This window comes from Streptomyces sp. JLBG701 (assembly GCF_058544905.1).
This window is the reverse complement of sequence record NZ_CM178588.1, coordinates 1-54,456: the sequence shown is the minus strand read 5'-3', so window position 1 is coordinate 54,456 and position 54,456 is coordinate 1. Positions and strand designations below refer to the sequence as shown.

Annotated in this window: 60 protein-coding genes and 2 pseudogenes (1 of these 62 only partly in view); 13 read left to right on the top strand and 49 right to left on the bottom strand. The window is 69.8% G+C overall.

All coding sequences use genetic code 11. The features are described 5' to 3' along the window. On the top strand, positions 1-234 hold the 3' portion of the coding sequence (locus AC5DRG_RS00310; protein ID WP_491807248.1) for a hypothetical protein. Its footprint begins 102 nt before the window's first position; only the last 234 of its 336 coding nucleotides appear in the window; its start codon lies off the left edge, out of view; it ends in the stop codon at positions 232-234. A gap of 20 nt (positions 235-254) precedes the next feature. Here the strand turns inward: AC5DRG_RS00310 and AC5DRG_RS00305 are convergent, their stop codons facing one another. From AC5DRG_RS00305 to AC5DRG_RS00210, 20 genes are all read right to left on the bottom strand, one after another. Beyond that, on the bottom strand, positions 255-737 hold the full coding sequence (locus tag AC5DRG_RS00305; RefSeq protein ID WP_491813385.1) for a TadE family protein: 483 nt from the start codon (positions 735-737) through the stop codon (positions 255-257). Between the two features lie 35 nt (positions 738-772). Next, complete coding sequence (locus tag AC5DRG_RS00300; RefSeq protein ID WP_491807247.1) at positions 773-1,201, bottom strand: TadE family protein; 429 nt, start codon at positions 1,199-1,201, stop codon at positions 773-775. After that, entirely contained in the window at positions 1,201-1,416 is a 216-nt protein-coding gene (locus AC5DRG_RS00295; RefSeq protein WP_491807246.1) for a hypothetical protein, read from the bottom strand. Before AC5DRG_RS00295 ends, AC5DRG_RS00300 begins: the two co-directional genes overlap by 1 nt. A gap of 39 nt (positions 1,417-1,455) precedes the next feature. Further along, positions 1,456-2,340 (bottom strand): type II secretion system F family protein, encoded by an 885-nt coding sequence (locus AC5DRG_RS00290; protein ID WP_491807245.1) that lies wholly within the window; start codon positions 2,338-2,340, stop codon positions 1,456-1,458. Beyond that, positions 2,337-3,287 (bottom strand): type II secretion system F family protein, encoded by a 951-nt coding sequence (locus tag AC5DRG_RS00285; protein WP_491807244.1) that lies wholly within the window; start codon positions 3,285-3,287, stop codon positions 2,337-2,339. Before AC5DRG_RS00285 ends, AC5DRG_RS00290 begins: the two co-directional genes overlap by 4 nt. Further along, the gene (locus tag AC5DRG_RS00280; RefSeq protein ID WP_491807243.1) at positions 3,284-4,813 is read right to left on the bottom strand and encodes a TadA family conjugal transfer-associated ATPase; all 1,530 of its coding nucleotides are present in this window, start codon (positions 4,811-4,813) and stop codon (positions 3,284-3,286) included. The genes AC5DRG_RS00285 and AC5DRG_RS00280 overlap by 4 nt, the downstream gene beginning before the upstream one ends. Then, positions 4,803-5,630: a CpaE/TadZ family protein gene (locus AC5DRG_RS00275; protein ID WP_491807242.1), complete on the bottom strand. Its 828-nt coding sequence runs from the start codon at positions 5,628-5,630 to the stop codon at positions 4,803-4,805. Before AC5DRG_RS00275 ends, AC5DRG_RS00280 begins: the two co-directional genes overlap by 11 nt. Further along, the gene (locus AC5DRG_RS00270) at positions 5,630-6,220 is read right to left on the bottom strand and encodes an SAF domain-containing protein (protein WP_491807241.1); all 591 of its coding nucleotides are present in this window, start codon (positions 6,218-6,220) and stop codon (positions 5,630-5,632) included. Before AC5DRG_RS00270 ends, AC5DRG_RS00275 begins: the two co-directional genes overlap by 1 nt. A 138-nt stretch (positions 6,221-6,358) precedes the next feature. Beyond that, positions 6,359-7,270 carry an ATP/GTP-binding protein gene (locus AC5DRG_RS00265; RefSeq protein ID WP_491807239.1) on the bottom strand — a complete coding sequence of 304 codons (912 nt, stop codon included), beginning with the start codon at positions 7,268-7,270 and terminating at the stop codon, positions 6,359-6,361. Then, a complete protein-coding gene (locus tag AC5DRG_RS00260) occupies positions 7,264-7,644 on the bottom strand; it encodes a hypothetical protein (RefSeq protein WP_491807238.1) in 381 nt (126 codons plus the stop codon). Before AC5DRG_RS00260 ends, AC5DRG_RS00265 begins: the two co-directional genes overlap by 7 nt. A gap of 508 nt (positions 7,645-8,152) precedes the next feature. Next, positions 8,153-8,755, bottom strand: a complete 603-nt coding sequence (locus AC5DRG_RS00255; RefSeq protein ID WP_491807236.1) for an OmpA family protein — start codon at positions 8,753-8,755, stop codon at positions 8,153-8,155. Between the two features lie 13 nt (positions 8,756-8,768). Continuing rightward, positions 8,769-9,344 (bottom strand): hypothetical protein, encoded by a 576-nt coding sequence (locus AC5DRG_RS00250; protein WP_491807235.1) that lies wholly within the window; start codon positions 9,342-9,344, stop codon positions 8,769-8,771. Positions 9,345-9,832: 488 nt separating this feature from the next. Beyond that, entirely contained in the window at positions 9,833-10,750 is a 918-nt protein-coding gene (locus AC5DRG_RS00245; protein WP_491807234.1) for a replication-relaxation family protein, read from the bottom strand. After that, complete coding sequence (locus AC5DRG_RS00240; protein ID WP_491807233.1) at positions 10,741-13,371, bottom strand: ATP/GTP-binding protein; 2,631 nt, start codon at positions 13,369-13,371, stop codon at positions 10,741-10,743. The genes AC5DRG_RS00245 and AC5DRG_RS00240 overlap by 10 nt, the downstream gene beginning before the upstream one ends. Next, positions 13,347-13,991 (bottom strand): hypothetical protein, encoded by a 645-nt coding sequence (locus AC5DRG_RS00235; protein WP_491807232.1) that lies wholly within the window; start codon positions 13,989-13,991, stop codon positions 13,347-13,349. The genes AC5DRG_RS00240 and AC5DRG_RS00235 overlap by 25 nt, the downstream gene beginning before the upstream one ends. After that, entirely contained in the window at positions 13,988-15,118 is a 1,131-nt protein-coding gene (locus tag AC5DRG_RS00230; protein WP_491807231.1) for a C40 family peptidase, read from the bottom strand. Before AC5DRG_RS00230 ends, AC5DRG_RS00235 begins: the two co-directional genes overlap by 4 nt. A gap of 17 nt (positions 15,119-15,135) precedes the next feature. Further along, positions 15,136-17,898 (bottom strand): hypothetical protein, encoded by a 2,763-nt coding sequence (locus tag AC5DRG_RS00225; RefSeq protein WP_491807230.1) that lies wholly within the window; start codon positions 17,896-17,898, stop codon positions 15,136-15,138. A gap of 2 nt (positions 17,899-17,900) precedes the next feature. Next, positions 17,901-18,257 (bottom strand): hypothetical protein, encoded by a 357-nt coding sequence (locus tag AC5DRG_RS00220; RefSeq protein WP_491807229.1) that lies wholly within the window; start codon positions 18,255-18,257, stop codon positions 17,901-17,903. Beyond that, on the bottom strand, positions 18,254-20,941 hold the full coding sequence (locus AC5DRG_RS00215; RefSeq protein WP_491807228.1) for an ATP-binding protein: 2,688 nt from the start codon (positions 20,939-20,941) through the stop codon (positions 18,254-18,256). The genes AC5DRG_RS00220 and AC5DRG_RS00215 overlap by 4 nt, the downstream gene beginning before the upstream one ends. Then, entirely contained in the window at positions 20,938-21,513 is a 576-nt protein-coding gene (locus AC5DRG_RS00210) for a hypothetical protein (protein ID WP_491807227.1), read from the bottom strand. Before AC5DRG_RS00210 ends, AC5DRG_RS00215 begins: the two co-directional genes overlap by 4 nt. Positions 21,514-21,752: 239 nt before the next feature. Between AC5DRG_RS00210 and AC5DRG_RS00205 the strand changes: the two genes are divergently transcribed. After that, a complete protein-coding gene (locus AC5DRG_RS00205; RefSeq protein ID WP_491807180.1) occupies positions 21,753-22,973 on the top strand; it encodes an IS110 family RNA-guided transposase in 1,221 nt (406 codons plus the stop codon). Positions 22,974-22,990: 17 nt separating this feature from the next. Here AC5DRG_RS00205 and AC5DRG_RS00200 read toward each other — a convergent pair whose 3' ends face one another. The 5 genes from AC5DRG_RS00200 to AC5DRG_RS00180 all read right to left on the bottom strand — a co-directional run bounded on the left by AC5DRG_RS00200 (position 22,991) and on the right by AC5DRG_RS00180 (position 27,073). Next, complete coding sequence (locus AC5DRG_RS00200; protein ID WP_491807181.1) at positions 22,991-23,332, bottom strand: hypothetical protein; 342 nt, start codon at positions 23,330-23,332, stop codon at positions 22,991-22,993. Next, positions 23,329-23,607 carry a hypothetical protein gene (locus AC5DRG_RS00195; RefSeq protein WP_491807183.1) on the bottom strand — a complete coding sequence of 93 codons (279 nt, stop codon included), beginning with the start codon at positions 23,605-23,607 and terminating at the stop codon, positions 23,329-23,331. Before AC5DRG_RS00195 ends, AC5DRG_RS00200 begins: the two co-directional genes overlap by 4 nt. A 277-nt stretch (positions 23,608-23,884) precedes the next feature. Then, positions 23,885-24,817, bottom strand: coding sequence for a hypothetical protein (locus AC5DRG_RS00190; protein WP_491807184.1), 933 nt, complete (start codon positions 24,815-24,817; stop codon positions 23,885-23,887). A gap of 175 nt (positions 24,818-24,992) precedes the next feature. Further along, positions 24,993-25,652, bottom strand: a complete 660-nt coding sequence (locus AC5DRG_RS00185; RefSeq protein WP_491807185.1) for a conjugal transfer protein — start codon at positions 25,650-25,652, stop codon at positions 24,993-24,995. A 182-nt stretch (positions 25,653-25,834) separates the two neighbouring features. Then, on the bottom strand, positions 25,835-27,073 hold the full coding sequence (locus tag AC5DRG_RS00180; RefSeq protein WP_491807186.1) for an IS30 family transposase: 1,239 nt from the start codon (positions 27,071-27,073) through the stop codon (positions 25,835-25,837). A 924-nt stretch (positions 27,074-27,997) separates the two neighbouring features. Here AC5DRG_RS00180 and AC5DRG_RS00175 point away from each other — a divergent pair. The 4 genes from AC5DRG_RS00175 to AC5DRG_RS00160 all read left to right on the top strand — a co-directional run bounded on the left by AC5DRG_RS00175 (position 27,998) and on the right by AC5DRG_RS00160 (position 31,540). Next, a complete protein-coding gene (locus AC5DRG_RS00175; RefSeq protein WP_491807188.1) occupies positions 27,998-29,056 on the top strand; it encodes a hypothetical protein in 1,059 nt (352 codons plus the stop codon). Continuing rightward, positions 29,053-30,513, top strand: coding sequence for a hypothetical protein (locus AC5DRG_RS00170; RefSeq protein ID WP_491807189.1), 1,461 nt, complete (start codon positions 29,053-29,055; stop codon positions 30,511-30,513). Before AC5DRG_RS00175 ends, AC5DRG_RS00170 begins: the two co-directional genes overlap by 4 nt. 161 nt (positions 30,514-30,674) lie before the next feature. Beyond that, on the top strand, positions 30,675-30,872 hold the full coding sequence (locus AC5DRG_RS00165; RefSeq protein WP_491807190.1) for a hypothetical protein: 198 nt from the start codon (positions 30,675-30,677) through the stop codon (positions 30,870-30,872). Then, positions 30,869-31,540 carry a nucleoside 2-deoxyribosyltransferase domain-containing protein gene (locus AC5DRG_RS00160; RefSeq protein WP_491807191.1) on the top strand — a complete coding sequence of 224 codons (672 nt, stop codon included), beginning with the start codon at positions 30,869-30,871 and terminating at the stop codon, positions 31,538-31,540. The genes AC5DRG_RS00165 and AC5DRG_RS00160 overlap by 4 nt, the downstream gene beginning before the upstream one ends. Before the next feature lie 265 nt (positions 31,541-31,805). On the opposite strand, the gene AC5DRG_RS00155 is transcribed toward AC5DRG_RS00160, so the two are convergent. The 5 genes and pseudogenes from AC5DRG_RS00155 to AC5DRG_RS00135 all read right to left on the bottom strand — a co-directional run. Continuing rightward, on the bottom strand, positions 31,806-32,720 hold the full coding sequence (locus AC5DRG_RS00155; RefSeq protein WP_491807192.1) for a replication-relaxation family protein: 915 nt from the start codon (positions 32,718-32,720) through the stop codon (positions 31,806-31,808). A 351-nt stretch (positions 32,721-33,071) separates the two neighbouring features. Further along, positions 33,072-33,788 (bottom strand): hypothetical protein, encoded by a 717-nt coding sequence (locus tag AC5DRG_RS00150; RefSeq protein ID WP_491807225.1) that lies wholly within the window; start codon positions 33,786-33,788, stop codon positions 33,072-33,074. A gap of 126 nt (positions 33,789-33,914) precedes the next feature. Next, positions 33,915-34,259 carry a hypothetical protein gene (locus AC5DRG_RS00145; protein ID WP_491807224.1) on the bottom strand — a complete coding sequence of 115 codons (345 nt, stop codon included), beginning with the start codon at positions 34,257-34,259 and terminating at the stop codon, positions 33,915-33,917. Between the two features lie 258 nt (positions 34,260-34,517). Then, on the bottom strand, positions 34,518-35,228 hold the full coding sequence (locus AC5DRG_RS00140) for an N-acyl homoserine lactonase family protein (RefSeq protein WP_491807223.1): 711 nt from the start codon (positions 35,226-35,228) through the stop codon (positions 34,518-34,520). 105 nt (positions 35,229-35,333) lie between these two features. Beyond that, a pseudogene (locus tag AC5DRG_RS00135) lies at positions 35,334-35,485 on the bottom strand (ATP-binding protein); the annotation flags it as partial. Positions 35,486-35,631: 146 nt separating this feature from the next. On the opposite strand from AC5DRG_RS00135, the gene AC5DRG_RS00130 reads away from it, so the two are divergent. The 4 genes from AC5DRG_RS00130 (at position 35,632) to AC5DRG_RS00115 (ending at position 39,061) form a co-directional block, all read left to right on the top strand. Further along, positions 35,632-36,696, top strand: a complete 1,065-nt coding sequence (locus tag AC5DRG_RS00130) for a tyrosine-type recombinase/integrase (protein WP_491807222.1) — start codon at positions 35,632-35,634, stop codon at positions 36,694-36,696. After that, entirely contained in the window at positions 36,693-37,007 is a 315-nt protein-coding gene (locus AC5DRG_RS00125) for a helix-turn-helix domain-containing protein (RefSeq protein WP_491807221.1), read from the top strand. Before AC5DRG_RS00130 ends, AC5DRG_RS00125 begins: the two co-directional genes overlap by 4 nt. Before the next feature lie 412 nt (positions 37,008-37,419). After that, on the top strand, positions 37,420-38,667 hold the full coding sequence (locus AC5DRG_RS00120) for a tyrosine-type recombinase/integrase (protein WP_491807220.1): 1,248 nt from the start codon (positions 37,420-37,422) through the stop codon (positions 38,665-38,667). A gap of 1 nt (position 38,668) precedes the next feature. Then, positions 38,669-39,061 (top strand): hypothetical protein, encoded by a 393-nt coding sequence (locus AC5DRG_RS00115; RefSeq protein ID WP_491807219.1) that lies wholly within the window; start codon positions 38,669-38,671, stop codon positions 39,059-39,061. Positions 39,062-39,096: 35 nt separating this feature from the next. Here the strand turns inward: AC5DRG_RS00115 and AC5DRG_RS00110 are convergent, their stop codons facing one another. The 4 genes and pseudogenes from AC5DRG_RS00110 to AC5DRG_RS00095 form a co-directional block, all read right to left on the bottom strand. After that, complete coding sequence (locus tag AC5DRG_RS00110) at positions 39,097-39,399, bottom strand: hypothetical protein (protein ID WP_491807218.1); 303 nt, start codon at positions 39,397-39,399, stop codon at positions 39,097-39,099. 3 nt (positions 39,400-39,402) lie between these two features. Next, the gene (locus AC5DRG_RS00105) at positions 39,403-39,939 is read right to left on the bottom strand and encodes a hypothetical protein (RefSeq protein ID WP_491807217.1); all 537 of its coding nucleotides are present in this window, start codon (positions 39,937-39,939) and stop codon (positions 39,403-39,405) included. A gap of 146 nt (positions 39,940-40,085) precedes the next feature. Continuing rightward, positions 40,086-40,295 (bottom strand): annotated as a pseudogene (locus AC5DRG_RS00100) (ATP-binding protein); the annotation flags it as partial. Beyond that, the gene (locus AC5DRG_RS00095; RefSeq protein ID WP_491807216.1) at positions 40,244-41,083 is read right to left on the bottom strand and encodes a hypothetical protein; all 840 of its coding nucleotides are present in this window, start codon (positions 41,081-41,083) and stop codon (positions 40,244-40,246) included. The pseudogene AC5DRG_RS00100 and the gene AC5DRG_RS00095, both read right to left, overlap by 52 nt. A 313-nt stretch (positions 41,084-41,396) precedes the next feature. Between AC5DRG_RS00095 and AC5DRG_RS00090 the strand changes: the two genes are divergently transcribed. Beyond that, positions 41,397-41,537: a hypothetical protein gene (locus tag AC5DRG_RS00090; RefSeq protein ID WP_491807215.1), complete on the top strand. Its 141-nt coding sequence runs from the start codon at positions 41,397-41,399 to the stop codon at positions 41,535-41,537. 86 nt (positions 41,538-41,623) lie between these two features. Here the strand turns inward: AC5DRG_RS00090 and AC5DRG_RS00085 are convergent, their stop codons facing one another. From AC5DRG_RS00085 to AC5DRG_RS00065, 5 genes are all read right to left on the bottom strand, one after another. Then, positions 41,624-41,809, bottom strand: coding sequence for a hypothetical protein (locus tag AC5DRG_RS00085; RefSeq protein WP_491807214.1), 186 nt, complete (start codon positions 41,807-41,809; stop codon positions 41,624-41,626). 449 nt (positions 41,810-42,258) lie between these two features. Further along, the gene (locus tag AC5DRG_RS00080; RefSeq protein ID WP_491807213.1) at positions 42,259-43,029 is read right to left on the bottom strand and encodes a transposase; all 771 of its coding nucleotides are present in this window, start codon (positions 43,027-43,029) and stop codon (positions 42,259-42,261) included. A gap of 7 nt (positions 43,030-43,036) precedes the next feature. Continuing rightward, on the bottom strand, positions 43,037-43,375 hold the full coding sequence (locus tag AC5DRG_RS00075; RefSeq protein WP_491807212.1) for a hypothetical protein: 339 nt from the start codon (positions 43,373-43,375) through the stop codon (positions 43,037-43,039). 151 nt (positions 43,376-43,526) lie between these two features. Next, positions 43,527-44,513, bottom strand: coding sequence for a PIN domain-containing protein (locus AC5DRG_RS00070; RefSeq protein ID WP_491807211.1), 987 nt, complete (start codon positions 44,511-44,513; stop codon positions 43,527-43,529). A gap of 150 nt (positions 44,514-44,663) precedes the next feature. After that, positions 44,664-46,394: a TerD family protein gene (locus AC5DRG_RS00065; protein ID WP_491807210.1), complete on the bottom strand. Its 1,731-nt coding sequence runs from the start codon at positions 46,392-46,394 to the stop codon at positions 44,664-44,666. A 164-nt stretch (positions 46,395-46,558) separates the two neighbouring features. On the opposite strand from AC5DRG_RS00065, the gene AC5DRG_RS00060 reads away from it, so the two are divergent. Next, entirely contained in the window at positions 46,559-46,783 is a 225-nt protein-coding gene (locus AC5DRG_RS00060) for a dTMP kinase (protein ID WP_491807208.1), read from the top strand. A 35-nt stretch (positions 46,784-46,818) separates the two neighbouring features. On the opposite strand, the gene AC5DRG_RS00055 is transcribed toward AC5DRG_RS00060, so the two are convergent. Continuing rightward, positions 46,819-46,998, bottom strand: coding sequence for a hypothetical protein (locus AC5DRG_RS00055; protein WP_491807207.1), 180 nt, complete (start codon positions 46,996-46,998; stop codon positions 46,819-46,821). Positions 46,999-47,066: 68 nt separating this feature from the next. Between AC5DRG_RS00055 and AC5DRG_RS00050 the strand changes: the two genes are divergently transcribed. Further along, positions 47,067-47,540: a hypothetical protein gene (locus tag AC5DRG_RS00050; RefSeq protein WP_491807206.1), complete on the top strand. Its 474-nt coding sequence runs from the start codon at positions 47,067-47,069 to the stop codon at positions 47,538-47,540. A 213-nt stretch (positions 47,541-47,753) separates the two neighbouring features. Here AC5DRG_RS00050 and AC5DRG_RS00045 read toward each other — a convergent pair whose 3' ends face one another. From AC5DRG_RS00045 to AC5DRG_RS00005, 9 genes are all read right to left on the bottom strand, one after another. Next, a complete protein-coding gene (locus AC5DRG_RS00045) occupies positions 47,754-48,536 on the bottom strand; it encodes a hypothetical protein (protein ID WP_491807205.1) in 783 nt (260 codons plus the stop codon). A gap of 315 nt (positions 48,537-48,851) precedes the next feature. Continuing rightward, positions 48,852-49,088, bottom strand: a complete 237-nt coding sequence (locus AC5DRG_RS00040) for a hypothetical protein (protein WP_491807204.1) — start codon at positions 49,086-49,088, stop codon at positions 48,852-48,854. A 68-nt stretch (positions 49,089-49,156) separates the two neighbouring features. Then, on the bottom strand, positions 49,157-49,501 hold the full coding sequence (locus AC5DRG_RS00035) for a hypothetical protein (RefSeq protein WP_491807203.1): 345 nt from the start codon (positions 49,499-49,501) through the stop codon (positions 49,157-49,159). Between the two features lie 185 nt (positions 49,502-49,686). Next, positions 49,687-50,556, bottom strand: a complete 870-nt coding sequence (locus AC5DRG_RS00030; protein ID WP_491807201.1) for a DUF8829 domain-containing protein — start codon at positions 50,554-50,556, stop codon at positions 49,687-49,689. A gap of 245 nt (positions 50,557-50,801) precedes the next feature. Continuing rightward, positions 50,802-51,614: a hypothetical protein gene (locus tag AC5DRG_RS00025; RefSeq protein ID WP_491807200.1), complete on the bottom strand. Its 813-nt coding sequence runs from the start codon at positions 51,612-51,614 to the stop codon at positions 50,802-50,804. A gap of 166 nt (positions 51,615-51,780) precedes the next feature. Next, positions 51,781-51,987: a hypothetical protein gene (locus tag AC5DRG_RS00020; protein WP_491807199.1), complete on the bottom strand. Its 207-nt coding sequence runs from the start codon at positions 51,985-51,987 to the stop codon at positions 51,781-51,783. After that, positions 51,980-52,465: a hypothetical protein gene (locus tag AC5DRG_RS00015; protein WP_491807198.1), complete on the bottom strand. Its 486-nt coding sequence runs from the start codon at positions 52,463-52,465 to the stop codon at positions 51,980-51,982. The genes AC5DRG_RS00020 and AC5DRG_RS00015 overlap by 8 nt, the downstream gene beginning before the upstream one ends. A gap of 62 nt (positions 52,466-52,527) precedes the next feature. Further along, the gene (locus tag AC5DRG_RS00010) at positions 52,528-52,776 is read right to left on the bottom strand and encodes a hypothetical protein (RefSeq protein WP_491807197.1); all 249 of its coding nucleotides are present in this window, start codon (positions 52,774-52,776) and stop codon (positions 52,528-52,530) included. Between the two features lie 245 nt (positions 52,777-53,021). Next, the gene (locus tag AC5DRG_RS00005; RefSeq protein ID WP_491807196.1) at positions 53,022-54,200 is read right to left on the bottom strand and encodes a DUF932 domain-containing protein; all 1,179 of its coding nucleotides are present in this window, start codon (positions 54,198-54,200) and stop codon (positions 53,022-53,024) included. Positions 54,201-54,456: the final 256 nt, after the last annotated feature.

Here is a 54,456-nt window from a genome sequence, read left to right as displayed (position 1 = left end):
CCACTCGAGAAGCCCATCGCCGCAGCCTCGTCGACCGAATGGGAAGCTGCCCAGCAGGCTGGAACCCTCGCAGACTACGAAGCCACGTTCGGCGCCACAGCGGAGGTTCCCGTCCACAAGTGGGACCCACACGAGCCGCAGGACCTCACCGCCGGAGAGTTCGAAACCGTCTGGGTCACCGAACGAGCAACCTGCCAAGCAAAAGCTCGAGCACGCTCGACACACGAAGCGTGAACCCAAGCATTCCCGCGCGGTCACTGCTCAGCACCCGCACTTCGGTTCGTACTCCACGGCACTTCAGAATTCGCGAACCCAAGTGCTCTCTGTCGGTACTGGTCCACGACGGACGTCGCGGTCGATTCCATGGAGCGGCTCCCGGGCACGCCGGGCAGCAGCAGGTCCGTGAGACTGACGGTGCAGTGCACGGTCACGGTGACGGTCCCCACCTGCCCGATGGGCACGTCGAGCCCGCTCGTGTTGACGGTGACGCTGCTGGAGGCGCATGTGATGCCCTGGTCGGTCAGGGACTCGGTGGCCGCGGCGTGGGCGGCGTTCTGGGCGGCGTCCGCCGTGCGGTGGATGGAGGCCTCCCGCGCGGCGTCCTCGGCCGCAGCGTCGATCTTCGCCCCGGACATGACGAGGCGGCCGCCGGCGATCGCCAGACACATGAACATGATCAGCGAGGGGAGGAGGATGGCGGCTTCGATCGCGACGCTCCCCGCATCCTGCCGGGCCATCCGCTGCAGCCTGGTTCGCACCGGGTTCACCTGACTCACTCTCCCGGTGTGGTCCAGCGCTCGACGGCGCCGGAAGCCGACTGGGTGATCCGCAGACCGGCGACGCCCGGGATCATCGACTGGGCGGTCCCGGACACCTGGACGCGTACCCGCTCGGCGCTGCTGCCGTCGGTGGAGACGCTGGAGCCGAGCAGGCTGTCGCCCGCCACCCGGTCCAGGACGTCGCGGGCCCGGTCCGCGCCGTCGGCGGGCGTGGCCTGGTAGGAGCGGGCTGCGGTGAGGCCCTCGCGGGCGGCGGTCAGGGCGATCTGCCGCGCGTAGTACCACATCGAGGCCTGGACGACGGCGATCGTGGCGAGCAGCACGAACGGGTAGATGATCGCCATCTGGATCGAGGCGTCCCCGCGGTCGTCGCGCCACCGTCGCCCGCGCCACCAGGCCTTGATCCGGGAGCCGTTGCCCATCAGATACCGGACAGCTTGAGGTCGTACTTGGCGATGATGACGGCGATGGTGCCGGCGATCAGCAGGGCGCCGGTGACCGCGGCGACCCAGATGATGACGGTGGTGATGCTGATGTCCCCGCGGTCCGGGCGGCAGGAGAGTTCCTCCACGCCCGCCTCCAGGCGCGCGGCCAGCCGGCGGACAGCACCGTGGGCGCGGGCTGCGGTGTGTTTCATGAGGGCTGATCCTCCACAGAGTTGTTCATCGGGTCGGGGTCAGACGGTGAGCATGCGGATCACCGCGGGGAACGCCATCAGGAACATGACCAGCACGGCGAGCAGGGCGCCGGGGGCGGTCATCTTCTCGCTGGCCGCGTTCGCCTCGGCGGCCTGCGCGGACAGGAGTTCGGTGGTGAGCGCGGCCGTCCGCGCCCGCAGCGCTTTGTAGACGGCGGCGCCGTCGGTGGCCGAGCCGCGCATGATGTCGGCGACGTCGCCCAGGACGGGCAGGTCGTACTCCTCGGCGAGTTCGGTGAGCGCCTGATAAGGCGGGATCTTCTCCAGCCGGGCCCGCCGCAGTGCCGCCTGCAGGTAGACGAAGGGCCAGCCGCGGCCGACCGCGGCCGCCTTCTCCAGCGCCTCGGCCGGGCCTGCGTCCGCGGCCCGCTTCAGCGCGACCAGGTCCAGATAGGCGGACAGGGCGTGCGCGAACTCCTCCCGTGCCCGCTTGGCCTGGTCCCGCACCACCAGATCGGGGGCGACGAACAGCAGACCGGCGAGGGCGAGCCCGACGACAGCGGGCACGTAGAACGGCAGGGAGACACCCGCGATGATCCACGGGATGGACGCCAGCACCGGACACAGCAGGCCGAGTGCGGCGAGCGCGGTCTTCTTCAGCATGAACACCCCCGGGCCCTGGCCGAGCAGCGCAAGGTTCTTGGCGGGGATACGCACCCCGGGCAGGCGTCCCAGATGGGCCAAGAGCCACCGGCCCCACACCTCGTCCCGGTCCACCTCGGGCTTGGGCAGTGTCAGCTGGCTCGGGGCACTGCGTCTCAGCGCCGCCGCCAGCGCGGGCTGGGGGCGCAGCAGTTCACGGACCAGCAGAGCAATACCAGCCCCGGCAACGGCGCCGGCGACCACTGCGGGCAGCAGATTCACGACCGGACTCCTTCAAACTCGCGCCCTCCGACCGCGGCGGCCGCCTTGGCAGGGCGCGCGGGCTGCCGCACGGTGCTGCGCGGATCGGCCTCCAGGAAACGGGCGATCCGCCGGAAGTTGCCCAGCGACCGCATCAGGGCGAGCGTCCCGACGAACCCCGCGGTCAGCAACGCCAGGACCAGCTGCCCGAGGAGGGTGTTGTAGGGGCGGGTGAAGGAGGGCACGAAGAACCCGGCGACGACGATGCCCAGGGTGATGAAGGTCATCCAGCGCACCGTGGTACGGGACTTGGAGCGGTCCGCCTCGACCTTGCGCCTGCCGCCCACCTCGTCGCGGACCGTGGCCGCGAGGTCCTCCAAGGCCTGGGCCAGGCCCGGGCCGCGGTCGTTGACGGACAGGATCAGGGCGGCTGCCACCTTGTCGGCGGTGATGTCGTCCAGCTCGTCGGCGAACGCCCGCAGCGCCGCCTCCGGCCGCCACCCCAGGCGCAGCCGGTCGGCCAGGCCCGCGATCTGTTCGGTGAGCTCCTCCGGCGCCCCCTTGCGGCTGGCGGCCATCGCCTGTTCCAACCCCATGCCCAGGCGCAGCAGCCCGGCCAGCCGCTGCGTCCACTCGCTGAGCGCTTCCAGCTGGCCGATGCGCTCCTGCACGATCTGCGCCGGCGTGATCAGCCACGGCACCCCCACCACGGCCGCACCCAGCAGCGCACCGGCCGTGAAGTTCCCCGAGACCAGCCACACGGCAAGGAACACCGCTGTCGCGGCCGCTGTCAGCGTCCGCCGGCGCAGCCGCACGTCCTTGGCCTGCTCCTGCCCCGCCCGCCGGGCCCGCCACCGCTGCCGCAGCGGCGCCCTGCGTGGTGCGGTGGTGCCCACGGCACCCACCACGACACCGATCAGCCCACCTGTGACGGCCATGCCGCCCAGCAGCGCCAGCAACAGTGTCATCGGCCTGCTCCCACTCTCAGCGGCAGCGGCGCTCCCCAGGCCCCGCCCCGGTGTTGCAGCAGTGTCGAGTCGAAGCCGACCCGGCGCAGATCGTCGATGCAGCCCGGGTCCATGCGCGGCACCGCCCGAAGTTCTCTGAACTCCCGGCTGGGGGAGAAGACCTCGTTCGTGGCCGGCCGGCCGGACTCACCGATCCCGGTGAGCTCCAGGACGTGCGAGACGTAGCGGTGGCGGCGGCCGCCGATCTGCGTCTCATCCGTCATGTCGACGTACACGATGAAGTCCAGGCCGTTGGCGGTCTGCCGGTAGGCGAGCTGCTCGGACAGGTTCTGCTGCGCGAGCGCGTACAGCTCGGCGATCCGGTCGAAGATGATGTCGGGACGACGCGCGTGGATCGTGCACAGGTTGCCGCCCGAACCGTTCGTCAGCGCCTGCATCATCGCGACGACCTCGGGGCCGCGGACCTCACCGACCACGATCCGCTCCAGCGACATCCGCAGCGCCGGATGCATCAAGTCCAGCAGGGTGACCTCGCCCGCGCTGCGGCCGGCAGCGTCCTTCTCCCCGTTGGACTCGCGTGCCACCAGGGAGACGACCTGGCGGTGGTAGCCGTTGGCGTGGGCGAACAGTTCGTCCTCGGTCTGCACGGTGGCGAACCTGCAGTCCGGGTCGAACTCCCGCAGCATGGCCCGCAACAGGGTGGTCTTGCCCGCCTTCTGCTTCCCGGCGATCATGATGTTCTTCTCGGCGCGCACGCAGGCACCGAGGAACTCCCGCAGGATCGGGTCGATGGTGCCCAACTGCACCAGGTCGTCCAGGCCGGCGTGCGCGACCCGGTGACGGCGGATGACCGCATACGTCTTGGGGCCGAGTCCGGTGATGGCCTGCAGACGGGAGCCGTCCTGCAACGAGAGGGCGAGCGTCGGGTTCGCGGTGGAGATCGTGCGCTCGCTGGAACCGGAATCCCGGGCCAACTCCCGCAGCAGCTCCAGCAGCTCCAGCAGTTCCTCTTCCGAGTCGGCGATCGGGCCGACCATGCGGCGCTGGCCGTCGCCGTAGTCCAGCCACACCTCGTGCGGGCCCTGGATGATGATGTCCTCGACCCGCTCGTCGTCCAGGAACGGCTGCAGCCGCCCGGCCCGGTACAACAGGTCGAACACCGCGTGGCGCAGCGCGTCGTCCTCGGCCAGGGTGGGGCTCACACCCCGTTCCACGGCCTGGGCGTCGGACCACAGGGCGACCGCCTCGTTGATCCAGCCCCGGCACTGCTGCTCCTCGCTGGCGCGCTGCACCGAGGGGTTCTTCTTCAGCAACTCCTCGCGCCGGCGGGCGACCTGGGACGCGATATGGCGGGCGACCGAGTAGTCGACGACGGCCCGCGGCCCAGCAGTGCCAAGCACCTGCGTGCTCGCCGCGCCGCCGGCGGGCGCGGGCGGCACCTGCCGGGGCCAGCCCTGCTGCAGCGAGTGGCCGTTGGTGTACGCCGGACGCACGGTGGGATCGGGGTGGAGGGGCTTAGCGTGCATACGTCACCTCTCCACCGGGCGGACCCGCGTAGCGCGGCGCCAGACGTGCCCTGCGGACCGCCGCCCGCTGCACCAGCAGGCCGGCCGTCGTACGGGCCGCCTTCATCAGCGCCGACTTGGGAAAACGACGGGGCTGTTCGGCACCGTCGGACAGCACCGCGGCGTCCTGGGGTACGTACGGCAGCCTCGCCACCACCGGAGCCTGCAGCACCCGCTGCACCTCGCCCGCCGGATAGGGACCCTCATCGATCATCAGCAGTCCGACGTTGCCGACCCGTTCCTCCAGCGCCGCCACCCGCGCCTGGGCGGCCTGCAGACAGCGCAGCGTGTTGCGGACGACGACCAGTACCAGGTCGGCCCGCTGCGCGAGCACCTCGGACGGCCCGAACGCCCCCGAACGTCCCAGATCGATCAGCACGTCGTGTCCGTGTTCGGCCTCGATGCCGTGGAAGATGACCGACAGCCCCTTCCACACCGGACCCAGGCTCGCGGCCTGGGCCGGATCGGACACCCCCGGCAGCAACAGCCGGTCGCGCGGCGACTCCGTCTTGCCGTCCTCGCCGGACAGGTCGATCAGCTGCCGCCAAAAGGCCTCGCCCAGCTCGCCCTTGCGGGCCGCGACCGACAGGTTCCGCAGCCCGTGCCGGTCGCCGAGCGTGCCCTGCAGCAGACCGTGCAGGACCGCCCCGCCGTCGGGATCGCACTCGGCCAGGATCATCCGACGTCCCGCCTCCAGCGGCCAGGACAACAGCAGCGCCAGCGCGGTCGTGGTCACTCCGGGAGCGCCGCTGCATCCCGCCAGCGCGATCACGCTCATCAGCTGCCGTCCGGGGCATCGAGGACCAGGCGCAGCTCGCCGGCCGCCACCCATGCGGCGACTATCGGCCCGTCCGTGGCGGAGGTGGCGACGTCGACAACCACGACCCCGGTACCAGGCGCGGCGGAAGACGCCTTCACCACCCGGCCCGCTATCGACTCCGGCGCGTCGTCGGACTGCCCCAACGTCTGCGTCCCGGCCTGGACCGGGACGTGGACCAACTGCACCTTCTGGCCCGGCACCAGGGCGGTCGCCGGCACCTGCTCCGGCTTGAGGCCGATCGGCACCAGTTGCTCGCCGGGCTTGACCAGGGAGTCGTTCGTCACTTGTGACGGGGCCAGCAGCGAGCCGGACTTGAGCTCGACGGCGGCCCGCTTGCCCACCACCGACCCGAGATGGTCGGCTTCTACGGCCTTCACCGCGGGATCCAGGGCGACCGAGGCCTCACCCAGGTCCTGTTCCGTGACGACCTGGCCGACCTGGACGTCCCGGACCACGGTCACCACCTCGGTGCGGTGGCCGACCTGCAGCACCAGGACGGCAACACCGGCCCCGCCAGCAGCGATCAGCGCCAGCGACAAAGCGATCACGCCCGGCCTGCGCCTACGGGCCGACACCCGCGGAGGAGCCACCGGTCCGGCTAACTGCCCCTGCTGGGGGACACCGCTAGCGCTGGTTGCCCCTAATCGTTCTGTGGTCTTGCTCAACGTTCTCTCCTTCCGGCAGCGTTACCTGACGACTTGCAGCTCGCCGATGGCCACCTGCACGTTGGTTTGCCGGATCTCGGTGAGCTGGCCAGCCGCTCCGCCGCCCTGCCAGTCGATCGTCCACGTCGAGGTCGCGGTTACCGGGAACTTGGCGTTCTGGGCACCAGCCGAGGTCTTGGAGTACACGTGTCCGCAGGTCGGGGACTGGGCCATGCCCTCAGACGATGTGTAGGGCGTGCCGGGGCCGTTGCACGTCACGGAGGCGTCGTCGCCCATCGCCCACACGATTTTCGACACCTTCGCCGTCGCCGTGACGGTCACGGCACCAGCGGACGCCGACGCGGACTGCGGGCCGAACGTCGTCGCGCTCTGGTTAACCCACAACCACATCGGAACGCCGACCGTGTACGCCCCGGTTGCACGCGGGCTGGCGACGTCCGGGCCGCGCAGCCTCATCTTCTTGACGGCTTCCAGTGCCAGGCCTGCGGGGTCTACAGCTACGCCCCCGTACGGCGGCTGCGCGAACCACTGGCTGGTCCTTGCCGGATTGTCCGGGCAGTACGCGTCATACACGGCGCCGTCGGCAGGGTCATGTCCCTCCCAGCGGGGATCACCCGCAGGCGGCTGGGGATCGGCCAACTGGAAGTAGCAGGCGCGGCCGTTGACCCAGTAGCCGAACCCCTTCAGATAGCAGGGGACCTCGTAGTGGCCGACATTGTCGTCGTAGCACTTGGGCTTGGCGGACCCACCGTCTGAGGCCTGCTCGCCGCCCCCGCTGCCGGGTGTGGTCGCCGTGTCGTCTGCGACGACGCGGCACCAGCCCTTGTCGTCACAGACGACCTTCCCGCCGTCTCCATAGGCTGTGGCCTGGACTGCCCCCACGGTGAGGAGGCCGACCAAGACTGCGCCTGCCCAACCGGGCCGACTCAGCATGTTCTCTCCTTGTCCGCTTTCTCGTCCGTGACCCGCCACCGGTCGCCCTGGTTTTCCAGGTTCGCCGTGATGGTGTACCGCTTGACCTGGTCGGGCGGGGCCACGCTCTTGCCGGTCTTCTTATCGACGGGCTCCCAGGTGTCCTGGTCGAAACACAGGAGAAGCGAGGCCTTCTTCGGAGTGCTGGTCAGGTCGAGATCGACGTCGTCCTCTGTGGCGATGACCTTCGGCTTGCCTCTGGAGACGATGCCGTTCTGCATGTTGACGAAGACTGCGTCCTTCACGTCCCGCAGCGCCTCGCCGGTGGCGTACTTGGTGATGTCGCTCCCGGCAAGAGAGGCCTTCGCGTAGGCCTTGACCTGCTCGTCGGTCATGCCCCGATAGGCCGCAATGACGTCCTTGCGGGCTTGCGCCTCCGCAGGGGATACGGTGTTCGTGGACGATGACGTACTCGGGCTTGGCGACTCCTGCGCCGTGTCCCCACCGCTGGAGGTACAGCCTGCCGTCGCGGTGATTGCAGCGAGTGCCACCAGGGCCGTGGACACCGTGGACCGATTTCGGATGCAAACTGCGGTGAGCCATGGCATGCGTCGGTGTTCTCGTGTCACGTTGTCTCCCCGTACGAACGCGATGCGTGGGAGACCGCAGCGCCGGGCTCTGTGATGTACTTGCCCAGCCTGTGGCCTGGTCGAGCTGCGGTGATGCGTTTGCGTAGCCGCAAGATTACGCATATGCCAGTCAACTTCCTAGCGCGATAATCGAGTTCACTCGCACAACTAGGGACGTATCCGGTCACTTTCGGAGCCGGAAGTCGATTTGTAGTTCTGTGTATTCGCTCGTTCCACCCGCACATGAATCGGGTCGGCCTCGCTCGCGCGGGAGTCAGTCTTCTGGCCGCGAGTACGAGATTTCCACGCGCCGGTTCTCTCTCCTGCCGGCCTCCGTACCGTTCGAGGCGACCGGATGCCGCTCGCCGAATCCGCGGGTCTCGAAGCTGACCGTCGACGGGAGGCCGTCGGCCAGGACGGCCTGAACGGCGGCCGCGCGCTGCGTGGACAGGATGTCGCCGTGGGCGGAGGAGCCAAGGTTGTCGGTGAAGCCGAAGATGTGGACCCGTGTCGCCTGCTTCTGTCTGATCCCCTTGGCGATCGCGACGATGCGGGAATGCGCCGAACTGCTGAGCCGCGCACTGTCCTTGGCGAACAGCACCTCGGCCTGGAGTTCGTACGTCACTTCCGTGTTCGTGTCCCTGCGGCGTTCGGTGCCGTCCTGGTTCTCGACCGCCTGGCTGATGGCAACGGGATCCGAACCGAGGTCGAGAATCTTGGGCGGCGCGAGCGTCGCACCGTGGCGTAGCGCGAGATCGGAGCTGCTCCGGTAGGGGCTGGCGGTTGCCTGCTGGATACCGCCCGCGGCGCCAAGGGCTGCTGTGAGGGCGGTGAGAGTGGCGAGCGAGACCGTGAGGCGGGATCGGAACGGCTGCATGCGGATGCTCACCTCACCCGGAGATCGTGATGTTGGCCGTGTCAAACAGGGGCAGTTGGAAGCCGACCGTGATCGTGCTCGCCGGTGGTGCCGGGAATTGCATGAAGACGCGGGCGCTCTCACCGGCCTCGAGGGTGGACAGGCCGGTCGTGGTGAGGGGGTGTCCGTCTGTGTCGCGCAGTACGTAGTAGCGCTGGCGTTGGGTGAAGTCCACGAGGGTTGCCCCGGCCAGCGACTGGCCGGTCCTGAGGACGGCGAGCTCGTCGCCGCGTAACTGGGCGGGGATGACGGCCGTTTTGGCCGCGTCGTTCTTCAGGTCGCCGCGTACGGTGAGGTAGCCGGCCGGGTCTCGCTCGGCCGACGTGATCGTCAGTGCCAGGCCGTTCTGGCCCTGGATTTCAGCCAGCGGAGTGTCCGCCAGGCTCTGCTGTTGCTGTGCGGCGGAGCCGTCGGGGTTGGAGGAGACGGCCGGGGCGCTGTCCTGTTGCTGGCTGCCGTCGGAGCAGCCGACCGCTGCCAGGGTCAGCCCTGCCGTCATGGTCGCCGCGGCCAGGCGTCTGCCGAGCGCTGTGGGAGTCCAAGTGTTCATGGAACTGTGTCCCTTCGGGTGGGCGATGTGGAGTCGGGGAGGTTGCGTTGCCGGTCGCGGGACCTGGTGGCGGATCGCCGGATCAGCCGTTCTCGGGGGGAGGCGTCGGGTCACCGCCAGGCGGGGAAGCGGGCCATACGGTGATCACGTCTCCGTCGAGCGTTACGCGCCGTCCTGGGAACCGGCGGCGCACCAAGTTCAGGTCCTCCAGGCCGAAGTCGCCGCTCCCCTCGACCACGTAGGCGCTCCCGATATGGGAGACGTCGCGCGTCCGGGCGGGCCACACGTCGGTTGCTCGATGTTCGTCGTTGCGAATGTCGCCAGTAGCTTGTGTCATCTGGCATCCCTAACTTCATTGCACTCGAGGTGGTTTCGAGCCCGACACTCTGCTGTGCAGAAGTAAATTACTGGTTCGCGTGAGCAAAGTTCAAGGGGTTTGTGAGGCAGTTGCAAAGCTGCGACATTCGGCTGCGGGGCCTGATGCGGTGTCACAGCTCGGTCCAGGGCTGAGGCTGGCCGCCGCCAGCCAGTGGCACCCACACGTCAGAGGTGGGGCCGCACTCCTCCAGGTCCTCCAGGACGACGGCCCCCAGCGGCACCTCGCGGGCCAGGCTGGCCACGAGCGGATGATGGGCGACCATGGCCTTGAGGTCGCTGATCCGGTTGTCCATCGCCTGGCGCCCAGCGCCGGTCAGTACGAAGAGGACGCGGGGGAACACCGGGTACCAGCGCAGCCAGCCGGGCCCGTCGGCCTGCCGGCGTCGGCCGATCGGCTGCGGCTCGTACGTCCACAGCCTCGCGTACTCGATCAGCTTCGCCGCGAGACGTTCGCTGCTCATGGTGGCGCGGTCGACTTCGACGAACGCCCGCAGTTTGCGGCGCTGTTGGCCCTCAGCGAGGGTGTAGTGCATGACCGCGTCAGCGACGACCCTCTCTCCGTCGCCGATCGCATGGAACACCTCGGGCGTCCAGTCCAGGTGACCGTGCTCGTCGCCGCGGCGGCGAGCATCCGCGACGAAGACGAGGTGTGTACGCAGGACGGTGAGGGTGTGCGGGGTCTTGAGCGAGGCGGCCGTGGCCGAGGTGATCGGATACGGCGGACAGCCGCGCAGCGCGGGCCAGTCCCGCGTCAGGCGGGCGCCCTTCGGCGTGAGGTACCAGACCCGGGTGCGATGGGACTGCGGCAGCACGACGAAATCGACCAGGCGCGCGCCGAGCAGATCGTTCAGCTGCTCGGAGACCGACTGGCGGGAGCGGTCGGGCCGCAGCAGAACGTGCAGCTGGTGGGTGGAGGCCATGCGGTGCTGGGCGAGCGTGGCCAGGAGCTGATGTTTGAGGGGCTCGGCGGGGCTGGGCGTGAAGCCCGCCGCCGAACGGCCCGTGGGCTGGGCAGCGGTCAGTTCCATTCGTTTTCCTTCGACAGGCGCTCAGCGGCGGCGCCGGCAGGTGCATGTGCGGCGAGGAAGGCAGCGACGCGGCCGAGCTGCTGTGCGGCGCGGTCGGTGAGCTGGCCCCGAGGGAGAGCTTGGGCGTTCGCCAGGGCGGCCCGTTCCAGCGCGGGGACTTCCTGCGGGCGGGCCTGGGCGGCGAAGACGTCGTCGAGATGGGGCCCGCGCAGCTGGATGGGCCCGACACGGCGGCCGTGCACGTTCATGGAGACGTAGTGCTCGAAGCGGTCCATGGTGGCCACGCGGTCGGGGCTGGGGTTGTCGCCCCACTCGGCGGTGATCGACGCGATCGCCGCCTTGGACCCGGCGGTGGTGGCCAGTGTGGAGGCGTTCTGGACCACGGACAGCCGCACCGGAGTGGGAAGCCGGGACAGGAGCTGCGTCATGCCGTGGATGTGGCACCTGTACTTGCGCAGATCCTCGAACATCGCGGCGATGGTCTCCGGGGCCGCGCCGGTCAGGGTGATCAGTTCGTCGAAGTACGGGCGGAACGGCACCCGTACGTCCTCCGGGGTGTCGCGCCGCGAGCGGGCGGCACGCAGCAGGTCCCGGGCGAGCAGCGCGGTCAGGAGACGGTCGGTGGGCCCGTTGCCGCCGGGGCAGACCCACACGATCATCCGGTTGTCCATCGCCGCCCGGATGTTGTAGACGCCGACCGGCTGGCCGAGGAAGGCGCGGGTGACCGGGTTGGCGGCCAGCCGGGCGATCGGGTTGAGGACGACGGCGAACGCGTCGGGCGGCAGAGTCGGGAACACCACCTGCCACCACGCGCGGGTCTCCTCATCCAGCCCGTCCGCGACTGCGGTGAGTGCGGCCTTGCGGAAGCCGGCGTCGGTGATCAGGGCCCGTACGTGGAAGATCGTGGCCTGGTCCTCGGGCTGGCCGGCCTGGCAGGCAGCCTCGTTGACCGCGACCAGGACGGTGAGCGCGGCGGTGAGGATGGTGAGTGCGCGCGGAGCGGTCGCGTCGTCCCAGGCCAGTGCCGAGGCGTAGGCATCGGCGATTGCTTCAACGACCTCGTGCGCCGTCTGCCCGTGGTGTAAGCCGAGCGGATTCCACGAGCTCACCCGCGGGTTGGGACCCAACCCGTTGAGGTCGATCAGCGCGATCCGTGGCATCAGGTGATCATGTGCGAGGAAGGTGGTGGCCCGCGGCCACGAGTCGCGGTGCGGGTCGACGAAGACCAGACCTCCGCCCGCGTGCGCCCAGCCGATCGCCTGTGCCAGGGCGCGTTCGGTCTTGCCTCCGCCCGCCTTGCCGACCCCGACCTCGAACAAGGTCTCCTCGGCGTAGGTGGCGACCAGCCGGTCCCGGCCGTCTGGGCCCCGGTAGATGCCCTGCAGCAGCAACTCGCTCTCGCCGAAGGCGAAGGTGGGCAGGTCCCCGGCGAGCACCGGCAGACGGCAGTTGACGGTTGGGGGCTTGAGCAGGCCGCTCAGCTCTTCCAACCTCACCCAGTTCGCGCGGGGCGGCTGACAGTGCCCCAGATCCCAGCGGCGCTCGAAACCGTGACGGGTGGGCCAGCGGTCGGCACCGATCCGCCACGGCCCCAGCCGCCAGCCGCGCATCGCCCACCGGGAGCGCCCGCCGAACACGTCGAACGCGGCCTGGAGTTGGGCGAGGCGGGCCTGGGCGCGGCCCTCCGTGTTCGAGGCGCACATCACCAGCAGCTGGACCCGGACCAGGTGGTCGTCATCGGCGAGCTTGCCCAGCGCCTCGGCTGGCTCCACCCGGCGGGGCACCGGCGGCATCACCAGCCGCCGCCCGGCGCCCGATCCGGGCTTGTCAGTGAGCAACTGCTGCAGCTGCCAGCCCAGGGAGTCCTCGATACCGCTGGCGTCCTGCCGCAGCCAGCGCGCGGCCCGCTGGGCCTCCCGGCGCTCGGAGCGGCGCGCGGCGCCCATCAGCTGCAGGCGGCGCGCCCGCAGCGTCCACTTCGGGGCGCGCTGGATGTCGAGCCGTATCTCGGCGAGGTCGCCGAGCTCGGCGCGCAGGTCGGACACGGCGTCGACCAGCGGCTGGAGCGGATCAGGGGTGAGCGGAACCTCACGCAGCGGAGCGGTGAGCTTGCCGCGCAGGATGAACTCGGCCCGCACGGTGTGTGTCCGCGGCTCATCCACGATCGGCCTCACCCGGTTGACGGTGACGTCCGGTCCGAACGGCGTGATGGACAGCAGCCGTTCACCGCCCGCCGGCCCCTCGATGCGGTAGCGCAGCGGCGCACTGCCGTCCGCGCGCAGCCGGATCTGCACGGCCTTCGCCCGACGGGGCGCCCACCAGGGCATGGCCGTGGAGGCGCGGGCTAGCTGGACACCGCGCCTAAAGAGCTCCTCCAGACTCGGGTCGAAGTGCCGGTTAGGGAGTAGCTCCAGGGCCATCCGCTCGGCTGAGGCGCGAGCGGCGAGCCGACGCGCGACCAGCTCGCCCAAGCCCCAGCTCGTGGCGATGGCCAGAGCGAGTAGATACCAGTGGTCGTAGAGCCAGCCTGCGGCGTCGACCAGGCCGGTGACCAGGCCGAGTACCTGCCCGGCAGCTGTCTCGGCGGCGCGGTCCGTCAGGTACGGGGCTGCGGCGTCCATGGCGCTGCTCCCTTCTTGATGGCGCGGGTGAACTGCCAGTCGGTGATGCGGAGGTCGGTGAAGGTGCCGCCGCGGTCCATGCCGGCCCACACCAGATGGACCACCGCCTTGCCGGGGCTGCCCTCTTGGCGGGCGATCGCGGCCTGGATGCGGAAGCGCGCGGTGGCGAACGCAGGGGCCACCGCCTGACCCGAGCCGGGGAAAACGTCTGGCCACTGCGCGCGGCCGATTCCGGTGGCGTCCGCGCGTAGCAGCGCGCGACCGGCGGTGAGCAACTCCCGTTCGTCGACGGCAGCAAGGTCGGCGGGCCAGGCTGCCTCCAGGGACCGCTGGACAGCCTGGTCGCCGACCACACCCTCGCCATGCGGTGGCAGAGCGGAATCGACGGCCGGCAGGGTCGATAGGCCGACCGCCTTGGCGGGCGTCGCGGCGACGGTCGTCTCGCCCGCAGGCGGTGCACCGGCCACCGATGACGGATTCGTAGGCGAGTGAGCGGTCGACGACGTCGCCGGGGCCGGCTGCTCCTGACCATTCGGTATGCCCAGCAGGGCGATGCCCGCGACGGCGAGCATGACGGTGCTCAGCAACAGCAGACGCGGTGAGCGCGGGGTCGGGGTCACAGCAGCCGTGCTCCCCCCGCATAGCCGGACATCGTGTTGACGGCGTCCAGGCGCACGACGGTGCCCGGGCGGGGGGCGTTGACCATCTGTCCGCTGCCCAGGTAGATCCCGACGTGATAGATCGTGGAATCGCGTCCGGGTGCGGTGGCGAAGAAGACCAGGTCACCGGGCTTGAGCGCGAGCGTGCCGAGGCCGGCTGGGATCCGCTGGCCGGCTCCGGCCTGGGAGGCCGCGATGCGCGGCAGGCTGATACCGGCCTTCGCGTACGCGTACTGCGTTAGCCCGGAGCAGTCGAAGCCCTTGATGTTCGCGCCGCTGGAACCGCCGGGCGAGCAGCAGAACCCGTAGGCCTTGCCGCCCGCGTTGCCGCCGCCCCACGAGTACGGGACTCCCCGCTGGGAGAGTGCGGCCTCAATGACGGTGCGGATTTTGCCCGTGACGTTCGTCAGGTCCGGGTCCTTGGCGGCCGCCGTGTACTGGTCGATCCAGCCGAGCACGTTGGCGAGGTATTCGTTCGAGTTGTTGTAATGCAGGATCGCGTCCTTCAGCTGCGAACGCTGCGTCAGGTCACGGCCGTTGCCGCACAGGTAGATCGCGGCGCCGATCGCGGCGTCGTCGGCATTGTGCGGGTCGGCGATCTTGTCCCCGTTGACGTCCTCGCTGACGCTCTCCCAGGTGGAGGGGAGGAACTGGAAGGGACCGACAGCCCGCTCCCCGTTGGCGGTGCCGTCCCACTTGCCTCCATCGGTGTCCGGCAAAACGGTGGTGTTGCCGCCCGCCCCGGAGCCGTTGAGGAGCACTCCGTAGATCTTGGGACGGATGTCGCCGTTGTCGGCGATGTTCCGGCCGACGGCATGTTGGGACTCGACTTTGGCGATCCCGGCGAGGATCGGCCAGCGCATGCCCTGGCACTGCGGCACGTACTTCCCGACCCGCCGGACAGCCTCCTTGTACGCGGTCAGCATCCGTGTCGGTATCTCCGCGGCGCTGCCGCCCCCGGCGATCCCTCCGCCGTCCTGTGCACCCGCCTTCAACGCGACGTAAGCACTGATCGCGTTCCCCGCCGGTGCGGCGCAGCTCACGGCGGCGGACAGCAGCAGCACCACCACACACACCCACCGCGTCATGCGGCGCCGGGCCGTCCTCACTCGTCCTCACCGTCCTGGCTCTGGCGCAGCCGCTCCTCTTCGAAGTGATCCCGTTCCCGCCGCCGGGCCTGCTCCTGGCGCAGGTGTTCGGCATCAGCCGAGGTCCGCCGCAGCAACTCCTGGAAGCGGGCTCGTGCCTGGTCACGGGTGCGGCTGGAAGCGCCTCCGCCGCCGGGAAAGATCGGCCTGGACCTGTCCGGTGCCGGGCTGACCGGACGCCGGGGCGCATCGCCTCCGAGCCGTGCCGGGGACGTCGGCGGGGCGCTCGGGGGAGGGCTGGCCGAGGCCGGCGACGCGGACGCGCTTGGCCGTGGCGCGGCCGTCGACCGAGTGGGCCGAGCGGGGGCAGAGGGCGGTGTGGCTGTGGTCGGCAGGCGACGGCTGACGAAGGAGCCCGTCCCGCCGTTGTCGTCCGTGTGGTCTCGAATCACCTGGGACACATGTCGTCTGGTGTCGGCCCAGGCGCGGTTGTCTTCGCGGATGGTGTTGCCCCACACGCGCACCTGCTGGCGGGCGTCCTGGGTGTAGTGCGAACCGCCTTCCCGGGCCCGGCGCACAGTGGTCGGCAGCGCTAGCGTCGCTCCGTAGGCGGTTCGGCCTGCGCGGTTCAGGATGCGGTAGCCGCGGAAACGCACCAGCCGGTTGTGGGCGCGCGTGGACAGCAGGGTGCGGTCGGTGTTCTGGTCGTGCAGTACCTGGCCGGTGTCGCGGTCGACGATCTGGCCCTGCTCGTTGCGGTAGCGGTCGGGTGGGCCTCCGGGCTGACGTGGCCCCGTGCCGCCCGAGCCGTCGCCACCGTCCGACGGGCCGCCTGTGTCCGGGTCGCCGTCGGCGGTGGGCTTGCGCCACTTGGCCAGCTGTTCGCTGTCGGGGCGGCGGCCGATCAGCAGCCAGTGCGCGCCCTTCCCGCCGAGCCGGGCGCCCAGTCCGCCGACGGCTGCGGCGGCGGTGAGCGGGGCGAGACCGCGTCCTGCCTCAGCAGCGGCGTCGGCGAGGAGTCCGCCGGTGTCCACTGGCATGCCCGCGCCGTCGAGCAAGGAGCTGAGCGCGCCCATCAGGCGCTGGCGGGTGCCGAGCATCCCGTACCGGCCACCACCGCCCGCGAAGGCACGCAGTCCACCGGCGTAAGCGCCCATCGCGGCGGGGGAGTTCATGGCGAGGGCGGCGCCGAGTTCGGAGGTGTCGCCGGGCATGTGGGTGCCGCCGACTTTGGCGTAGCGCATCCGCATCGCCATGCGATGGCCGAAGGAGGTGATGCCGGTCAGCAGGCGGCGGTGCCCGGCCGCGCCGGCGATGGCGAGCACGTCGATCAGGAGGATCCGTTCGACCATCAGGTCGGGGCCGTTGGTGATGGTGGCGTCCACGGCGATGCCGAAGAAGGGTACGAACGCGCACACCCCGACCATGCCGAGGATCGAGATCCCCCAGATCGACAGCCACTTCCACACCGACTGACGGGCCGGCCCGGGCAGCATGCCCGCAACGAAGGTGACCCCGCCGGCGGCCGCGGCCGCCGCGCAGATGCCCTGGGTGCCCAGCAGGACGATCGCGGAGGACAGCAGCATGCCGCAGATGAACAGGGCGGCGATCAGCAGCAGGGCGGCGCCGCCGACCCGCCACCAGGTGGGCTTTTCGGCATAGTCGGCACACGACTTGCCGACCGGGCCGGCCCTGTTCAGGTCGTCGAGGAAGGCGTTGAACTCCTGGTCCTGTTCGTTGACGACCGCCTGGGCGGCATCCAGCAACTGCCCGCCCGGTGTGAGAGCGGGCAGATCATCGTCGGCGCTGGTGGACGAACCGCTGTCACGCTCGCAGTACTTCTTGGCCGGGCCGTAGATCTTGTCGCAGGGATCGTTGTCCTGGTCCTCGTCGCCGTCATCAGTGCCCGCCTTGTAGCCCCCGGTGATCCACTTCAGGTGGACCGCGTACGCCTTGCGGTCGGATGCCTTCGCCGGGTCGAGGATGCGCCCGTACTGAAGCAGCATGTACGGCTTGACGACCAGCGCGTTGGTGATCGAGTCCTGGAGGGGGCGGTCCACGTCCGTGGAGGAGACCGGGGCTTCGGATTCGCGCTCCAGGCACTTGAGTTCGGCGTTGCCGGCCAGGCCGGCGCACGGGTCCAGGCTGGCGAGCTTGCCGCCCCAGTTGTAGGAGTTGACGCTCTCCTTGGCGACCTCGGCGGCTACCTGCTGGGTCTGTCCCAGCGGGCCGTCCTGGGCGAGGAGGTAGTCGGGGCGTACGAACGCGGACGCGGCGAATGCCGCGATCAGCAGGGTCAGGAAGATTTCACCCAGACCGCGGCCCACCCGGCCGCGCACAATCATGAATCCGGCGAAGACGAACGCCCAGGCCAGCAGCAGCCCCTTGAGGCCGAGGGTGTCGACGACCACGTTGTTGTAGGCGTCGGCGACCTTCTGAGCGGGGCGGATGAGGATCTTCAGCAGCGGGAAGCGGAAGGCGACCTCGATTGCCCAGCCCGCGAGCCCGACTAGGAGCCGGATGAGGGTGAACAGGCCGGACAGGGCGAAGGCGAGGGCCTGGGATTTGAAGTCGATGACGGAGCCGCCTGCGGCATTCAACTCGTAGCCGTTGATGGCCACGCCCTCGGAAGAGGTGATGTTCAGCGGGGCGAGGAGGTCTCCGGTCTCGCTGTTGCTGCTGGCCGCGTACACGACCTGGGTGTTGACCATGAGGAACACGCCCGTGAGCAGCAGGACGGTGCCGGCCGAGCGGAGGGTACTGCGGTCTGTACGCCACATGTTCAGCGCCGCCCTTGCTGCCTGGTGCTGCGGCGGCGCCACACCGCGAGGGCGGCCAGGCCCGCGCCGACTACCGCGAGCCTCCACGCAGCACCGGCAGCGCTTGGCCGCGCGGCAGTAGCGGACGATGTGGTGTCGCGTTCGCAGTACGCCTTGGCGGGTCCCACGATCAGGTCGCACGGGTCCTCGTGCGCGACCGGTGAACCGGTGGCGAAGGCCTGCCCGGTGTGCGGCCACCACGCTTCCGGCACGCTCACCCCGAGGGCGAGGATGACCGCGCCGACAACGACGGCGATCACGGTGAGGGCACTCGCGGCCGTGGCGACGCGCCGGGAGCGGTCCCAGGACGAAGTGGTCATCGGACGTGTCCCTTCGGACGGGCATCCACGGCCTGACCGGGGCCAGGTACGGAGGGCGGGGCGGCGCTCGTGCGGCGTCCTGGCGTGGTGGTGATGGAAGTCGTGATGCGATCGATGCGGGGGATGGAGACCTTGAGGCGGCCGGTGTTCTGCCGCGGGCAGGTGAGCAGGAACTCGCCTTCGCGGCCGCGTTGTCCGACGGGGGACAGGCCGGTGGTCACCAGCCGCAGCAGCTCCGGGTCGTTCGGGTCGAGGCCGACGAACTCCAGGCCGCGGCGGGCGCGTTCGCGGCTCGTGGTACGGGCAAGCGCGCGGTAGGCCATCAGGCCGCGGTCGGGGCCGAGTTCTTCGGCGTCGTGTGAGCCCGCCAGGAGCCCGGCGCCGTGCTTGCGGCCGTCGTGGAGGATCTCGTGAACCAGGGCGGTGCCCTCGGCCGACGAGGTCAGCCAGTACAACTCGTCCAGGACGACCTGGGTGAACCGCTCGGGGTCCTCGAACGCGGTCTGCCGGGCGATCGCGGCGATCAGGTAGAGCACCGCGCGGCCGATCAGAGCTTCCAGCGGCTGCTGGTGCAGGACCTCCGGCTTGTCGAACGCGGCCTTCGGCGGCAGCTTCAGCCCGGTCGTGGTGATCACGATCATGTCGGTGCTGCCGGAGGCGTCCAGCCGTACCGGCGGCAGCGTCGGGTCGAAGACCATCGCCGCCAGGGAGTTGGTGGCAACGACACGGATGAGGCCGGCAAGGGTCGCAGCCGCGTCCCGCCGCTTGCCCGCCTCGCTCGTCGCCATCTCCTCAAGGGCCTCAAAGACACGGTGCATGGACGGCTGAGGGCCGGCCGCCGCCTGCTCGACGGCGTGGTGGAGGACCTCACCGTTGGTGCTCATCGGGCCGATCCCGAGCTGCAGGGTGAGGTAGGACAGGGCGTAATGGCGGCCTTCGGGGCCGGTGAACATCCGCAGCGGGTCGATGGACACTTCGGCCTGGGCGGCGTCGATGATCTGGACGCGGCCCTTTGCCGCGGTGCGGGCAAAGGTGGCCCACTCACGAACGGGGGTACGGTCGATGCAGATCGCGCAGCCGCCGCGCGCCCACACCGCCTCCGCGATCAGTTTCTGCAGGACGCTCTTGCCCGCGCCGAGATCCCCGACGATGCCCATCGAGGCGGACGCGTCGACCTTGGGCGCGTCCGCCACGTTGATCATCACGGGGCGGGTGGTGCCGCTGTCCAGGTCGATGCCGAGGAACATCCCGTTCGGGTCGCCGACCTCGCCCACGGTGAAGGCACCGCCCAGCGCCCAGTCTTCGGAGATCTGGTGCTGGGTGAACTCCCGTACCACACCGGGCCGCACCGTGCCGGGCAGGCCCAGGGTGAAGAGGGTTTCCTGCAGGCCGGCCGGGCGTACGGCGCGGTAGTCGGCGCCGCCGAGCAGGGCGGCCAGGGCGCGGGCCCGGGCGTCGCAGACGGCGGCGGTCGGGCCCCACACCGTCAGGACGGTGACGGACTGGACCTCGACTTCCACGCTGGTGCGGGAGAGGCGGGCGTCCAGCTCGCCGAGGTCGCGGGCGGCCTCGGTGAGCGAGGCGGGCATGCCGGTGGGGCGGGCGTCGTACTGGTCGGCCTGGTCGATGAGTTCGTTTTTCTTGCGCCGGATCTGGTCGCGGGCCTTGTCCGCGGGCACAAGGGTGAGGTCGACGGTGTAGTCGACGGGAAAGTCGAGCAGCTCCAGCTGGGCGAACAGGTTGGCTGAGTCCTGGCTGACGGCGGGCGGGCACTCGGCCAGCGCCAACTGCGCCTGGTAACCCACTCCGGAGTCGGACTCGACCTGCAGCCAGCGCCGCCCGAGCGGCGAGCCGGTATTCAGCCGCCACCAGGCCTTGCGGCCCGACCTTGTGATCCGGCCCGCGCTCCCCAGATCGTCGACGTCGTCGAGCTCGGGGTCGAGGCCACCTTCCTGCAGGCGGACTTGGCCGAGGTCGGCGTAGCTGGGGGAGCGTAGTATGCCCTCGTGGATCTGCCCGCCGTACAGAGAGCTGGTCTCGGCTTCCGCCAGCAGCGGCTCGTCGAGGCCGCGGTGGAGGGCGTGCTGGATCATCCACACGATTTCCGCCGGGCGGGCGGGGCGGAAGGCGATGCCGCCGGCGAGGGCGGCTTCCACGCGGGAGGCCTGCTCGCGGTAGAGGCTCACCTCGCGCCGTGCCACGGGCACCGGCCGTATGCCGAGCATCGGCGCGATCTCGGCCCACGCCGAGCCGAGGGACGCTGCCATCTGCAGGCCGGCGGTCTCGGTCTGCAGCGGCACGGCGAGCCACAGGGTCCGGCGGTGCATCTCCTGGTCGTCCAGCAGATCCAGGGTCGCCTCGACGTTTTCCACCCACGGGTGCGCTCCCGTGCCCGGTACTTCGTCGGCCGGCTCGATGCCCTCGATCATCCGCAGGGCGATCTCGCCGGGATCGACCTGGGCGCACAGCCCGAACAACCGCGGTGCTCCGGACAGGGACCGCACCAAATGCGCGATCTTGGCGAGCTGTTCGTCGCGGACCGCGGCGGGCACGTACGTGCCCCGGACGGTCTCCTCCTGCTGTCCCTGCGCGTCCGGGCCCGGGTGAAGCCGGTAAAGGGCCCACACGCTGCCGTACGTCGACCAGACCAGGTGCCCGGCGATGTGGCGGATCGGCACCCTCACCGCACACCCCCAGCCTGCTCAGCGAGCGCGAGCAGTTGTTGCACACCCGACACCGGCCCCACCACCGCGGGAACGGCCAGCTCCGTACGGCGGCGTGTTGACGAGCGAGTTGCGGCCGGGCTGGGGTGCGACTCCCGGCTGGTGCGCTGCCGGGGCGTACGAGACGGTGTGGCTGCCGGATCGGGGCCGGGAGTGTCCTCGATGGTGAAGCCGCCGAACAGCGGGTGGGGAGCACGGTCGCGGGCGGCGCGCCCGCCGATCCGGCCTCCCTGTGGCTGCCGGCCCAGCAGCATCCAGCCCAGCACGGCCTGTATCGGGGCCCGTCCGCGGATCTTCGGCCGGCGCACGGCCCAGATCGTCAGCAGCCAGGCCACGATCGGGATCGGCCCCAGCATCGACCACCAGCTGATGGTCTTGAGCAGGAGGAGGCCGCCGATGACGGCGGCCGCGATCTGCGTGGGTGTGTACGGGCCGAGGGGGATCTTCCAGTCCGCGACCTTCCCCAGCACCCAGGGATGGCGGCGGGCCGCGGTGTAGAAGCGTCCCACCCGCCCGGCGGCGGCCGCGCTCATTAGAGGACCATCCCTTCTGCAGCCCTCACGAGTAGGGTTGTGACCTCTCGGTCCCGGTGGGTGCATGGCTTGCCGCGCGAGCTGCTCGACGGCCACTGTGAGTTGTGCCAGCCCCGCCGGGCCGAGGCCGTCTGATCGGCATCAGGGACACGCCCCGCAGAGGGCCGATTAATGAGCTCCCGGCAGACGTCCTCACCACCGGGCAGGTGCTTCGCGCACGACACAGAGGTGCTTCTTTCGTGTACATCGGCTGGGACTGGGCGACCGAGACCCACGACGTGACGGTCATGGACAACTCCGGTGCCCGCGTGGACCGCTGGGAGTTCGCGCACACCGAGGAAGGCATCGCCCGGACTCTGGCGAAGCTGGCCAAGTACGGCGATCCGGCGGGCTTGCCCGTCGCGATCGAGACCACCCGTGGCCTGGTGGTGGACCGGCTGCTGGCCGCAGGCCACCCAGTGGTGCCGGTGCACCCCAACGCCTTCCATGCGATGCGCCCGCGCTGGGGCGCGGCCAAGGCCAAGACGGACGCTGGCGACAGCCTCAAGCTCGCCGACTATCTGCGCACCGACGGGCACTTCCTGCCGCGCCTGGAGCCGACCGAGCGGGCGACGATGGAGCTGCAGGCCCTGACCCGGCAGCGGGCCGACCACATGGCTGCCCGCATCGCCGCTGTCAACCAGCTTGCGGCCCGGCTGGACATGCACTGGCCCGGTGGCAAGGCCGTCTTCGCCACCCTGCACAGCGACATTGCCCTGGCGTTTTTGGAGCGCTACCCGACTCCGGCCTTGGCCGCCAAGCTCACCGCAGGGCGCCTTGAAGCCTGGTGCAAGCGCCGCGGCTACTCCGGCAAGAGGCCCGGCAGCGTCCTCATCGAACGTCTGCGCTCCGCGCCCAAGTCGGCATCCCGGCTCAGCGACAGCGTGGTCGAGCAGCTGGTCCGTGTGCAGGTCCAGCTGGTCAAGAGCATCCGCGCCACGATCCGGGCCTTGGACGAGGCCATCGCCGACGCGGTCGCCACCCATCCCTATGCGCAGTTGTTCGCGACCATGCCCCGTATCGGGACGGTCAACCTCGGGCAGATCATCGGTGAGATCGGCCCGATCCTGGAGCGCTCCCGGACCAGCGAGCAGTTCATCGCCGAGACCGGGGTCGTTCCGGTGACCCGGGCGTCCGGCAAGTCCCGTGTGGTGACCTTCCGCTACGCTGCAAACCGCCGTGCCCGCCTGGCCATCGTCGGCTACGCCGACAACAGCCGGCACGCCAGTGACTGGGCCGCGAAGATCTACAACGACGCCCGGGCGGACAAGAAACGTCACCCCCACGCCGCCCGCATCCTCGCGCGAGCCTGGCTGCGAGTGATGTGGGCCTGCTGGCGCGACGGAACCTGCTACGACCCCGACACGCACCAAGCCAACAACAAGATCAAACGGGCTCCCGAGGCGGTCGCTGCGGCATAGAGGTTGACTCAGGGAACTCACGGCCGGCCTCCCGCACCGGCGGAGTGCTCCCGCACGACCGGACCGGGACCATGCGCGGCGCCGGGGACAGGGGGTGCGCTCTTGGCAGGGTTGTTGACCTCGTCCTCGAACATGTTGGCGAGGGATTCGCGGGAGTTGTACAGCCCCAGCGCGATGATCATGAGGAGGAGGGCGCCGATCCCGGCCTTGAGGCTGCGCATCTGGATCATGAGGATGACGACGAGGCAGATCAGGCCGGCCTGCAGTCCTTTGGTCGCCCAGTCCTGGAACATGGAGATCCATGAGTCGCCGAGGTGGTCCAGCTGCCCGGCGAGCATCACGCTGTGCACCGTGTTCACCGCGCACCGCCGTCCCGGGCGGTCCCGGTTTCCGGCGCCGCGATTTCCCACCGGCTGGAGCGGGCTTTCAGCGTGAGCTCGTACGCCAGCGGCCACCGGCCGCCGGTGTCCCGGGCTTCCGCCTGGACGAGGACACGCACCCTCGTGCCGTCGGCAGGCACTTTCTCGGCGGCCGCCGCCTGTTCGGCGGCGGACATCTGCTGGACGGAGACCGCCGCGTACGGGGCGGGGGAGACGGCCGACAGCGTCACGCCGGGCGCGAGGTAGCGGCCCACCTCTCCGGTGATGGCGCTCCTTGAATTCGGCCATCTCCTGCTCGGCGGTGGCCCCAGACCTGCTCAGGGGATCTCCCCACGTCGCCTGATAGCCAGCCAGCTCCAGGTGGGCGGACCAACTCGGCCGCGGACCGCCTGCTGAGGGCGGCTGGAGCCAGAGCTCGCCTACGTGTGAGAGCCCGTGCCCGGGAAAGGGACCCTTCGTTGCGGTGTGCGCGTCCCTGGCGGTCGGCGGTGTGCCTGGATGTAACGGTTAGTTGGAGAGATTCGGCAAGACTCAGATACGGAGCCAGTCCTGGCTGGCTGTCACCTCGCGTGCGATGCGACGCCACTGATCTTCCCCGCCGGGCAGGGGCCAGGCCCAGGTCGGCTGTTCCGTGGTGTTCAGGTCGTGGAGGAGGCGGACGAGCTGCGGGCCGGCGGTGGCGGCGCCGTCCGGGACGGTGGGGCCATGGATGGCGCGGAGTTCGGCGAAGCGTGCCAGTTCGTCCTCGTAGAAGCCCACGGCATCATTGACGCGCGCGGCCAGGTCATCGCGCGACACCGTGCGGTGCAACTGCAGTAGCGGAGGCTCGACGGACTCGGCGATCGCCGCGGCGAACCGCGCGTGACCGTCCAGGATCAGATGGCAGTCCAGGCCACTGACCCACCACAACAGGACGGGTGGGAGTGTCCCTTCACGGGCTTGCTTGCGGTACGCCTTGACCCGGCTGTCGTCGGCATCGGGCATTGGCCGCAGCGGAAGGACCTCCCACGAATGCGAATGGACGAACCAGTCGATGTATCCGTCTGGATGGCCGTCGACGAGCATCGAGCTCCAGTACTTGGCATGCGAGGTGTCGGCGTGGCGCCAGCGCAGGAGCGGACTGTCGCACGAGAGTAGCCACCGGCCCTCATGCAACGGGCTGGCTGGTGAGTCGATGAGGTACTGGGCAAAGCGGTGAGCCCACCGTTCCGGGCTGCCCGCCAGGGCGCGTCCCACATCGGCGCGCAAGGGCGGGACGAAGGAGCGGTACTCGTCGGTGCGCCAGAAGTCCACGCCCTGGAGTGGCTCGTCGACAACGGCGAGCAACACAGGCCGCGACGGCTGGGAGACCAACAGTCGCGGGCCGGCGCTGAACACGCGCAGCCCCGGCGGGTGGCGGTCGTGTACGTCCAGGGACAGGCCCACCCACGTGCCGTCGTCCCGCGTGACGTCGCTGCGCTGCATGCGGAGAGCGTAGACGGCTGCTGCGTGGGGCCCCCATGGCCCCCTTGGCCGTCCAACACCCCCCCCGCACTCCACGAGTCGGTGGCCCCGGCCGGAAACACGCGCCGTACTCGTTGAAGGTCCTCACTCCGTTGAACGCCGGACCGAGTGAGGCGACGAGCGGTCCTGGCCGAATTCAGAGATCCCCATCTCCGGTACCGGTCAGGTAGGCGGCGAGGAACTCCCCGACGGCGGAGGACAGATCACCCTCCGGGATCGTCACGCCGTACGACGACTTTGCCACCTCGGCCCGGGCCGGACCGGCCACCACGCCCGGCGCACCGGCCACCGTGAACGAGGCGCCCTCGCGATCGGCGGCGACCGGCACGGCGTAGTAGCGCACCGGTCCGTCGGCGTACTGCGCAGCAAGTGTCACCGACCATGCCTCGCCGGTCTGCTGTGCACTGCGCACCGCCACGACCGACTCCGGCTCGGGCTGCGCATTCCAGGACTCGGGAAGACCGGCGTCCGGGCCCAGCGATTGCGCAAGCCGGGCCTGCGTACTGCTCTCGGCGCCCGCACGGCTGCGCAGCCAAGCGTCGAGGAACACCGTGGCGTACCCGGCCGGATCGGCCGCCGCGGCCGTCTTCACGGTGGCCGGCTGGGTCGCGGGGGCGGTAGGGACCAGGGTCGCTGGCGTGGCCACGGTGAGGGCCAGCGCGATCGGGCCGGCCGCCACCGCGGCCCACGCGCCCAGGTGGCCCAGGCGGACCCGCCGCCGCATCTGCTGCAGCCGAGCCCCGGCAGCGGTCGGAGGAGCAGCCTGCTCATCCGGCGTCTGCTTGGCACGAGACATTCCGAACTCCCAGGTCAAAGCGAGGTGTTGCTTGTGACCCGAGACAACCTGCCGACCCCGACCCGACCACCGACCATGAAGGCCCGACCACGATTACGAAGGGGACACGAACCCGTGGTGGGGGCCGTGGTCGGGCCGACCACGGTGGATTCAGGGGGTCGTTGCAACACGCGGTGAGTTGATCAAGTCGCGAGCAGTTTATGCAGACGCTCGGCTGGGGTTTCCCAGTCGAGCGTTTTGCGGGGGCGGCTGTTGAGCTCGGCGGCGACGGCGTAAAGGTGCTCGGGGGTGTGTGCGGACAGGTCGGTGCCCTTGGGGAAGTACTGGCGTAGCAGGCCGTTGGTGTTCTCGTTCGAGCCGCGCTGCCAGGGGCTGGCGGGATGGCAGAAGTAGACCGGGACGTTGGTGGCGATGCTGAAGCCGTGGTGAGCGGCCATCTCGGTGCCCTGATCCCAGGTCAAGGATCGCTTCAGGTGGGGCGGCAAGGTTTTGACGGTGGTGATGAGGGCGTCGCGCAGGGCTGCGGCGCTGTGGCCGTCGGGCAGGTGGACCAGCATCAGGTAGCGGGTGCTGCGTTCGACCAGGGTGGCGATCGCGGAGCGGGATCTGGGGCCGACGATCAAGTCGCCTTCCCAGCGCCCGGGGACAGCGCGGTCGGCTGCCTCGGCGGGCCGTTCGCTGATCATGACCATGTTCTTGACGGCGCGGGAGCGACGCCGGTCGGCCAGGCGGCGAGGACGGCGGATGGCACGTCCGGTGCGCAGAGCCTGGGTTAGTTTGCGGCGGAGTTCACCGCGGCCTTGGACGTAGAGGGCCTGGTAGATGGTCTCGTGGGTCACGTGCATCTCCGGCCGATGGGTGAAGCGCCTGCGCAGAGCGTGACAGATCTGCTCGGGACTCCAGCGCAGGGCCAGGTGGGACTGGATGAAGTCGTGCAGTTCCGGGTTCTGGCCGATCTTCCCGGTCTTGGGGCGAGGCCGCCGGGCGTCAGCTCGGCGCTGGGCGGCAAAGGGACGGTAGCGCCAGCGGCCGTTGGCCAGGACGGTGCGGTTGCGGCGGATTTCGCGGCTGATCGTCGATGGGCTGCGGCCCAGCTCGGCGGCGATCGCCCGGATGGTGGCCTTCTCCTGCAGCCGGTCGGCCATGTGGATGCGATCGGCCTCGCGCAGATAGCGCGAAGGAGGAACTGGCGTCGGCTCAGCGACGGGTGATGCCGCGTTGACCGGGGGCGCCGCCTTGAACCGACCCGATGCGCCTCGTCCGTTTCGCCACCGCTCGCCGGTTCGGACGCTGATGCCGGCGGCCCTGGCAGCCTCGGCAAAGCTCATTCCTTGATCCACAAGTCGGAAGTATGTCTCCCGTTCTCGGACCAGCGGTCTGTTCCCCTGAGGCCTCCGGCCACCACGAATCTCGAAGTCCATTGCCACCTCTGAGCTGAGGTGTTGCAACGACCACTAGAACTCAGGCCACAGACCCGGCCGCAGACCCGGCCGCGGCATTTCGCACCCGGGGAGCTCCGCCTCGGGGCGGGGATCACATGGTGGCCGGGGTGGCCGGCGCCGCAGTGCGCACCGTGATGAATCCCGCGGACGAGCAGTCTCCCGCCTCCCGCCCCCCCGGTGGGACTGGGCACTGGAAGGGCGGATGCGCAGCGCGAGGCCTACGGCGCAGGCCCGGCTGCGCAGTCACGCGCGCACGTCGATTGGGCACGACCCGGGGCGTGGTGCGCAGCGCCCCGGCCACGGCTGCGCAGCCGGCAGTGCGCACCGATTGCGCAACGGGGATGAGAGCGACGTTCAACGCGGGCCGCGCGGCCCGGCTGGTGGCTGGGGCCGCCTTCACCGGAGGCCTCGTTCAGTCCCGGGATCAAGAGGGGTGTCGCGGATCGGCAGAGGCGATGTGGCCGGTCACGGGTTCAAGGCCGTACGCCGCAGCTCCTTCGGAGCGGATTCGCTGCCGTCACCGCATACAGCTCGGGGCGCGGTGGACGTCTCCGGGACGACCTGCACGGTCGGATGCGCGCGCGAGCCGGCCGCGACCGATCGCCCACCACCCTGTGGTCATGAGCGCCGCGCGTCGCCTGCGCCGCTTGCGCGCCGCTCGCGCGTCGCCTGCGTGGCGCCTGCCCGGCGGCTGGTCGGGGCCGATCACGAACCCGACCCTGGCGGCCCGGCTCGTATGGTGCCGGATCGTGATGGGTGGTCGGGGGTTGTGGCTGCCGTCCTGGTCGGTGTCGGCGGGTGAGCTGCCTCCATGGACTTCACGCATGTCCCCTCGCGCGCCGGCGCCGGCCGTCTCGCGTCCGCGAGCGGCGCGGGCCGCTCCGGCGCACTGCGGGTCGCGCGGTGAACGGAGCACGGGTCCGTCGCGGCGTGATGGCCGGCGATCAGTTCACCCAGATCGCCAACGGCCTGTTCCGCGACGGCCGCATGTCCTTCAAGGTGAAGGGGCTGTTCGGGCTGGTCAGCACCGACCGCGACGGCTGGCACATGACGGTCTCGGACCTGGCCCGCCGCGGCCGCGAGGGCGTGGACGCGGTGGCGAGTGGGCTGAAGGAGCTGGAGCGTTACGGCTTCCTGCGGCGGGACCGCGACCGAAACCCCGATGGCACCCTCGGCTCGGCCACGTACGTCATCACCGACCTGCCCAGCCTGCAACACACCAGGTCGCAGCCAGAGTCGGGAAATCCAGGACTGGATAACCCTACGTTGGCTGACCGCCCCACAAAGAACACCATCAGTAAGAAGACCAACCAGCAGAACACCACAACCGTCCCTCCGTGCGCCCGCGGCGAGCGCACACCCGGCCGCCCGGCGCCGCCCCCGCGGGTCACGCCTGCGGCGCAGGTTCTGGACCCGGGCACCGGGCTGCTGCTGTCGATCGGCGCGGCCCATCCCCAACTGCTGCTGCAGGAGAAGGCCTTGTACGACCAGGGCCGGATCATGACCGCGATGCTGGACGCCGGCTGGAGCTGTGAGCAGCTGCGCCGCGTCATCACCAGCCGCCCGCTGCCGAGCAGGATCCGGACCTGCGTCGACGCGATCGTCGCCGCCCGGCTGCGCTCCGCCCAGAACTACCCGCTGCCCGTCGCCCGCGTCGCCCGCGTCGCCCGCGTCGCCACGGACGAACGCCCGCTGCAGGCGCAGCCCGTAACGACGGCCGGTGCCGGCCGCACGGTCTTCCAGGCGATCGTCTGCCGGGCGCTCGTCGAATGCGCGGGCTGCGGCAGGCCCGGCACCGCCCCCGGCCAAGACCTCTGCCCGGCCTGCCTCGACTGGCCGCTGTGCCGCACCTGCCCAGGACCTACTCCCCGCCGCGCCCACCCCGACGGCGACGGCCGCTGCACCGCCTGCACCTCCGCCCTCACCGCTGTGACCGACCTTCTGGAAGCGAGCACCTCATGACGGACACGATCCCCACACCACCCCGGACGGCACCCCAGCAGCCCCTCCGCCCCTTCGACCGCGATCCGAAACGGTGGGAGGAGGAACGAGACCGTGCGCTGTCCTGGGGCCACGTCTGCGGCGACACCGCGTGCACGGGCAGGTGCGAGCCGGTGCTCGTGTACGAGCGCACCGGGTGGGGGTGGCTGGCCTGGACCGTGCCCGGGGACGGGTCTGTGCCAGGGCGTCCCCGGCAGATCGGGGTGCTCACCCCGGGCGCGACGCTGACCCAGCGGCTGGCCGTGCGCTGGCTGACCAGGCGGCCCGCCCACCGCATCGCCCTGACTGCGGAGAGCCCCGCATCCTTGCGGCTCTCCGCGGCCGCCGTGGGGGTGCTCAGCCTCATCACGGCCCTGCTCGCCCTGGGCCGCGGCCTCCCCGCCGACCTGGTGCTGCCGGCGATGCTGCTCGCCCCGCTCCTCACCGAGCATCTGCCCGACCGCCTCGACGACCGGGCCCGCGAACACGTCCGCCGCGTCGAAGGCGATGCCGCCTGCCAGTACCTGCAGCGCCTCGCCGCCCTGCACACCTTCCTCCTCCAGACGGCCGCCGACAGCGACCGCTACGCACTGCGCCGCTCGGCCGAGGTCGGCCAGAACCTGCTGTGGGACGCCGCGGGCCTGCTCCAGACCGAGGACACCCGCTCGGCCTCGGCTCAACTCATCGACCGCGAGCGGCTGATGCTCCAGCTCGCCGGCCAAGTCGCCCAGATCCTGGACCGCACCCGCACCGAGGCCCGCTCCAGCGACGCGAACCAACCCCACGGGCCCGAAGGCCCGCTGGGCCCGCTGCCGTCCGGCTTCGAGCCGACGGCACAGCCAGCACCTCGAAGCGCGCCGGGCACTTCACCGCTGAAGGGATACCGCCCCATGACCCAGGCCCCGTCCGACGACTCAGTCCGCACCACGGACGTCTATCTCCTCTTCGCACACGAGCCGTACTACCCCGGCGATGGCACCCAGGAGATCAACACCACCCTGGTAGCCGCCGACTCCCTGCTCCATCCCGAGGTACGGCAGCCCGACGGCGCCAAGATCCACGACCGCCTCACCCAGGGACGCCGGCCGGGCGAGATCATCCCGCTGTCCACCCTCACCCACGAACTGGGCGGCGGCGCCGACTGGCCCTACGTCGGCGACTGGGAGAAGGTCACCACCGACCTCCTGCACCTCGTCCGCGCAGCCGAGTGCGACGCCCTCAGCCTCGGCCTCCCCGAGATTGGGCGCGCCCTCGTCATCACCGGCCCGCACAACCACGTCAGCGTCTTCGACGCCGCAGCCGGCCAGTTCCGCACCTATGGGCCGAAGGAGCGCGCCGCCGTCCTGGCCGAGGTCGACATGTACCTCGCCGTCCTCGTAGCCGAACAGGACCTCTGGCCGGGCGATGGCCTGCTGCCCCCGCTCTTCCACCACGCGTAGCAACCACCCCCGTTGGGGCGGCGACGGCCGACGCCCCCGAGCCCTGCCGGTTTCGGGAACGACTTCTGCCCCCACCTCTGGAACCCAAGGCTCGCGAGTGCGCCCGACTCTCGTTCCTGAAGCCAGTCTGCCGATCGGCCCGTACCCGTACGCTGCCGACCATGACACTGACCGTCAGGTGCCACCACAACGCCACCGCCACCTTCACCGGTCCCTGCACCGAGCAGGCGAGTCTGCCGCTGGTGTGGGAGGGCGAACGGGCGAAGCTGCCCGCGGGGCGGAGCTACCGCAAGCCCACTCCGCTCTCGGTGTCCGACGCGGCGATCTGCCCGGCGCACAGCGGGCCCCGCGCGGCATGAGGTACATCGAGGCCCCGGCCGTCTACGACAGCCCGGGATTCGAGGAACCCGTGCTGTTCTTGGGCGGCGGCATCACCGGCTGCCCCGACTGGCAGCGCGATGCGGTCCATCAGCTGCAGGCACTCGACTGCCCCGCCGCCGTCCTCAACCCCCGCCGCGCTCACTTTCCCGCCGGCGACCCGGCCGCCCACGGCGAGCAGGTGGCGTGGGAGTACGCCGCGCTGCACCGGGCCGCCGTCATCCTGTTCTGGTTCTGCGCGGACACCCTCCAGCCCGTCGTGCTGTACGAACTCGGGGCCCATGCCGCCCGCGATGCCACCCTCGCGGTCGGCGCGCACCCGCACTACGAGCGCCGCCTGGACGTGGTTGCCCAACTCCGGTACGCCCGGCCCGAGATCGAGGTCCACGACCGGCTGGAGGACACCGTGCGGACCGCCGCCGCGGCGGCCGTGGCGCAGCGGGTGCGCAGCCTGATCGCGGAGGCGCAGCGGCTACGTTCGCTCGGGGACCCCGAGAGCGGCTTCCACCGGGCACAGGAGGCGATGGAGGCGTTGCCCGCCAACGGGACGTTTTCCCACGAGGACTTCGCGGAACTCCAGGCCTTGGCACGGCAGGTGCGGGAGAACTGCGCGGACGCCCGGCAGACGGAGATGAGGCGCACCCCGTGAAAACGGCCGCCCCTCACCGGTGCGGCGTCGCCGGCCATCCAGCGCGCCGCCGCCGGTTGCCCGCAGCGGCATACGCGGTCTGCGCCGCCCGTTCGCTGAACTCCGCACCTGGCTGAACGTACTGGCTGCGGGGGAGAGGACTAGCGCCTCGCCGTCGAAGTGCAAGATCCAGCACTCCAGGGCCGGCTCGCTTCCGCGCTGGGAAGCTGGCCAACGGCCCTCAGGCCGCGCCCTAACCGCCCTATGGCGTTACACGACAAGCTCATCACAAGGCGGTCCACGGGCGAGGCTCGCCTCCGGCCAGCGGCATCCACACCGCCGCAGAGGGACCGTGCTGCTCGATGTCTTCCAGGACGCAGGCTCCCAGCTGAACTTCGCGGGCGAGGGCCGCGACGAGCGGGTGCTGAGCGACCATCGCCTGCAGATCGCTGATTCTGTTTCCCAGCCTGGCCCGGGAGGCCCCGGTGAGCATGAAGAGGACGCGGGGGAACACGGGATACCACCTGAGCCAGGCAGGACCGGTGGAGGTCGGCCTGCGGCGGCCGACGGGCTGGGCTTCGTACTGGCACAGCCGGGCGTACTCGATCAGTTTCACGGCCAGGCGTTCGCTGCTCATGGTGCTGCGATCGACCTCCACGAAGGCGCGCAGCTTCCGGCGGTGTCCGCCGTCGACGACGGTGTAGTGCATGACGGCGTCGGCCACAAGGCGCTCGCCCTCACCGACGTGGTGAGAAACCTCGGGAGTCCAGTCCCACGGGCCGTGCTCGTGCCCGAGCCGGCGCGCGTCAGCTGCGAAGGGCAGGTGGGCGCGTACCACGGTGAGCGTGTGCGGTGTCTTCAGCGACGCTGCGGTTGTCGAGGTGATGGGGTACGGCGGCCGCCCCCGCAGGACAGGAAGATCGCGGGTCAGTCGCGACCCTTCTGGTGTGAGGTACCAGGCGTGGGTCCGCGACCGGTTCGCGTCCGGAAGCGGGGTGAGGTCGACGAAACCCGTGGAGCGCAGCTTGTTCAGCGCACGGGAGAACAGCTGGCGGGAGCCGTCCGGCCGCAGCATCTGGCGCAACTGGCCGGTCGTGGCCATGCGGTGCAGGGCGAGCGCGGTCAGGATCTGCAACCGGAGCGGTTCAGCGGGGCTGGGGGCCAACTCGGCGGACGGAGCGCCTGGTGTGGAACTGGTCATGGAGATGAGGCAACCCGCCGCCCCCGACCCAACCCCCGACCACGTGGCCCCGACCAAGGTCACGACCCAAGAACGTTCTCGTGGGCGGGGCCATGGACGGCGACCACGGCCCCGACCGCGAGATTGGGCGAACTCTCAGGGGCACCCGCGGTCCGCGGCAGGAACAGCCCATGGCGGCGGCCTTGGGAAACGGCGATGGCCGGTCCGCAGCAGCAGGTGCTGCTGCGGGGCGTGGTGGCGAGCCACGCCATGCCGGCCATCGTGCGACACCCGGCCCGCAAGGGACCAACGGCCCGTAACCGGCTGTCGCGTTTCTGGGGCGGTGGGCGGAATTGCGCTCACCGCCGGGTTCTACTTCCTGGACCGCTGGGCGGCCTGCTGGAGGATGCGTCGGCGGGTCCACCGTCGGCGTCCGTTCTGGCGCCCGGCGTTCTCGGCGATCCCGTCCACGGTTTTCAGCAGCGGCAGGTTGCCCTGGGCAAGGCTGCTGGAGAAGGAGCCGACGCTCTTGTACCCGAGCAGGGCGGCCGCCGCGGTTGCCCCCAGGAGTTCGTCGGGATCTCCGTCGACGGGGACATCGGGCAGCGAGGATGCGCGGCCGGCGTCGGCGCGTCTGCCGCTTCCGGGCCGGGTGTCCATCCAGTCCAGGAGGGTCTGCACACGCCACAGCTTCCGGACATAGGGGTTCTCGGCCGTGCCCTTCTCTTCGACGACATCCGGGTCGGGGAAGTAGCCGGGGTGGTCGCGGACGTAGGTGGTGACCTGGTTGGGGTTCTTGTAGCCGAGGAACCGCGAGGCTTCTGCCGCGTTCAGCAACTCCTGCGGGTCGCGGGAGGGCGGTGTGTGTTCCTGGAGTCTTGCCGGCGTTCGGTGGGCGAACCACTCGGTGACCTGCGTGTGGTCCCACAGGCGGGCGCGGCCGCGCATGCCGGCGACCTCAGGAAAGGGCACGCCGGCGGCGTTTTCCGTGCGGTCGGTGTAGAGGCTGCTGATCCGGGCGGGTGTCAGGTCGTGTTCGGCCGCGATCTCGGCGGCGTCGGCCAGGCGAGGCTCACGGCGCGAGGTCATGGCAGAGCCGTCCGTCCTGTCGGTGGGTGAGCCGGCCTGCCCGGCTCACAACTCACATAATGGCAGGAGTTTGGGGTGGGGGTCCAGCACGCCGACCAGGCTTTCCCGGGCGGCTCGAGGAAGACGTCATTCCTCGGGGATCAGGCACACACCGCGGCAGGCCGCGTCCTGGGCCATCTCCGTGTAGGCCAGGGCCGCCGGCGTCATCTCCCACTCGGCCAGGGCGAGCAGCAGGAGCAGTTCGTCGCGGTCCTGCGATACGTCGCACGGCATGCCGGCCGTGTTCACGGCCGCCACCAGATCTCCGGGGGACTGCCCGGCGAAGCGGGCGGCCACCGTGTCGCGCAGGTCTTCAAAGCCCTGCTGGTAGAGCTCGCTCGCTTCGCGCAGGAGCAGCGCCAGGTCCCCGGCGCGGCGGGCCGGTGTGGCCGCGGCGAGGTCGAGGAGGCGCTGGGTGGGCGTCGTCACCATCAGCAGTATGCCCTTCAAAAAGATCAGAGACGCCTGGGGAATCTCAGAGCGGAGCGGCACACCCGTCGCACGGCTGGCTTTGTAGGTGGAAACGGACACCACTTGTCGACGAGTCTGAACACCACTTGTCGATCACAGGGCCGCGAAATATCGATGAGAACTGACACCACTTCGGCGGGGGCAGCCGACGTTCGCAGGCGTTGACGGTGAATGCCGCCGCCCGTTTGTGCGATGCGGCTTGGAGTCGTCTGGCCTGTCCTAGAAGGTGCTCTGTGACGGTTCCCAGACCGAGCAGTCGTGAGCGAAGAGAACGCGTCGTGGGTCGAAGTCGGCGAGTCGCTCCAGCCAGTGCTGGTAGGCGGGAAGCGGTTGCTCCACGCCGTGAAGTGCCGCCTGGCGGGCCAGCTGGTGCGATGCGTAGTGGGAAGCGAAGTCGTGCGCCTGGCCGGCGAGGACTACCGTGCCGTCTCCTTGCTGAAGGACCAGCGACTGATGCCCTTGGGTGTGCCCTGGTGTCGGAATGATCCAGACGCCCGGCCAGATCTCGGCCTCACCGGCGAGTTCCTCGTAGGACGCGGCGGGGAAATCGATCAGTTCGTCGAAGGTGTAGTCGCCGTTGCGGGCCGTGGCCAGCTCGACGTCCTGGACCAGGATGGGCTTGCCGCCCAGGAGAGGGTTCCCGCCGCAGTGGTCGAAGTGGAGGTGGCAGTTCGCGACGAGGGAGATGTCGTCAAGAGCGACTCCGGCCGCGGACAGGGCATCCTGCAGGTCTCGGCGTCGGGGACGGTAATGGGCTTCGGTCTCGGGGTCCGCCTTGCCGATGCCGGTGTCGAAGAGGATCAGGCCGTGATCGTGTTGCACCAGGTAGGCGAGCACAGGTTCGACCCGCGGCTGCGGGCCGCCGGTCTCCGACGCGGGCCGGATGAAGTACCCCAGATCGAGCCGACGCACCGACATGTTCTTCCCCATGCGGCCAGCCTGGCAGGTTTGGGTGTGTTCCGGTCGGCCAGTCTGCCGAGGGCAGAACCACCACCGACCCCATCGGCCGCAAGGCGTGCGATTCACGTGCAGGGTTCAGCCTGCGGCGGAGTCCTGGGCAGCGGCGCGGGCCTGCGTGATGGCGAGGCGGTAGGATTCGGTGCCGGTCTGGATCAGGTTGCCCGCCGAAGGTCAGCCGGTCGACGATGGCCGCAGAGCCTCGGGTCGGTGAAGGTCTTGGTCCAGCCAACTGGGGCTGGCACTTGTTCCCCGCGAGGAGTCTGCCCTGTCACCTGGCCGTAGGCGGGTCCTGGGCGTCTCTTTGATTGTCTCGCTGACAGCATGCTTTTGAAGGCGTTACCTTCATTCATCAGGTGCGAGAAAGGTGTGCCCGATGGTGGAGTCGCGTCTGCGGGTGATCGAGGGCCGAGCAGTCCCTGACCTGCCAGCTGCCCTGGACCCGTGGGAGTTCCAGGCGTTATGCGTGGAAGCGTTCGTGGCCTCCTGGCGGGCCCGCGGGTTCAGCCCGGTGACCATCGAGAACGACACCGGCCTGCTGGAGCGGACGCTGCCAGCCCTGGGCCGGCCCGCTTGGGACGTCACTCCTGAGGACATCGACCGCGTGGTCGGCGGCTTGGCGGTGGACGGGCGTGCCCCGTCCACCCGCCGTGGCTATGTCCAGATCTTCAAGGGCTTCCACCGGTTCCTGCAGGCCCGCAAGGCCGTGGAGATCGAGGCCGCGTTCGGGATCCGGCTGGTCTGCCCGGTCGACGAGTTCAACGCCTCGCGCCATGTCGGCGACGACTCGCCAGCTCTGCTGCCGCCACCGACCCCGGAGCGCGTCGAGGAGTTCTTCGCCTTCCTCAAGGCCCGCATCGCCACCGCCCGCAAGTACGCACCCGCCGCCCGCGACTATGCGCTGTTCCGGACGCTGTATCACGCCGGCCTGCGCTCGGACGACGCAGCGCGCCTGGACCGCCCCGATGTCCACTTCGACCGCGGCCCGTTCGGAAAACTGCACGTGCGCTTCGGCAAGGGCGCCCACACCTCCGGGCCGCGGCCGCGTTGGGTGCCCATGCTCGACCAGCTGGACCTGGTCCTGCACTGGTTCCTGGACGACGTGCGCGGCAAGTTCCCCCACTCGCCCGCGCTGTTCGCCGACGAGTCCGGCGGCCACCTCCACCAGGGCACCGTCCGCAACCGGCTGCGCTATCTGATGGAACTCGAAGGCCGCCCGGCCGCCAACCGCTTCAGCCCGCATGCCCTGCGCCGGGCCTGCGCGACCCACAACTACGAACGCGGCGTGGACCTGGTGGCTATCCAGCAACTCCTCGGTCACTGGACCGTCAGTTCAACCATGCGATACGTCCGGCCCTCGGCCACGTTCATCGAGGACGCCTATCGCCGTGCGGTGACCAGCACCCTCAGCGAGCTCACCGGAGAGGATCCCGCGTCGTGAACATCAAGTGGAAGCTGCGGATCGCCGCCGCCCAGCGCGAGGTCTGGACCGGCGCCCAACTGCGGCGGCTCCTGGCCGAACGGGCCGGCCTGGAGCTGTCCTCAGCATCGGTGTCGGCGCTGTTCACCAAGGAGCCCTCGCAGGTGAAGATGTCGACCCTGGCCGCGCTGTGCACCGCGCTCGAATGCACCCCCAACGACCTGATCGAGGTCGACACCACCCCCGTCCAACACCCCGCCGCCCCCGCCCGACCAGCAGCAGAGCTGCCCCGGGCCGCCTCAGCCACCGGCCGGTCCATGCCTCCGATCTGACGCGAACGGGGACGGAGCGACGATGGGCATGCGACAGCGGGATTGCGTCGGCTGCGGGGCGTCGGTCGGGATCATCGGCCGGGACTACTGCTGCCGCTGCACCGCCCGGCTCAAGGACGAAGCCACCCGAACACCCTGCCCGACCTGCCGAAAGTCACGGGTCCTGCAGAAAGACACCGGACGGTGCATCAACTGCTCGCGGACCTGCACCACCTGCGGCCGGCCGGTGCGCTCTCCGGCCGCCACCAGCTGCGGGGCCTGTCGGCGGGAAGCCGAGCGAGTCGCCGCCAAACGGACCTGCCCGCGCTGCCAGCGGCCCGGCTTCCTGCAGACCGCCACCGGCTGGTGCGGCCACTGCTCACGCGTCCGCCAGCCCAAGCAGCCACCGCGTGCGTGCGCCGGGTGCGGCCAGGTGCGACGCCATGCCGGACTGGGACTGTGCTCGGCCTGCTGGCAGAAGCACCCCGACCGGCCGTTCATCACCGCCGCCAACCTGCAAGAACGCCTCACCGACCCACCGCCGTGGCTGGGCGACTTCGCCGGCCACCTCGCCGCCCGGCACTGCGCCAGCCGGGCCTGCACCATGATCAGCGCTCTCGGTCGGCTCCTGGAGGACGAACACCCCAATCATCCGCAGGCTCTCCTGGAGCGTGCTCGTCGCCCCGGCCGCTCGATGGGCTCCCTCGCCCGCGCACTGGAGGACTTCTTCACCCAGCGCGCCCTGGCGCTGCCGACCAACCACGCCGACCAGCTAGCGGCCGGCCGCCGCCGACGCCGCATCGAAGCCGCCCCGCTGCCGCTGCGGCCCCAGATCCAGGCGTTCTCCGACGCACTGCTGCGAGCACGTGAACGTGCCCTGCGCGCCGGGACCCTGCCGCGCGCCGACATCACCATCGAGGCGACCCTGGCCATCGTCCGCGACCTCGCCCGCTTCCTGGCCGACCAGCGCGGCAAACTCGACTGGGCCCTGGCCGACGTCCACGACATCGAAGCGTTCCTGGCCACCCGGCCCAAGGCCCGCCAGCGCCGACTGACCGTACTGCGGCAGTACTTCCGCTTCGCCCGCTCTGGCAAAGTCGTCCTCGTCGACCCCACCCGCGGTCTGAAGGCGAAAGGCCCGTCCGGGTTCAGCGGCGCCACCGTCGCCGTCGACCAGCAGCGCCAGCTGTTCCGCCGCTGGACCACCACCACCGAAGCCCACCCCCACGAGGCCTTCCTCGGAATGCTGGCCCTCCTGCACGCGGCCTCCAGCAGCGAAGTGCGAAACCTGCGCGTGGACGACATCGAGCCGATCAACCGCACCGTCCAACTGGGCAAACGCCCGCATCCGGTGCCGATGGACCCGGCCAGCTGGTCGGTATTACAACGCTGTCTGGCCCACCGCGAGAGCCAGCGCACCGACAACCCCCACGTGATCGTCACGAAGATCACCAAATCCGGCCGGTCCGCGGCCTCGACCGCCTATGTCAGTCACATCATGGACCCCTGCGGTGTTCCGCCCCGGACGCTGCGGTGCACCCGTCTGGCCGACCTGGTGAACACCCTCGACCCGAAGCTCGTCGCCGCGGTCCTCGGCATGGACCCCGAAGGCGTCATGATCTACCTTGCCGACCATGTCGAGGCTGGACGCCTCCCCGAACAGCGTGAACGGAGACACTGAGGTGCGACACCTGACGCCCGTGTTCGCCCTTGGAGCACTGCACCGAGGGAAGGAGATCGAGCAGTTCCTCGGCGGCATCGAGCGCGACGGCCGCCAAAGCGTTCGCTGGATTGCCATCAGCCCCGACCGCTCGGGCGTCACCGTCTATCTCAGCGAAGTCGTGGACGCCGGCACCGACACTTTCCACGACGTCACCGAGTTCCCGCCCCTGGACCCGGACGAAGAGAGCTGGGGACGGGAAATCGCCGTCCTGGCGACTCCCGAGGAAGCCCTCCAGGTGGCCGTTCAGGAGCTCGGAGCGGATCCCGGACGCTGGGTCAATCAGGGCATTGTGTGCGACGAATACCGTGACTTCCGGATCGCTCGTAAGGCCCAGAGTCCGATGCAACCGTGACCTCGCGTCAGGCCCGGCATTGCCTCGGAATGTGGTCAGGCCTGGTCGACCTCGTCGAGCGCCACGAGCAGTTCGTCGACAAGTGCGTGGTGCTGTTCCCGTTCGCCATTGCGCGCCGGAGTGGCGAGGACCAGAGTCTTTGCCAGACCAAGGTCTCCCGGCCCAGCGCCCAGCAGTTCGCGGGTGACAACGATGGAGTCCATCACGCCGATGCCACGCGCGCTGAGCATCGACTGGATCGCTGACATCTCCGTGCCTGTCGCCAGCAGGGGGCGGAGCTCGTCGGTCAAGGCCGAGAGCCGGATGGCCCGTTCGGCGTCGAGTCCAGAGAGTGCCATCGCTCAGCTCCCGTCCTTTGCCGGTACGGGTTCGTCCGCAGCGTCGGCCATGACGAGGCCAGCGCTGACGGCCTGCCTGTCGTCGATCCCGACATGCCGCAGGAAGGCCCAACGGTCCAGCTGAGCGCATGCCCAGCTGGGATCGTATGCCGCGGTGGGCAGCTGGGGGATGCGCCTGCGGCCCGTTTCGTCCAACCGATACGGCTCCTCGAATGCGGTGTTCCACGCTTGGACAGCGGGGGTGTACCGCTCTCGGGCCTCTTCAGCACTGATATCCAGGTAGGCCGCGACCTGTGCCCAGGAGCTGCCGCGTTCGACTTCGTAGACGACGGCCGAGTTCAGAGTCCGCTCAGCTAGTTCGATGAGCTGTCGGGCTTGGCTGACGCGACCGGCGAGTCCGGTATCAACATCGTTTCGAGTACCCACCAGCCCGGCGGCGCTGTCCGCCACCTCTGTGGCGTGGTCGGCAAGTACGAGCCGGGCCAGTCCTTCACGGGAGTACGCGGATCGGTCATGGTCGTAGGGGGTCGGCTCGCTCATGAGGGACAGAGTTCCATGTCCACGTGTTCTGCGGGTACTGAGTATTCACGGCCGACTACCCCATGAACGGGCCGATTCACCACAAGGCGGGAACCTGCCCTGTTTCGGCGCTGCCTGGCACAGGTTCGCCGGAACATGTGCGCTTTGCTGAAGCTCTCGTTCGAGGCGATGGCGACGCTGTTCTTCTCCTCACGTTCCGTCAGAACCTGGAACAGCAGCTCAGCACCCCTGCGGTCCAGCTCCATGTAGCCCAACTCGTCAATGCACAAAAGATCGACACGGCCGTAGCGGGCGATGGTCTTGGTCAGTACCCTCTCGTCCGCGGCCTCGACCAGCTCGTTGACGAGCTTGGTCGCTGCTCGGCAGCGAGTCGCCGGGTCTTGCGCCGTACGCGTTCGCCGAAAACTTCCGGACCGGCGGCGCCGGCAACGGCTGCGGCCTCGGTCCAAGTGGTGCCCTCGCCCTCGGCATACGCGAACACCACCGCGCGTTCCGACGGATCGAGGCCGCGCAGGACGGTGTTCAGCCGCTCGTCCGCGTACACCCCGTCCGTCGTGTGCGAGAGCAGGTCGACGTCGGCGGTGACCAGGTCGTACAGCGACAGCCCGCTGAGGTCCGCGTCCAGGGAGAGCACCCGCCCGTGGCGGGTACGGCGCCGCCAGATCGGCACCAGTTGCCGGTGCAGCGTGCGGGCCTCCGCCTTCAGCGCGCCGAGTGCGGTGGTCGGCAGCTGTCCGGTCTGCCACAGCGGATCGCACCAGTCGCCGAGCAGAGCGGTAGAAACGGCTTGCCGCCACCGCTCGCTGCGGGGCAGCACCAGTACTGCGGCGGCGATGCGGTCGACGCCGACGGCGCCGTCGGTGGGATTGATGCGCAGAGCGGTCGTCCACGCGCCGCAGACGGCAGTGCGGACCGTGAGCGACTCCACGAGGTCCGGCGTCTTCCCTGGAAGCGGACGGAGCTGCACAGATGGAAGCCTCCCACTGCGGATTCTGTGGGCGGCCGCGGCCTGGAAGTTGCGGCTGAACTCTTCGCGGCTTTCCAGCCGGATGCCCGTCTCGGTCACAGTGACGAACTCGGCTCCGTCACCGGCAAGGCGCCCCATGACGGGGACATGTGGCTCGTAGGTCCAACGGCGTTTCACTGCGTGCTACTTCCTTGTACGAGGGGGACGCTTCACCTCTCGGTCCCGGGGAGCGGTGCCACCGGCAATGAATCTTGAGGAGTCTGTGTGCGCCGCTGAGCGGTACGCCGCGCCTGTTCGACGGCGAGCCGCTTGGCCTTGCGCCGGACCCGTTCGCCGAAGACTTCCGGCGCAACCGGCCGTCTTCACAACCGCGTCAGCGATAGCCGCCTCCGGTCTCACTGCAGCGGCGAGCGTTGCGTTGCCCCGGCGTTGAGGACCGACAACGCGATGACCTGACCGAGACGGCCTTCAGCCATCGCGGCACGACGGCGTGCTGGTCGACAACAGCGGTGCCCTCGGACCCGAGGGCGAGGACGTCCGCTCCGCCTCGGTCGGCGGGCTCACCGCCGTCTACTGGATCAACCGCCCGGCCGGACGTCTGTACGTCGTGGACATCGTCTGGCTCGGATAGCCGACGGATATGCCAACGCCTCGCCCCCGGCATGTCAGCTGCCGGGGGCGAGGCGTTTCGCATGCTATCCGCGCCTGGCCATGGGGTCAGCTGCGGATATGGACGGTCACGTTGACGATCACGCCGCCGGCCGCCACGGTTCCGCCGAACAGGGCCACGGCGGTGATCTGCTCCGTGTGTCCGAGGGCGGTCAGGAGGCAGATGGCGGCCATGGCCAGGAGCGCGGTGATGGCCGGAGCCACACGGCCTGCCTGGGCAAGACGGGACGTCATTTCCCCTGCTGTACTGTTCCGAGGTGTCGCTTCAGGATTCATCTCTCGTAATTTCGCTCGGGCGGATGTGATCCCAGCGCGACACCGGGGAGTCCTCGGTCCTGCCCTCCGCCTCCAAGCTCGGGCATGACCTTCGGGGCTCCCCTTCTGCACGCCGGGGCCACGATGGGCGGGCGGGAAAGTGCGTGTCCTGGCTGTGACCGCCCCCTCCCGCGAAGAGATCAACGACGTTGAACTGCCTCAGTAGTTTCAGCAGTTGACGCCGGACGCTCTGCTGCGCATCCTGCACCCGCCTGCGGCGGGAAAGCCAATCCGGCACCCGTAGGAGTCGCGAGAACACCCTTGGGAGTCACACGAAAAGCGGTGCCCGAGATGCTGAACAGCCGATCCGCCTAAAGCGCTGTCCCGTAAATGATCTACGACGTGTTCGTTGATCTGCCTGTTCGTCTTCACCCGGCAAGGACGAGGTTGTGCAGGCGGGCGATGCCGAGCATCGCGTGGTGGACGCCGTCGCCCTTGAGGCGGCAGTCACGGAGGATCTTCCAGGTCTTCATCCGGGCGAAGGCGTGCTCGACGCGAGCGCGGACCTTGCGGTGGGAGGCGTTGTGTTGCTCTTTCCAGGCCTCGAGTTCGCTCTGGCCGGGTTCGCGGCGGTGCGGGATGACCAGGCCGGTGCCCCGGTAGCCGCCGTCCGCGATGACCGTGGTCTTGCCGACGGCGGCCTTCGCTCCGGACAACTCCCACGCCTTGCAGTCGTTGCGGTTGCCGGGCAACGGTCGGCCGACCGCGACGACCAGCCGGGTGTCTGCGTCGATGACGACCTGGTGGTTGGTCGAATACCGGTAGTTCTTCGACTGCTCGGCGATGCTGTGGTCGCGGGTGGGGACCAAGGTGCCGTCCACGATCAGCACGGTGTCCTTGCGGAACCGCTTGCGTTGCTGGAGAGCGAGCGCGGGTCCGAGGTGCATGATGATGCGGTCGGCCGCGGACTTGGACACCCCGAAGAGCGGCGCCAGTTGGCGCAGGGTCAGGTTCGTCCGCCAGTACGCGGCGACCAGCAGCACGCGGTCCTCCAGCGGCAGACTCCACGGCCGGCCCTTGCGCACCGGATTTGCGCCCTCGCGCCGGAGCGCGGTGATCAGCTTGCCGAACTGACGCGGGTTCAGCCCGCTGAACGGGGCTATCCAGGAAGGCTCCGACGCCGTGATCACACCAGTCACTGCTTGATCATTTCACTGCTTCAGGTCCTCCCTGCTCGAACGCGATGCGGCAGCGTTCAACATGCTCGGCGACGTGCTCCATGAACCAGCGCATGATCTCGTAGGGGATGACGTGCTCGTCGTGGCCGTGGATGTGGACGGTCGGCTCCAGGTCCGGATCCTCGTCAGGTATCACCGCCACCAGGAAGGCCACTCCAGGCAAATGCGTTTCCGCGTTGGGGATCTCAGCCCACGCGGCCGGCGCCGGAACAGCCTCGCTCAGCTCCACACACCATGCGTCGTCCGGCAAGGCGTAGTGGAACTGGACGGCATAGTGACGGCCTGCATGAACGCGCAGCTCTGGCATGTCCGCAGGCTGTCACAGACCCGCGTCGGAGTCTCGCGAGTATCCCGCTCAGCACCCGGCGCGGGCTCCAGCCAGCCTTTGCGGGACATCCCTTAGATCCCCTGAGGAGTTACGGATTTCCCGGCTCCGGCTGCACCCGTACGAACCGGCCTCATGGCCGGTGCCGTACCTGCGCGTTGGTCCGGCCCAACTGCCATCTGCCGGGCTCGACTTGATGGAAGGCGGGGAAGCGGTGCAGGAGCCGTCCCAGTCCGTTCATCTGCCGACGGTGCGGCGTCTGTACCGGCACGGGCAGGGCGGCGAGGATCTCGGTGCGGGTCATCGGCTGGGGCGCGCGGGCGAGCAGGCGAGCGACCTGCGATAGCACGTCATCTCCTGCGGTGCCGCGTTCTGCCTGCGTCCAGCCGGGCTTGTGGAGCTCGTATTGGCTGTACGGTTCGCCCAGGACTTTCAAAGCCTCTGTGCCGAACCTGGCGAGCTTCGCGCGGGTGTCGCTGGTGAACCGGGAGCGGTTGCGGTAGGCGTAGACGCTGGCGGCGGCCGCCACGATCCCGGTGGCCACGGGGTGGGCGCGGGCCAGCCGGGCGGCACCGTACAGGCCGTAGCCGTTACTCATGACCGCGGTGCCGCTGGCCTGCATGCCGGCCTCTGCCTGGCCGATCCGTCCCAGAACGGTCCGTACGTCTCGCCACCTCGGTACGGCGATGCCCTGGCGGATCAGGTCGCGGTCTTCGGCGAACAGCACGACGGGCGCCAGGACACCGGCCAACTGCAGGATGCCGACGCCGCTGAGGTCCTCCTGGGCGAGCTTGTCGGCGGCCGCCGTCATGGGCAGCCCGTTCACACAGACGACGTGCAGCAGCGGCACGTACTGCTGCCACCACAGCCGCTCCGCTGCCACGAGATCGAAGGCGCCACCCTCGCGCTTGAGATCGGCCAGTACACGGGGGACCTCCGCCCACACGTAGTGCGGGATGAAGCCGCGCAGTGTGCCGTACCGCATTCCGGCGAGGATCGAGGACGGCTCGCGGCGGACCAGCGCCGCGGTGACGTCCGTGGTGAGCACCGACGTGTCGAAGACGCCGATCCGGAAACCACCGCTGGTCGACGGGCGGGGGCGGATGTAGACGCTACACATGACGGGAGCGTAGGTCCTGGCCGGGCGGCGCCGGGCACGCATTGTCTCCATGCCGGCCAAGCGGCGGGGGGCGCACCGTCACGGCGTACGCTGCTGGGGTGACTGCCGCGCAATGGGTCTCTGCTGGGGAGCAATCACGGCGGCGGAATCTCAGAACCACATGCTATTGGGATACGAGCGAGCCCCGTACGAGCGGGCGATGGCTGCAGCGTTCAGCCCGCTTTGTGTGACTGCCTGAAAACTCCATCCGGTTGGCTCGCGTCGCAGGTCGGCGATGACCGCTGCATAGCCGTCGGTGAACTGGGGAGGCGCGATATGCGTCAGTTGACGCATCGTGGCGGGGTCGACGGCCTCAGCGTGGGCGCGGGACCGCCGCGGCAAGGCTCCCATCCGCGAGGCACCGGCAGACACGGAGACGATGAAGAGGATGCGGTCTGCTGTGGCTGGCATGTCATTGAACTTCACTATCGCCAGGTGACGGCCCTGCTCTCGTGGCAGGTCGTGGGTCCACCTTTCTCTGTCACTGAGGAGGGCGACTGAGCCGTCGTCAGTCTTCGTGTGGTCAGGATGCAGGACGTAGTCCTCTGACAGAACCTTTCCTGTGCCGTTCAGGACAAGGACAGATGGAGTCAGCGATTGGACTCCATGCAGTCCCGTCGTCGGCACCGTCCCGCCGAAGGAAACCAGCACCGAAGAGGAGCGATTCCTGTCAGGTATGAGGGTGCTGAGCGAGTTGCTCGAAGACGCCCCCTCGGATGCATCATCCGCGTCAGCGCTGCCGGACCGGGCAGGCGCGCGGGCGGCGACACGAGGGGTGTCGGCAGGGGGCTCGTACTCGGCTGGGTCGGACTGCTCGACAGCGCTGTCTTCGTTCAGTGCGGTTGTCTGCCGCCGCGTGCGTACAGGTTTGTCCCCCGTGGGCACGCGCCGGCGGCCAAGCTCGTGCCTGGTTGCGGGGTTGTTCGGCGGGTTGTCCTGGACAACTCCGTCTGCAGGGGAGGCTTGGATGAGGTCGTGGTTGAGGCGTTGCAGCATCTGGTCATCGCGGTCGTTGACGGCCTCAACCTGAGTCAGGGCCTGGTCGATGTCGTCAGCGACTGGATCGGTGGTCATGGCGAGATGTGCGAGCCCTGGGACTGCGGCGTCGTACTCATTGGCGGCGGGGTTGTCAGCCGTGCCGGTACGCAGACGGTCAAGTTCGTCGGTGAGTTGGTCGACCCGGATCTGGACTCGGGCTGCGAGTTCTTCGGCCTGGCGTTGTTTCTCCTGGGCGCGGCGGAGTTCGTGTCGGGCGCGCTCTTCCTGTACTTGGGCACGGGTGAGCTGCTGCTGGGTCTGCCGCAGGGTGTCGGGGTCGGCGTGTGCGGCGTGGAGTTGGTCGCGCTCGCCGGTCAGGTCGGTGATCTGCCGCTCCAGCCCGTTGATCATGGAGAGGAGGATCATGACAAGTCTCCAGGAGTTCCCGGCGGCCTCGCGCAGTTGGTTCTGCTGCTCCAGGGAGCGGGTGAGCCGGCTGTAGATCTCGACCTGTTGCTCCCGGACCTCGACGAGTTCCAGAGCGGAGACGACACGGGGCGGGGGTTTCACCGGTGAGGGGCGGGTGGCCGCGTGCAGCAACTTCCGCGCTTCGGCCAGGCGCCGCTCACGCAGCCGCGGTTCTGGAACCGTCACACGGATCAAGGCGGTCACAAACTGTTGGTCGGGGACCTTTCCGCCCAGATGATCGCTGATCCGGGTCTTGGAGAAGTGCATTTCGGCGGCCAGCATGATCAGGGTCTTGCCGCTGGCCTCGACCTGTGCGCGCAGGAAGCCGGCGAGCGTGCTCGCTTCTTCGCTCTCGGCCCGGATCGGCCCCCAGGGCCTGCCTCCCCGCCCCGCCATAGGTGCTCCCCCTCTGCCGCATCCGCGACCTGGTTGTCCGCACCTGTCCCGGGACAACATCGCGTTTTCCGGACTTTACCTGCGCCAACGCCCCAGACGGTCCCTGAACTATCCAACCAGGCAGGACAGTTGCCTCATCGCACCCCCGGCTACTGGAGACTTCCGTGCTGCCATCCTGGCTGCCCTCGCCCCGCACCGTAGGCGCGTTCCAGCGTGTCCTGCTCGTCGCCCTCCTCACCCCCGCCGTGCTCGTCGCCCTCGTCGCGGCAGTCCCGGCTCTGGTTGTGCTGCCGTTCCTGCCCAACGGAGTCGACCGTGCCACCACACTCCTCACCGCGCACATCCAGTACCTGAATACCCTGCTGACCCAGAGCCGGCCCGCCCCGTAGCAGATGCCCTCCAGCCCCGGAGGCCGCCAGCGCGTTCACCGGGTATCTCCAGCAACTGCTCGATACGCCCGCCCGTACGCGATGAAGCCGCGCAACCTGCTGTACCCCATCCCGGCGATGATCGAGGACAGCTGGCAGCGGAACAGCACTGCGGTGACGTCGGCGGTAAGCACCGACGTGTCGAAGAAACCGAGCCGGAAACCACCGACGGTCACGGGCGGGGGCGGGTGCAGAGGCTGGACATGACGGAAGCGTAGGCCTCCGGAGAGGCGACGCGGCCCGGTTGCTCGTTGTCGACGGTCTGCTGCTCGACTTCAAGAGCACCCGCCGCCCGCTGGCGGAGATGTCCCAGCGCACCGCCTGGCAGCTGGCCGGCTACCTGCTGCTCGATGCCGCCGACCGGTACCGGATCGACACTGTCGGCCTCTACTTGACCCGCTCCGGAGTTCTCGCCCCCTGGTCCGTCGACGACTACCTCGCCCTGCTGGGCGCCTGCCACCGCGATCTCACCGCGCTGCGCCGGGTGTCCGCCGAACTGCTCGCCGGGTGCGAGGCCGGCGCCTGGTACTTCGCGACGGAGGAAGAGACCAAGCGCGTCCGGCAGTTGCTGGAGCGCCTGGCGCCGGCCCCGGCTGCTGCCTGGTGTGCACCCGGCCCCTACCTGAATCCACCCGCTGGCCCCGGGAGTTCTGCACCTCCTGGTGCCGCGGACGCGCCCACGTCCTCCGTCGTCGTGGGCTGCTCCCCGGACGCGTAGGCGATCGGGGGCCCCTCCCGTCTCTGCTGGGTGTCGGTGTTCCACTGGCTGGGGGTCTGGGTGAGGCGGAAGTGGCAGACGGTGGTGTCGGATTCGGTGAAGCGGTATTCGGCGTCGCTGGTGACGGTGCCGGCGCGTGCGTGATCGGCGGGGGCATGCAAGCACCTGTGTCAAATAATAGTGTGTATTAGGGGTGGGGTAATCTGCCCTCGCTTACTGCACCCGGCGGAGCAGTCGTCGCAGCCACTGCCGCCACCCTCCGGCCGCCGTCCGTTCCGGCATGGCTCCCGCGCTGAACACGGTGGAGCTGTCGACCTCTACGTGTAGTGGCACTGTCGCGTCGGGCCGGGTCAGTGGCTGGTCGGTGGTGTCGAGATGTATGGACACCCGTACGGCCTGCATGTCGGCGTCGAGGTAGGCGAAGACCAGAACGCCGGCGATCTCGATGCACGGCAGGCCGTCGTCGTCGGGGCCGGTCATCGGGTGGAAGACCGCTGTGCTGTTGACCGCGGCGCAGACTTCCTCGTCCGGGAAGCGGTAGCCGTCCGGAGCGGGCGGGGTCCGCGTCAGCCGGCCGATGTCGTCGGCGTGCAGCGAGTAGTGCTCGTCTGCGCGTTCCGCCTCCGGCCCGTAGTACAGGTCGACGGCCTCGCGGTCGCTGAGGGGCGGGCGCTCCGGGACGCCGTCGTCGCCGAGCACGTTGTCCCAGCTGCTGCGTACGTGCTGTGCCAGGCAGGCCAGCGCGGAATCCTCGTCAGCCCAGAGCGTCACCTCGTCCTCGTGGTGGTCCTGGCGGCGCAGTACCCAGACGCTGCCCGCGACCTGCCGTGCGCGTGTCACCGGGCGGGCGAAGTCGAAGCGCGCGAGCCATGTGCCGAGGATGTCGACGGTGTCGGCGCCGGGCCACTCGTCGGTGCGCTCCTGAAGGCTGTTCATCTTCTCGTGCAGGTCGATGACGGCTGCGCCTTCGGGCGTGGCGGGGTCGGGGATGATCACGGTGATACCTCTCTTCCGTCCTTACTCGGTGTGATGCGCCTGGGTCCGGCTCAGAACTCGCAGGGAACGCGGAGGCTGACGTGCCAGCTGTGAGAGCCGGCCTGATCCTCGGTGATGGGTTGCCTGGCGGAGGTCGGTTTCGTAGCTGTGGTTGATCCATGTGGACACGCACGGCTCGGCCTCAGCCGGGCTGGAGGCGTCGATGGGAAACGCTGGTGCGGCGGCCTGCCTTCGGACTTCAACTGCTGTGCGCACAGCGTCCGTTCGGGTTCTGGGCGGCAGGGCTGGGGGCTGCCCGGCTGGGTGGGGTGGTGGTCAGCGGGTGGGTAGCGGTGTGTAGGAGAAGACGTAGTGGCCCAGTTCGCGCAGTACGCCGGCGGTGCGTTCCACGGCTGCGGGGGTGCTGTCGGTCTGGCGGGTGTATGCCTCGATCTCGCTGTTCCAGGTGAACCCCTGGGCGGTGAGGAACCCTTCAGTGCCGGGTGTGAGGTCAAGGTCGGACTCGGGAGCGGCGACGAGTCCGTGAGCGGGGTCGGGTACGACCAGGAACACCGGGTCTCCTTCCGTGTGGGCCACCCCGGCCGGGGCGAGACGGTTCGCTACTCGGGGCGCAGGGGTGGTCAGGGGGTGACGGTGACGGTGTGGTCGGCTTCCAGGACGGCGAGGACGGCGCGGATGGCCGCGCGGGTCTCCGGGCTCGGTACCGAGTAGGGGAAGTCCAGGGCGTGCACGGCGTCGTCCAGGTCGATGTCGCGCATCGGCAGCGTGCATCCGTTGCGGTAGAGGGCGACGGCGGTCGCGGTCGCGACGCGGCTGCGGTTGTAGGCGATGGCCTCCTCGGCGGTGGCATCGGTGCCGAGCGCTTCGCGTGCGGTGGGCGGCAGGGCAGCGATTCCGGCGGTGAACCGGCGGGCGGGAAGGCGGAGGCGTACCGGTCGCAGGGTGCGGCGCAGCGATCGCAGCATGGAGACTCCTGGGTCTGAAAAGCGGGGAAGGGGGCCGTCACCTGGAGGGCGTGCGGGAGGTGACGACCCCGGCTCACTGCTAATACTAGTGTTAGATGGGAGGGTGTGAACCCACCCTTGACCTGCGGATTTGTGACCATTCGCGTTCGCATCAAGAGGGCAGTGGGAATGCGCCCCGGGGCCCTTCAGTGGTGGTGTCCCGGCGTCGGGCCGTCCTGTCCGAGGTCGGGCGGCACGCCGTAGTGGACGTCGGATTCCGGGGAAGTGAGGTCGCCGGATTCGACGTTGGTGCAGTAGGCGTCGAAGACCTCGCCTGCGGTGAGGGGTTCGAGGCCTCCTCCGCGCAGTCGCCAGCCGTAGATCTGGTCGGTGGTGTTCGGGTCGGTGATGCGCATGACGAGTCCGCCGGGGCTCTGGGTCGCGAGGCCAAGGGCGAGGACCGTGGTGAATTCGAGGGCTTCGGCTTCGGCGAGTTGTGTGCCGCCGTCGGTGTCCATGTCGGCGTGGAGGGCGGAGACGAGGGTTTCCGGTGTTGCCGTGACGCTGCAGACGAGGTGCCGGTTGCCCGGATCGGCGGTGTCGAGGATGCGGATGAGGAGGTTCGAGGCGCGGGCGAAGGCGTCTCGGCCGATGTCCTCGCCGCAGGAGGCGCAGGTGCCCAGGCGGGCCAGGATCGTGGAGGCGTACTCCCAGGTGGCTTGGCGGACCGCTTCGTCGATCAGGGCCGGGGTGAGGTCGGACAGCGGTTGGCCCTCGTACGGGATGGTCGGGCCCGTGGTGGCGAGTTCGGCGGTGAAGCGGGTGCGGCTTGAGGGGGTGTCCGGGTTGAGGCCTGTGTCGGTGCAGTAGTCGGCGTACTCCTGTGGGTCGAAGAGGGCGACCGTGGTGTGGGCGCCCTGGGAGGCACGCGTCTGGAGAAGGTCTTCGACCGCTTGCCGGTAGGTCGTGTAGTCGTCGAAGGTGAAGCTGCGGTAGTGCCGCATGGCGCGGAAGTCGTGCTCGTCGGCGAGCAGGCCGATGGTTCCGGCGATTTCGCGGCGTAGAACGCGTCGCATGGTCGGGTGATCGGTGCGCGCCGTGTTTGTCCCCGCGCTCGATCGATCAGTACAGGGCTCGTCCTGGCGGTGCTCGAAGGGCTGGGGCGTGTGGGTCACCTGTGCGCCTTTCTCGTGTGAGGGCTGAGGGGAACCGCTCTTGCCCAGTCGAGCGGCAAGAAGCGGTGGACCCGTCATGCACTATCTATAATAGTGTTTTCTGTGTGGGCGGGAACCCGCCCCTGACCTGCGCCTTCCTCCGGCTGTCAGGGGGTGGCGACCCGGGTCGGGCGGCGGCCGCGCGGGCGCCTGCGCTGCTGGTCACGCATGGAGTCGGCTTCCGCCTGGGCGCGGCGGGCACGCTCGCGCTCTTCAGCGGCCGCGCCGACGCAGTAGGGGGCCCACCACTGCAATCCCCTGATCTCTCGGGTGAGTGAGTCGGGACAGTCGGCCAGCATCAGCAGCAGGGCCGGGTGCGGGGAGAGGGCGAGCCACTGTGCGGCGGTCCTCCAGGCGGCTTCGGCGGCCTTCCGAGCGGGGAGCGCAGTTCGGGCTTCGCGCTCCAGGCGGACGGCTTCCGCCTGGTGGTGGGAGGCGGACCAGGTGAGGAAGCGCAGCAGGCCGGGGGTGTCGCGCTGCCGGGAAGCCTCCAGGATCGCGGGCAGGTCGGCGCGCTGCTCGACGTGTGCGGCGCAGGCACGCAGGACGGCGGTGAGCGTCGCGGACGTCTTCTCGGACGGCTCGTTCCCGGCGGCGGAGTGCATCGGATACACCGACACTTCGGGGCGGTCGGTGTTGTCGCGGTAGAGGGTCAGGCTGCCCCGGTAGCCGGTGCGGCCGCGGGCGAGGCGCGGGAGGACCTCGTCGGGGGCGGTGGTCTGGAAGGCGTTGACGGGGCCGAGACAGGCGCGGACGGCGGTGAACTGGTCCCAGTGGTGCGGGTGGGTGGTGCCGGTGACGTGCACGCTGCCGCGCATCGCCCCGCCCAGCTCGAACACGACGGCGTCGGCCTCACGGGGGCCAGCGGTGGCGCGCACGGGGCCGGCGGGCGTGTCGATGGTCAGGGTCGGGCTGGTCATGGCCTGCGCCTCCTCGGGCGGACTGCCTGAGCCGGTGCCTGCCGCCCCGCGCACGCCGAAGGGGAGGGCGCGGACGTCGGGGCGGCAGGCCTGCGGCCAGTGGCGTGCTGGCCGGGTGGGCCGTCCGCCGCCCCTGGGGGAGGAAGCGGCGGACGGTGTCTGCGGGTTACTCCTGCGGCGGCTTGTGACGGCGGAGGTTGTCCCGCTCGGTCAGGGACACTTCCTTGCCGCACAGGCAGTCGCCGTAGCGGCGGCCGTGCAGGTGGAAGAACTTCGGCCCGGTGTTCTTGGCGTTGACGGTGCGGATGGTGCCGGGGACGGGGGTGGTGTTTGTGCAGTAGCCGTTCGCGGTGACCGCGGGCGTGTCAGCCACGGGGACTCTCCTCGTCGATGTCGGGGATACGGGGCAATTCCGGGGCGTCGTGGACCAGGCGCAGGGGCGCGCCGATACCGGGGGAGGGAAAGGCCGCCTCCTGCAGTTCGCGGCGGTCCAGGGGGTGCAGCCATCCGTCCCGCACGGTCCAGCCACAGGCGCGCGGGAACGGCTCGTCGGCGGTCGTGGCCACCAGGACGGCGCGCCGGATGGCGCTGTACTCCAGGGCGAACGTCAGCAGCGCGAAGAACCGGAGATAGCCCTCCTCGGTGTGCTCCACCCGCAGCGGCGACGCCCCGACGGACAGAGTCAGGTCGGCGGTGACGATGGTGTCGTTGGTGCGCTCAGCCACGATGTTGAACTGGTGGCTCCCCTCGCCGAGTGCGACCAGGAGGGCGGTGAGCGCGTTCATGGCGCGGCTCATGGCGGCCGCCGTGGCAGCGTCATCGGGACGGATCAGTTCCGGGCGTGCGGGCATGAGGGCTCCCTGCGGCTGGCATGGCGTTGGGCTGCGCCCCGACCGGGGCGCAGCGGCGGTGATCAGTTCCAGTTCTCGGGGGCGGACCGGAACCGGGCCCTGAAGGCCGCGGCCTCCTCCTCGGTGGCGGGGCGCCAGTCGGCCGTCTGCTCCGCGAGGGAGCGGAACACGGTCGACTCGACGAGTTCCCGGTGGTCGTCCGCACTCCGGTAGGTGATGTGGAACCGGTCAACGGACGTGATCTGCACGGTTGTCGCACCGTCCCGGTGGTGGTCCCAGGAGACGTACTCGCCTTCCGCGAACTGGGGCATGGGTGTCCCTCCGTGCGTGACGGGGCGGTGAGCGCCGGAGGCCGGCGCGCCGCGTCCTGTGGTGTGGCAGGGGTCTTCCTGGGCGCGCGGTCTGCTCCGCAGACACGACGCGCCGCCGCTACGCGGCAGAGGACGGGGCGGGGGCGCTCCGCACTCCCTGGCCGGGTGGGGCGCGCTCCGCGCTTGGGGAGGTGGGGCCCGCGCGGGCCGGGATCGGGGAGGTTCCCGGCCCGCACGGGGGTCTGTCAGCCGTGCGCGGCGGCGGCCGTGAGCGCGGGAACCGCGAGCGCTTCCAGGACGGCGGCCTGGTCGGCGTCGGTGAGGGTCTGCGCGGTCGACGTGATGGCCTGCATCACGCCCCCGGCCGTCATCTGACCGCCCCTCACGAAGTGGGCAAGGATCCTGTCCTTGGCCTCGGCGCCGATACTGAGCGTCTTAGTGACGTGCTCGATCGTCCTCGTCGGGTCGGCCAGCGTCTTCCCGGCAGCGGCCTCCATCTCGTACACCTTGGCCTCGACGTACTCCCGAGACAGGAAGGTGCGCACAGCATCGGCGGTCTTGGAGGTGATCAGCTCCAGCGTCTTGCGCTGGGTCTGCCCGGACCAGTTCACGACGCCCTCGTCCTGCTTCCCTCCGAGGTGCACGGCGCGCATGACGTCCTTGGCCTGGGTCAGACCGTTGCCGCACACCTGGAAGACCGCGCGCGGAGTGACGGTGTACGCACCGGCACCGACTTCACTGTTGCTGATGACGAAACCAGCCGAGATCATCGGCAGTTCGTCACCGCTGCGCCCGTCGAACGGGGAGCGGTAGCCGCGCAGCATCTCGCGGGCCTGGACGGCAACAGCCTCGGACTCCACCCGCACGTACATACGCCGGTCGGTCAGGTCGCACCCCGTGATACGCGTGGGGTGCCCGGACTGCGTAACCCCGTCCAGGGCGGCCAGCAGCATGTCAAGGTTGTCCATCAGCTTGTAACTGTCGGACAGCAGCGCGCGGGCCACACCCTCGGCGGGCGGCATGCCGGGCCCGTTCTCGCCCCGGAACGCGCGGAGCATGAAACGGCGCTCCGGCTCCTCGCGCAGCCACGCGTTGACATTCCCGTCCAGGAGCGGGACGTTCTCGGCGCGCATGCGGCGCAGGTAGGCGAGCGGGATACGGAGCTTGTCCGAGATCCCCTCGTCGGCCACGGCGGTGGGCCGGTAGATGCCGTCGACGTCCGTCACACCGTCCTCGGTGATCAGGGACTCCACGCCCTGGACATGCACGTTGCCCTCGCGGAATCGCAGGGCGGACGCGGGGGTGATCACGTCCAGCTTCCGGCGCTGCCCGTCCTCCAGGATGCGGACCAGGTCGGAGAGTTCGGCGTTTCGGGCACCCATGGGGGCTACGTTCACGGCGCGCTCGGCGAACTGCTGAGTCATGCGGTGTTCCCCTTCGCTGTTGGTCTCTGCGGGCTCGGGGGCGGGGCCACCGCCCCCGAACAACTGCAATACTAGTGTTTTTCAGGGGCGGGTGAACCCACCCCTGACCAGCTCCTTTTCCCTAGCGGCCCAGAATGGACACGATGTATTCCGACCAGTGGTAGTGCTCGAAGAACGCGAGAGGCACAAGCGCGAACAGTCCGGCCATCAGGTAGTCATCGACCTTGGACCACGTCCGGTAGGCCGCGTGACTGAC

What these genes read in the sequence shown, in the direction of transcription:
- AC5DRG_RS00240 (WP_491807233.1), bottom strand. Translation starts at nt 13,371, where the DNA reads ATGGACGCCGCAGCCCCGTACCTGACGGACCGCGCCGCCGAGACAGCT.
- AC5DRG_RS00150 (WP_491807225.1), bottom strand. Translation starts at nt 33,788, where the DNA reads ATGACCTCGCGCCGTGAGCCTCGCCTGGCCGACGCCGCCGAGATCGCG.
- AC5DRG_RS00265 (WP_491807239.1), bottom strand. Translation starts at nt 7,270, where the DNA reads ATGCTGAGTCGGCCCGGTTGGGCAGGCGCAGTCTTGGTCGGCCTCCTC.
- AC5DRG_RS00300 (WP_491807247.1), bottom strand. Translation starts at nt 1,201, where the DNA reads ATGGGCAACGGCTCCCGGATCAAGGCCTGGTGGCGCGGGCGACGGTGG.
- AC5DRG_RS00035 (WP_491807203.1), bottom strand. Translation starts at nt 49,501, where the DNA reads ATGCTGCGATCGCTGCGCCGCACCCTGCGACCGGTACGCCTCCGCCTT.
- AC5DRG_RS00155 (WP_491807192.1), bottom strand. Translation starts at nt 32,720, where the DNA reads ATGACCAGTTCCACACCAGGCGCTCCGTCCGCCGAGTTGGCCCCCAGC.
- AC5DRG_RS00280 (WP_491807243.1), bottom strand. Translation starts at nt 4,813, where the DNA reads ATGCACGCTAAGCCCCTCCACCCCGATCCCACCGTGCGTCCGGCGTAC.
- AC5DRG_RS00030 (WP_491807201.1), bottom strand. Translation starts at nt 50,556, where the DNA reads ATGCGACGCGTTCTACGCCGCGAAATCGCCGGAACCATCGGCCTGCTC.
- AC5DRG_RS00085 (WP_491807214.1), bottom strand. Translation starts at nt 41,809, where the DNA reads ATGACGTCCCGTCTTGCCCAGGCAGGCCGTGTGGCTCCGGCCATCACC.
- AC5DRG_RS00105 (WP_491807217.1), bottom strand. Translation starts at nt 39,939, where the DNA reads ATGAGCGAGCCGACCCCCTACGACCATGACCGATCCGCGTACTCCCGT.
- AC5DRG_RS00245 (WP_491807234.1), bottom strand. Translation starts at nt 10,750, where the DNA reads ATGGAACTGACCGCTGCCCAGCCCACGGGCCGTTCGGCGGCGGGCTTC.
- AC5DRG_RS00185 (WP_491807185.1), bottom strand. Translation starts at nt 25,652, where the DNA reads ATGTCTCGTGCCAAGCAGACGCCGGATGAGCAGGCTGCTCCTCCGACC.
- AC5DRG_RS00210 (WP_491807227.1), bottom strand. Translation starts at nt 21,513, where the DNA reads ATGAGCGCGGCCGCCGCCGGGCGGGTGGGACGCTTCTACACCGCGGCC.
- AC5DRG_RS00130 (WP_491807222.1), top strand. Translation starts at nt 35,632, where the DNA reads ATGGTGGAGTCGCGTCTGCGGGTGATCGAGGGCCGAGCAGTCCCTGAC.
- AC5DRG_RS00070 (WP_491807211.1), bottom strand. Translation starts at nt 44,513, where the DNA reads ATGTGTAGCGTCTACATCCGCCCCCGCCCGTCGACCAGCGGTGGTTTC.
- AC5DRG_RS00145 (WP_491807224.1), bottom strand. Translation starts at nt 34,259, where the DNA reads ATGGTGACGACGCCCACCCAGCGCCTCCTCGACCTCGCCGCGGCCACA.
- AC5DRG_RS00025 (WP_491807200.1), bottom strand. Translation starts at nt 51,614, where the DNA reads ATGACCAGCCCGACCCTGACCATCGACACGCCCGCCGGCCCCGTGCGC.
- AC5DRG_RS00255 (WP_491807236.1), bottom strand. Translation starts at nt 8,755, where the DNA reads ATGCAGCCGTTCCGATCCCGCCTCACGGTCTCGCTCGCCACTCTCACC.
- AC5DRG_RS00260 (WP_491807238.1), bottom strand. Translation starts at nt 7,644, where the DNA reads ATGACCGACGAGCAGGTCAAGGCCTACGCGAAGGCCTCTCTTGCCGGG.
- AC5DRG_RS00170 (WP_491807189.1), top strand. Translation starts at nt 29,053, where the DNA reads ATGACGGACACGATCCCCACACCACCCCGGACGGCACCCCAGCAGCCC.
- AC5DRG_RS00110 (WP_491807218.1), bottom strand. Translation starts at nt 39,399, where the DNA reads ATGGCACTCTCTGGACTCGACGCCGAACGGGCCATCCGGCTCTCGGCC.
- AC5DRG_RS00065 (WP_491807210.1), bottom strand. Translation starts at nt 46,394, where the DNA reads ATGGCGGGGCGGGGAGGCAGGCCCTGGGGGCCGATCCGGGCCGAGAGC.
- AC5DRG_RS00285 (WP_491807244.1), bottom strand. Translation starts at nt 3,287, where the DNA reads ATGACACTGTTGCTGGCGCTGCTGGGCGGCATGGCCGTCACAGGTGGG.
- AC5DRG_RS00225 (WP_491807230.1), bottom strand. Translation starts at nt 17,898, where the DNA reads ATGTGGCGTACAGACCGCAGTACCCTCCGCTCGGCCGGCACCGTCCTG.
- AC5DRG_RS00005 (WP_491807196.1), bottom strand. Translation starts at nt 54,200, where the DNA reads ATGACTCAGCAGTTCGCCGAGCGCGCCGTGAACGTAGCCCCCATGGGT.
- AC5DRG_RS00230 (WP_491807231.1), bottom strand. Translation starts at nt 15,118, where the DNA reads ATGACGCGGTGGGTGTGTGTGGTGGTGCTGCTGCTGTCCGCCGCCGTG.
- AC5DRG_RS00010 (WP_491807197.1), bottom strand. Translation starts at nt 52,776, where the DNA reads ATGCCCCAGTTCGCGGAAGGCGAGTACGTCTCCTGGGACCACCACCGG.
- AC5DRG_RS00160 (WP_491807191.1), top strand. Translation starts at nt 30,869, where the DNA reads ATGAGGTACATCGAGGCCCCGGCCGTCTACGACAGCCCGGGATTCGAG.
- AC5DRG_RS00250 (WP_491807235.1), bottom strand. Translation starts at nt 9,344, where the DNA reads ATGAACACTTGGACTCCCACAGCGCTCGGCAGACGCCTGGCCGCGGCG.
- AC5DRG_RS00180 (WP_491807186.1), bottom strand. Translation starts at nt 27,073, where the DNA reads ATGGACTTCGAGATTCGTGGTGGCCGGAGGCCTCAGGGGAACAGACCG.
- AC5DRG_RS00220 (WP_491807229.1), bottom strand. Translation starts at nt 18,257, where the DNA reads ATGACCACTTCGTCCTGGGACCGCTCCCGGCGCGTCGCCACGGCCGCG.
- AC5DRG_RS00275 (WP_491807242.1), bottom strand. Translation starts at nt 5,630, where the DNA reads ATGAGCGTGATCGCGCTGGCGGGATGCAGCGGCGCTCCCGGAGTGACC.
- AC5DRG_RS00190 (WP_491807184.1), bottom strand. Translation starts at nt 24,817, where the DNA reads ATGCAGCGCAGCGACGTCACGCGGGACGACGGCACGTGGGTGGGCCTG.
- AC5DRG_RS00295 (WP_491807246.1), bottom strand. Translation starts at nt 1,416, where the DNA reads ATGAAACACACCGCAGCCCGCGCCCACGGTGCTGTCCGCCGGCTGGCC.
- AC5DRG_RS00140 (WP_491807223.1), bottom strand. Translation starts at nt 35,228, where the DNA reads ATGGGGAAGAACATGTCGGTGCGTCGGCTCGATCTGGGGTACTTCATC.
- AC5DRG_RS00165 (WP_491807190.1), top strand. Translation starts at nt 30,675, where the DNA reads ATGACACTGACCGTCAGGTGCCACCACAACGCCACCGCCACCTTCACC.
- AC5DRG_RS00015 (WP_491807198.1), bottom strand. Translation starts at nt 52,465, where the DNA reads ATGCCCGCACGCCCGGAACTGATCCGTCCCGATGACGCTGCCACGGCG.
- AC5DRG_RS00075 (WP_491807212.1), bottom strand. Translation starts at nt 43,375, where the DNA reads ATGCCAGAGCTGCGCGTTCATGCAGGCCGTCACTATGCCGTCCAGTTC.
- AC5DRG_RS00305 (WP_491813385.1), bottom strand. Translation starts at nt 737, where the DNA reads ATGGCCCGGCAGGATGCGGGGAGCGTCGCGATCGAAGCCGCCATCCTC.